Source organism: Nocardioides guangzhouensis (assembly GCF_004519545.1).
In the GTDB taxonomy this organism is placed as follows: Bacteria; Actinomycetota; Actinomycetes; order Propionibacteriales; family Nocardioidaceae; genus Nocardioides; species Nocardioides guangzhouensis.
In genome coordinates this window covers 1-43,601 of the sequence record NZ_SDKM01000038.1, presented here as the reverse complement: position 1 = coordinate 43,601, position 43,601 = coordinate 1, and the positions used below count along the sequence as shown (strand labels likewise).

45 protein-coding genes and 1 pseudogene are annotated in these 43,601 nt (G+C 72.3%); 30 read left to right on the top strand and 16 right to left on the bottom strand.

Going from position 1 to position 43,601, the window contains the following annotated elements; genetic code table 11:
* The first annotated feature begins 206 nt into the window (after positions 1-206).
* Positions 207-587, top strand: coding sequence for a hypothetical protein (locus EKO23_RS20315; RefSeq protein ID WP_134720111.1), 381 nt, complete (start codon positions 207-209; stop codon positions 585-587).
* Here the strand turns inward: EKO23_RS20315 and EKO23_RS20310 are convergent.
* Positions 584-1,237: a response regulator gene (locus tag EKO23_RS20310; RefSeq protein WP_134720109.1), complete on the bottom strand. Its 654-nt coding sequence runs from the start codon at positions 1,235-1,237 to the stop codon at positions 584-586. The two genes, EKO23_RS20315 and EKO23_RS20310, sit on opposite strands and share 4 nt — an antisense overlap.
* Positions 1,234-2,349 carry a sensor histidine kinase gene (locus EKO23_RS20305; protein WP_134720107.1) on the bottom strand — a complete coding sequence of 372 codons (1,116 nt, stop codon included), beginning with the start codon at positions 2,347-2,349 and terminating at the stop codon, positions 1,234-1,236. Before EKO23_RS20305 ends, EKO23_RS20310 begins: the two co-directional genes overlap by 4 nt.
* A gap of 150 nt (positions 2,350-2,499) precedes the next feature.
* On the opposite strand from EKO23_RS20305, the gene EKO23_RS20300 reads away from it, so the two are divergent.
* From EKO23_RS20300 to EKO23_RS20260, 9 genes are all read left to right on the top strand, one after another.
* Positions 2,500-3,186 carry a hypothetical protein gene (locus EKO23_RS20300; RefSeq protein WP_134720105.1) on the top strand — a complete coding sequence of 229 codons (687 nt, stop codon included), beginning with the start codon at positions 2,500-2,502 and terminating at the stop codon, positions 3,184-3,186.
* Positions 3,187-3,299: 113 nt separating this feature from the next.
* On the top strand, positions 3,300-4,091 hold the full coding sequence (locus tag EKO23_RS20295) for an S-methyl-5'-thioadenosine phosphorylase (protein WP_217702722.1): 792 nt from the start codon (positions 3,300-3,302) through the stop codon (positions 4,089-4,091).
* 213 nt (positions 4,092-4,304) lie between these two features.
* Complete coding sequence (recA, locus tag EKO23_RS20290) at positions 4,305-5,345, top strand: recombinase RecA (protein WP_134720124.1); 1,041 nt, start codon at positions 4,305-4,307, stop codon at positions 5,343-5,345.
* A complete protein-coding gene (locus EKO23_RS20285) occupies positions 5,335-6,018 on the top strand; it encodes a regulatory protein RecX (RefSeq protein ID WP_134720103.1) in 684 nt (227 codons plus the stop codon). The genes recA and EKO23_RS20285 overlap by 11 nt, the downstream gene beginning before the upstream one ends.
* A gap of 53 nt (positions 6,019-6,071) precedes the next feature.
* Positions 6,072-6,563, top strand: a complete 492-nt coding sequence (locus EKO23_RS20280) for a phosphoribosyltransferase (protein WP_134720102.1) — start codon at positions 6,072-6,074, stop codon at positions 6,561-6,563.
* A gap of 52 nt (positions 6,564-6,615) precedes the next feature.
* On the top strand, positions 6,616-7,320 hold the full coding sequence (locus EKO23_RS20275) for a GNAT family N-acetyltransferase (protein ID WP_134720100.1): 705 nt from the start codon (positions 6,616-6,618) through the stop codon (positions 7,318-7,320).
* Positions 7,321-7,340: 20 nt separating this feature from the next.
* Positions 7,341-8,192, top strand: coding sequence for a polyphosphate kinase 2 family protein (locus tag EKO23_RS20270; protein WP_134720098.1), 852 nt, complete (start codon positions 7,341-7,343; stop codon positions 8,190-8,192).
* Positions 8,189-9,019: a HipA family kinase gene (locus tag EKO23_RS20265; protein ID WP_246051210.1), complete on the top strand. Its 831-nt coding sequence runs from the start codon at positions 8,189-8,191 to the stop codon at positions 9,017-9,019. Before EKO23_RS20270 ends, EKO23_RS20265 begins: the two co-directional genes overlap by 4 nt.
* Entirely contained in the window at positions 9,016-9,399 is a 384-nt protein-coding gene (locus tag EKO23_RS20260; protein ID WP_134720096.1) for a DUF3037 domain-containing protein, read from the top strand. The genes EKO23_RS20265 and EKO23_RS20260 overlap by 4 nt, the downstream gene beginning before the upstream one ends.
* A gap of 90 nt (positions 9,400-9,489) precedes the next feature.
* Here EKO23_RS20260 and EKO23_RS20255 read toward each other — a convergent pair whose 3' ends face one another.
* The 4 genes from EKO23_RS20255 to EKO23_RS20240 all read right to left on the bottom strand — a co-directional run bounded on the left by EKO23_RS20255 (position 9,490) and on the right by EKO23_RS20240 (position 12,953).
* The gene (locus tag EKO23_RS20255; RefSeq protein ID WP_134720094.1) at positions 9,490-10,233 is read right to left on the bottom strand and encodes a sirohydrochlorin chelatase; all 744 of its coding nucleotides are present in this window, start codon (positions 10,231-10,233) and stop codon (positions 9,490-9,492) included.
* A gap of 73 nt (positions 10,234-10,306) precedes the next feature.
* A complete protein-coding gene (locus EKO23_RS20250; RefSeq protein WP_134720092.1) occupies positions 10,307-11,053 on the bottom strand; it encodes a phosphoadenylyl-sulfate reductase in 747 nt (248 codons plus the stop codon).
* Positions 11,050-11,235 (bottom strand): hypothetical protein, encoded by a 186-nt coding sequence (locus EKO23_RS20245; protein WP_134720090.1) that lies wholly within the window; start codon positions 11,233-11,235, stop codon positions 11,050-11,052. The genes EKO23_RS20250 and EKO23_RS20245 overlap by 4 nt, the downstream gene beginning before the upstream one ends.
* Entirely contained in the window at positions 11,235-12,953 is a 1,719-nt protein-coding gene (locus EKO23_RS20240; RefSeq protein ID WP_134720088.1) for a nitrite/sulfite reductase, read from the bottom strand. Before EKO23_RS20240 ends, EKO23_RS20245 begins: the two co-directional genes overlap by 1 nt.
* Before the next feature lie 338 nt (positions 12,954-13,291).
* Here EKO23_RS20240 and EKO23_RS20235 point away from each other — a divergent pair, with 338 nt between their 5' ends.
* A complete protein-coding gene (locus EKO23_RS20235) occupies positions 13,292-14,731 on the top strand; it encodes a glycine hydroxymethyltransferase (RefSeq protein ID WP_134720086.1) in 1,440 nt (479 codons plus the stop codon).
* Here the strand turns inward: EKO23_RS20235 and EKO23_RS20230 are convergent.
* Entirely contained in the window at positions 14,710-15,312 is a 603-nt protein-coding gene (locus EKO23_RS20230; RefSeq protein ID WP_134720084.1) for a hypothetical protein, read from the bottom strand. The genes EKO23_RS20235 and EKO23_RS20230 overlap by 22 nt on opposite strands.
* 94 nt (positions 15,313-15,406) lie before the next feature.
* Between EKO23_RS20230 and EKO23_RS20225 the strand changes: the two genes are divergently transcribed.
* On the top strand, positions 15,407-18,181 hold the full coding sequence (locus tag EKO23_RS20225) for an alpha-amylase family glycosyl hydrolase (protein ID WP_134720082.1): 2,775 nt from the start codon (positions 15,407-15,409) through the stop codon (positions 18,179-18,181).
* 10 nt (positions 18,182-18,191) lie between these two features.
* Here the strand turns inward: EKO23_RS20225 and EKO23_RS20220 are convergent, their stop codons facing one another.
* Positions 18,192-18,515, bottom strand: coding sequence for a hypothetical protein (locus EKO23_RS20220; RefSeq protein WP_134720080.1), 324 nt, complete (start codon positions 18,513-18,515; stop codon positions 18,192-18,194).
* A gap of 83 nt (positions 18,516-18,598) precedes the next feature.
* Positions 18,599-19,792 (bottom strand): glycogen synthase, encoded by a 1,194-nt coding sequence (gene glgA / locus EKO23_RS20215; RefSeq protein WP_134720078.1) that lies wholly within the window; start codon positions 19,790-19,792, stop codon positions 18,599-18,601.
* Between the two features lie 98 nt (positions 19,793-19,890).
* Here glgA and glgC point away from each other — a divergent pair, with 98 nt between their 5' ends.
* The gene (gene glgC, locus EKO23_RS20210) at positions 19,891-21,141 is read left to right on the top strand and encodes a glucose-1-phosphate adenylyltransferase (protein WP_134720076.1); all 1,251 of its coding nucleotides are present in this window, start codon (positions 19,891-19,893) and stop codon (positions 21,139-21,141) included.
* On the opposite strand, the gene EKO23_RS20205 is transcribed toward glgC, so the two are convergent.
* Both EKO23_RS20205 and EKO23_RS20200 read right to left on the bottom strand, forming a co-directional pair.
* A complete protein-coding gene (locus EKO23_RS20205) occupies positions 21,138-21,827 on the bottom strand; it encodes a response regulator (protein WP_134720074.1) in 690 nt (229 codons plus the stop codon). The two genes, glgC and EKO23_RS20205, sit on opposite strands and share 4 nt — an antisense overlap.
* Positions 21,824-23,413, bottom strand: coding sequence for a sensor histidine kinase (locus EKO23_RS20200; protein WP_134720072.1), 1,590 nt, complete (start codon positions 23,411-23,413; stop codon positions 21,824-21,826). Before EKO23_RS20200 ends, EKO23_RS20205 begins: the two co-directional genes overlap by 4 nt.
* 163 nt (positions 23,414-23,576) lie before the next feature.
* On the opposite strand from EKO23_RS20200, the gene EKO23_RS20195 reads away from it, so the two are divergent.
* Together EKO23_RS20195 and EKO23_RS20190 are read left to right on the top strand one after the other, a co-directional pair.
* On the top strand, positions 23,577-25,004 hold the full coding sequence (locus tag EKO23_RS20195; protein WP_134720070.1) for a cation:dicarboxylate symporter family transporter: 1,428 nt from the start codon (positions 23,577-23,579) through the stop codon (positions 25,002-25,004).
* 101 nt (positions 25,005-25,105) lie between these two features.
* Positions 25,106-25,918, top strand: a complete 813-nt coding sequence (locus EKO23_RS20190) for a hypothetical protein (RefSeq protein ID WP_134720068.1) — start codon at positions 25,106-25,108, stop codon at positions 25,916-25,918.
* A gap of 9 nt (positions 25,919-25,927) precedes the next feature.
* Here EKO23_RS20190 and EKO23_RS20185 read toward each other — a convergent pair whose 3' ends face one another.
* From EKO23_RS20185 to EKO23_RS20175, 3 genes are all read right to left on the bottom strand, one after another.
* A complete protein-coding gene (locus EKO23_RS20185) occupies positions 25,928-27,103 on the bottom strand; it encodes a hypothetical protein (protein ID WP_134720066.1) in 1,176 nt (391 codons plus the stop codon).
* A gap of 101 nt (positions 27,104-27,204) precedes the next feature.
* Positions 27,205-28,020, bottom strand: coding sequence for an alpha/beta fold hydrolase (locus tag EKO23_RS20180; RefSeq protein WP_217702721.1), 816 nt, complete (start codon positions 28,018-28,020; stop codon positions 27,205-27,207).
* A gap of 10 nt (positions 28,021-28,030) precedes the next feature.
* Complete coding sequence (locus tag EKO23_RS20175; protein WP_134720064.1) at positions 28,031-29,662, bottom strand: acyl-CoA dehydrogenase family protein; 1,632 nt, start codon at positions 29,660-29,662, stop codon at positions 28,031-28,033.
* Between the two features lie 17 nt (positions 29,663-29,679).
* Here EKO23_RS20175 and EKO23_RS20170 point away from each other — a divergent pair, with 17 nt between their 5' ends.
* From EKO23_RS20170 to EKO23_RS20125, 10 genes and pseudogenes are all read left to right on the top strand, one after another.
* A complete protein-coding gene (locus EKO23_RS20170; RefSeq protein ID WP_246051209.1) occupies positions 29,680-30,705 on the top strand; it encodes a YihY/virulence factor BrkB family protein in 1,026 nt (341 codons plus the stop codon).
* Between the two features lie 5 nt (positions 30,706-30,710).
* Positions 30,711-31,055: a hypothetical protein gene (locus EKO23_RS20165; RefSeq protein WP_134720062.1), complete on the top strand. Its 345-nt coding sequence runs from the start codon at positions 30,711-30,713 to the stop codon at positions 31,053-31,055.
* 2 nt (positions 31,056-31,057) lie between these two features.
* Entirely contained in the window at positions 31,058-32,146 is a 1,089-nt protein-coding gene (locus EKO23_RS20160) for a potassium channel family protein (RefSeq protein ID WP_246051208.1), read from the top strand.
* Between the two features lie 105 nt (positions 32,147-32,251).
* Positions 32,252-32,746, top strand: a pseudogene (locus EKO23_RS20155) (ROK family protein); the annotation flags it as partial.
* 90 nt (positions 32,747-32,836) lie between these two features.
* Positions 32,837-33,997 carry a 4Fe-4S dicluster domain-containing protein gene (locus EKO23_RS20150; protein WP_134720058.1) on the top strand — a complete coding sequence of 387 codons (1,161 nt, stop codon included), beginning with the start codon at positions 32,837-32,839 and terminating at the stop codon, positions 33,995-33,997.
* On the top strand, positions 33,981-34,448 hold the full coding sequence (locus EKO23_RS20145; RefSeq protein ID WP_134720056.1) for a cyclic nucleotide-binding domain-containing protein: 468 nt from the start codon (positions 33,981-33,983) through the stop codon (positions 34,446-34,448). Before EKO23_RS20150 ends, EKO23_RS20145 begins: the two co-directional genes overlap by 17 nt.
* Positions 34,438-35,301: an FAD/NAD(P)-binding protein gene (locus EKO23_RS20140; protein ID WP_134720054.1), complete on the top strand. Its 864-nt coding sequence runs from the start codon at positions 34,438-34,440 to the stop codon at positions 35,299-35,301. Before EKO23_RS20145 ends, EKO23_RS20140 begins: the two co-directional genes overlap by 11 nt.
* Complete coding sequence (locus tag EKO23_RS20135; protein WP_134720052.1) at positions 35,301-36,107, top strand: NADH-quinone oxidoreductase subunit B family protein; 807 nt, start codon at positions 35,301-35,303, stop codon at positions 36,105-36,107. Before EKO23_RS20140 ends, EKO23_RS20135 begins: the two co-directional genes overlap by 1 nt.
* Positions 36,104-37,414, top strand: coding sequence for a Ni/Fe hydrogenase subunit alpha (locus EKO23_RS20130; protein WP_134720050.1), 1,311 nt, complete (start codon positions 36,104-36,106; stop codon positions 37,412-37,414). The genes EKO23_RS20135 and EKO23_RS20130 overlap by 4 nt, the downstream gene beginning before the upstream one ends.
* Positions 37,414-37,878: a hydrogenase maturation protease gene (locus tag EKO23_RS20125; RefSeq protein ID WP_134720048.1), complete on the top strand. Its 465-nt coding sequence runs from the start codon at positions 37,414-37,416 to the stop codon at positions 37,876-37,878. Before EKO23_RS20130 ends, EKO23_RS20125 begins: the two co-directional genes overlap by 1 nt.
* Here the strand turns inward: EKO23_RS20125 and EKO23_RS20120 are convergent.
* Positions 37,862-38,104: a putative antibiotic biosynthesis monooxygenase gene (locus EKO23_RS20120; RefSeq protein ID WP_134720046.1), complete on the bottom strand. Its 243-nt coding sequence runs from the start codon at positions 38,102-38,104 to the stop codon at positions 37,862-37,864. The two genes, EKO23_RS20125 and EKO23_RS20120, sit on opposite strands and share 17 nt — an antisense overlap.
* A 44-nt stretch (positions 38,105-38,148) precedes the next feature.
* The gene (locus EKO23_RS20115; protein WP_246051206.1) at positions 38,149-39,102 is read right to left on the bottom strand and encodes an NAD(P)/FAD-dependent oxidoreductase; all 954 of its coding nucleotides are present in this window, start codon (positions 39,100-39,102) and stop codon (positions 38,149-38,151) included.
* A 427-nt stretch (positions 39,103-39,529) separates the two neighbouring features.
* Here EKO23_RS20115 and EKO23_RS20110 point away from each other — a divergent pair, with 427 nt between their 5' ends.
* The 5 genes from EKO23_RS20110 to EKO23_RS26750 form a co-directional block, all read left to right on the top strand.
* On the top strand, positions 39,530-40,117 hold the full coding sequence (locus EKO23_RS20110) for a DUF1269 domain-containing protein (RefSeq protein WP_134720045.1): 588 nt from the start codon (positions 39,530-39,532) through the stop codon (positions 40,115-40,117).
* A gap of 203 nt (positions 40,118-40,320) precedes the next feature.
* The gene (locus tag EKO23_RS20105) at positions 40,321-40,638 is read left to right on the top strand and encodes an ArsR/SmtB family transcription factor (RefSeq protein WP_134720043.1); all 318 of its coding nucleotides are present in this window, start codon (positions 40,321-40,323) and stop codon (positions 40,636-40,638) included.
* A complete protein-coding gene (locus EKO23_RS20100) occupies positions 40,635-41,159 on the top strand; it encodes an SRPBCC domain-containing protein (protein WP_134720041.1) in 525 nt (174 codons plus the stop codon). The genes EKO23_RS20105 and EKO23_RS20100 overlap by 4 nt, the downstream gene beginning before the upstream one ends.
* A 1,119-nt stretch (positions 41,160-42,278) precedes the next feature.
* Positions 42,279-43,253, top strand: coding sequence for a hypothetical protein (locus EKO23_RS20090; RefSeq protein ID WP_134720037.1), 975 nt, complete (start codon positions 42,279-42,281; stop codon positions 43,251-43,253).
* Between the two features lie 206 nt (positions 43,254-43,459).
* Positions 43,460-43,601 (top strand): cation-transporting P-type ATPase (locus EKO23_RS26750; protein ID WP_217702723.1); only part of this gene is annotated, 142 nt, incomplete at its 3' end.

Below are 43,601 nucleotides of genomic sequence, written 5' to 3'. Positions count from 1 at the left end.
CTTGCCGGCCGAGGTGCCCGGTCTTGCTGGCCGAGGTGCCCGGTCTCGACGAGCTGTGCACGTTGCGGTGGTTTCGAGACGCTCGCTGGCGCTCGCTCCTCCACCACTGCAGGACGCCGAGCGGTCGCGCCTTGCCACCGACACGAACCCCGGGGTGGACGGGCAACCGCTGACAGGTGTCGGTCCGGCGGGTTAGCGTGCCGGACGTGAGACGCCACCCGCACGAGAACGTCGCGACCGTGCTCGTGGACCCGCACGTGCTGGCGGACCTCGAGCTCGAGCTGATGTCGCTCGACCTGCGGGTGTGGCCGATCCGGACGGCGCCGGTGTGCAGCGACGGGCCGCGCACGGCGTTCCAGGTCCGGCGCGAGCTGCTGATGAAGCACCGCGGCGCGTGGGACTGCGCGGCGCAGTGGGTGCCGGTGTGGATCGGGTTCGGCGCCTCCTGGCTGCGCGGCGACGAGCCGCTGCCGTGGGCCGCCCACCGGGCGCTGTGGCAGGCCCTCGACGCGCGCCCCGACCACGTGCGGTTCCACCGCCGGCTCGGGGGAGTGCGCCGCTTGCCGCTGCCCGAGGAAGCCGTCTAGCCGCTGCCCGGTCGCACGAGGCCGCTCTCGTAGGCCAGCACCACCGCCTGCACCCGGGTCACCGCGCCGAGCTTCGCGAGCACCCGGTTGACGTGCGTCTTCACCGTCGCCTGCGCCACCACCAGCTCCGCGGCGATGTCGTCGTTCGAGAGCCCGCGAGCCATCAGCCGCAGCACCTGCCGCTCCCGGTCGGTCAGCTCCGCCATGGTGTCGGCCCCGTCACGCGCTGGTGGGTGCCGGAGGTACTCCTCGATCAGCCGCGTGGTCAGGCTCGGCGCCAGCAGCGTCTCGCCGGCGCACACGGTCCGGATCCCCTCGACCAGCCGGTCCGGCGGTGTGGCCTTGAGGAGGAAGCCGGACGCCCCGGCGGCCAGCGCGTCGTACACATAATGGTCGAGGTCGTACGTCGTGAGCACCAGCACCCGGGTCGCCAGGTCGTCGTCGGTGATCGCCCGGGTCGCCGCGATCCCGTCCATCACCGGCATCCGGATATCCATCAGCACCACGTCCGGCTGCGTCTCCCGCACCACCGCGACCGCCTCACGCCCGTCGCCGGCGACCCCGACCACGTCGCAGCCCCGCGCCTCGAGCACCAGCTGCAGCCCGGTCCGCACCAGCTCCTGGTCGTCGGCCACGACCACCCGGGTCACCGGGCGCCCTCCACGGCGAGCGGGATGTCGACGTCGAGCACGAAGCCGGTCTCGGGGGTGTCGCCGGTGCGCAACGTCCCGCCGAGCAGCGAGACCCGCTCGGCCATGCCCTGCAGCCCGAGTCCCGATCCCTGCGCGTGCGCCCGCCCCACCCGGTTCGCGCACGAGATGACCAGCCGGTCCGGGCCGGCCGCCACCCGCAGCCGCACCGGCCCGTCGGCGTACTTGAGCGCGTTGGTCAGCGCCTCCTGCACCACCCGGTACGCCGACACGTCGGCGCCGCCGGTCAGCGGCGCGGCCGGGAGGTCGAGGTCCGCCTCGACGTCGAGCCCGTGGGCGCGGAAGTCGGCGACCAGCGCCGGCAGGTCGGCCAGTCCCGGCGCCGGGCGCAGCCCGAGCTCGTCGCCGTCGTCGCGGATCAGGTGCAGCAGCCGACCGGTCTCCGCCAGGGCACGCCGCCCGGTGTCGGCGACGTTGTCGAGCAGCTCGACGGCGCGCGCCGGGTCGAGCCGCACGAGGTCCTGCGCCGCCGCGGTCTGCACGACCATCGCGCTCAGCGAGTGGGCGATCACGTCGTGCAGCTCGCGCGCGATCCGGTCCCGCTCCTCGCGCACCGCCTGGTCGCGGATCAGCGCCTGCTGCCGCCGCAGCTGCTCGGACTGGTCGGCCAGGCGCCGGACCACCCGCCCGAAGACGTACGGCGGGCTGAGCAGCGCCAGTGCGAAGACGACGTCAGAGAGGTCGTGCATCCGGTCGTCGGCGAACATGTAGTCGCTGGCGAGGACGGCAAGGATCACGGCGATGCCCGCCAGTCCGCGGTAGCCCGCGATCCAGCGCGCGAACGAGTAGCACGAGACCGCCATCACCAGGATCGGCGCGGACACGTCGTTCAGCTCGGTCCCCGCCCACGGCATCGTGAGCACGACGAGCGTCGCCGAGGTCCCGGACACCAGCGGGAACCGCCGGCGGAGCACGAGCAGGACCGACGCCACTCCTTCGAGCAGGAGTGCCCACTCCCACCCGCCCGGTTGCACGCTGAGGAGCTCGACGACGCCGAGCGCGTAGATCGAGGCCGGGACAAGGACGTCCCAGGCGCGTAGCCGGATGCCCACCCTCCGAGGTTAGGCCCGGCGCGGGTGCACCTGGCGTCAAACCCAGGGTGGAGAAATGGACCCACCCCGGCGCCGACGACCCGGGGCTCACGCGTTCCTAGCGTGGACGGACAGTGGCGCCGAGCGGGCGCCGGGCGAGGGGAGGATCTCATGTTCGAGTCGGCGGAGGCGCAGCGGCGGATCGGTCGCTTCGCGTGGTGGATGGCGTGGTTCGGACTGGTTGCGGGCCAGCTGCATGCGCTGGCCAGGTTCCGGACCGAGGACGGGAAGTCCGACCTCGACTACCCGCTGACGGCGGCGTGGGCGGAGCCGGCGGACAAGCTCCTCGACCCGTTGCTGGGCTGGGCGTCCCCGGACGTCGTGTACCTGACTTTCGGCAAGATCTGGCTCCCGGTGTTCGTGGCCTACACGCTCTGCGCGATCGTCGTACGACGGCGCCGGCAGCCCACCGGTGCGGAGAAGTGGGCGTGGCGCATCGTGGTCCCGGCGTTCGTCGCCGCCTGTGCCTGCGTCGCGGCGGAGTACTGGCTGCAGTGGACCTCGCTGGACTACGGCCTGCTGGACACGGTGTTCCTGGTGACCATCCCGGTGCTGCTGGTCAACGTCCTGGGCACCACGTTCCTCGGGATCGTGCTGATCCGCCGTCGCGGTGTCGGTCTGCCGGCGTGGCTGCTGGCCTGCCACCTCCCGGCGATGGTCGTGATCCCGATGGTGACGTCGCTGGGCAGCACGGTGCTGCCGACCGCGTTCGCGTTCGGCATCCTCGGCCGGCGGATCGCCCGCGCCGAGAGCCCGGAGCGCGTGACGGGACCGGTGGTGGCGTCGACGGGGGCCTGACGGCGCGGTGTCCGTCCGGGGCACGGAGCAGCCGGCGTACCGCGTCGAGGTGCGCCGGCTGCTCGTCGCCCGTCGGCCGGGCCGGCGTCGACCTGAGTGGCAGAGTGGCGGCCGTGAGCACGCACCGCGCGGACGTGGCCGTCATCGGCGGCAGCGGGTTCTACTCGTTCCTCGAGGACTCTGAGGAGGTGTCGGTCCGGACGCCGTACGGCGACCCGTCGGCGCAGGTGGCGATCGGCACCTGCGCGGGACGCCGGGTGGCGTTCCTGCCGCGGCACGGCGCCGGGCACGCGTTCCCGCCGCACGCGATCAACTACCGCGCCAACCCGTGGGCGCTGCGCAGCGTCGGGGTCCGGCAGGTGCTGGGACCGTGCGCGGTCGGCGGCCTGCTGCCGTCGGTGGCGACCGGAGACCTGGTGGTGCCCGACCAGCTGGTCGACCGGACGTGGCGGAGGGCCGGCAGCTACGTCGAGTCCGGTGCGGTGCACCTGCCGTTCGCCGATCCGTACTGCCCGCGCCTGCGCACCCGCCTGATCGCGGAGGTGGACGTCGCCGACGGCGGGACGATGGTCGTCGTGGAGGGTCCGCGGTTCTCCACCCGCGAGGAGTCGCAGCACTACGCGGCCCAGGGCTGGAGCCTCGTCAACATGACCGGTGCTCCCGAGGCGGCGCTGGCCCGGGAGATGCGGCTCTGCTACGCCACGCTCGCGCTGGTCACCGACATGGACGCCGGTGTCGAGGAGGGCGAGGGCGTCGGCCAGGAGGAGATCTTCGCGCTGTTCGCCCGCAACGTGGAGCGGCTCAAGGACCTGCTGACACGGGTGATCGGCGACCTGCCGGACCCGGCCGGCTGCACCTGCGACACGTGGGCCGGGGGGCTCGCGCTGAGCTACGACCTGCCCTGAGCCGGGCCCGACCGACGAGTCCTCACGGGACGGCGTGTCGGGGGCCGGGTCGAACACGTGTTCGGTAGTGTCGGGCCCGACAACGGTGGTGCGCTGGTCGACGTTATCCCCAGGCGGTCCGGGACCGGATCGAGCTTGTCGGTGATCCCGTCTAGCGTCCACGACGACAACGACGTGCAGGACACGACCCACCGATCCGAGGGGAAGCAGGACATGGCCGGAGACCGCGAGAAGTCGCTCGACGTAGCACTCGCCAACATCGAGAAGCAGTTCGGCAAGGGGTCGGTGATGCGGCTCGGCGACGACTCCCGCGCACCGCTCGAGGTGATCCCGACGGGCGCCATCGCGCTCGACGTCGCGCTGGGCCTCGGTGGCCTCCCGCGCGGCCGGGTGGTCGAGATCTACGGTCCGGAGTCCTCCGGAAAGACCACGGTCGCCCTGCACGCGGTGGCCAGTGCCCAGCGCGCCGGCGGCATCGTGGCGTTCATCGACGCCGAGCACGCCCTCGACCCGGAGTACGCCAAGAACCTCGGCGTCGACACCGACGCGCTGCTGGTCTCCCAGCCGGACTCCGGCGAGCAGGCGCTCGAGATCGCCGACATGCTGATCCGCTCCGGCGCGCTCGACCTGATCGTCATCGACTCGGTCGCCGCCCTGGTGCCCCGGGCCGAGATCGAGGGCGAGATGGGCGACAGCCACGTCGGCCTCCAGGCCCGGCTGATGAGCCAGGCGCTGCGCAAGATGACCGGTGCGCTCAACAACTCCAACACGACCGCGATCTTCATCAACCAGCTGCGCGAGAAGATCGGCGTCATGTTCGGCTCGCCCGAGACCACGACCGGTGGCCGGGCGCTGAAGTTCTACGCCTCGGTCCGCCTCGACGTGCGTCGCATCGAGACCCTCAAGGACGGCCAGGAGATGGTCGGCAACCGGACCCGGGTCAAGGTCGTCAAGAACAAGGTCGCCCCGCCGTTCAAGCAGGCCGAGTTCGACATCATGTACGGCAAGGGCATCAGCCGCGAGGGCGGCCTGATCGACGTCGGCGTGGAGGCGGGTCTCGTCCGCAAGGCCGGCGCCTGGTACACCTACGAGGGCGACCAGCTCGGCCAGGGCAAGGAGAACGCCCGGTCCTTCCTCAAGGACAACCCGGACCTCGCCAACGAGCTCGAGAAGAAGATCCTCGAGAAGCTCGGCGTCGGCCCGACCGTCGACCAGCCGGCGCCGGCCGACCCGCTGGGTGTCGATGACTTCTGACCTCCCCGCCGATCCCTCCTTCGAGACACCTGGTTCCTCGGCTCCTCAGACCGGGTGGCAGGGAGACGTCTCCGCCGGGGTCGCTGCCTGGACGGGCGGCACCCCGGCGGACGCACCGGACGCGGCCGTCCCGCCGGAGGACACGCTCGGCCCCGAACCCGACCAGGAGGACGTGGCCCGCAAGATCCTGCTCGACCAGCTGACCGGGCAGGCCCGCAGCCGGCAGGAGCTCGCCGACCGGTTGGCCAAGCGCAACGTCCCGGACGAGGTCGCCACCCGGCTGCTCGACCGGTTCGAGGAGGTCGGGCTGGTCGACGACGAGGCTTTCGCCCGGTCGTGGATCGCCTCGCGCCGCTCTGTTGACTCCGGGGGAGGCAAGGGCCTGGCCCGTCGGGCGCTCGCCCAGGAGCTGCGCCGCAAGGGTGTGGCCGACGAGGTCGCCCGCGAGGCGCTCGACGAGATCGACCCCGACGACGAGGAGGCGGCGGCCCGGCGGCTGGTCCGCAAGAAGCTCCGATCGATGCGTGGCCTCGAGCCGGTGGTCGCGACCCGGCGCCTGGCGGGGATGCTGGCCCGCAAGGGCTACCCGCCCGGGCTGGCGTTCGCGGTGGTTCGCGACGAGCTCGACGGGGTCGGGGACGACCTCGACGACGACGTGACGTTCGACGACTGAGACCTCGGCCACCGGGGCCCGGCCGGACGCAGGCGGCGTGTCACGATGACGCGGTGAGTGACGAGCACGAGGTCCTGACGTACGACGCGTTCGGCACCGCGTGCCGCGAGCTGGCACAGGCCGTGGCCGACGACGGCTACCGGCCGGACATGGTCCTCGCGATCGCCCGCGGCGGGCTCGGGCTCGGTATGGGCCTCGGCTACGCGCTGGCGGTGAAGAACCTCAGCGTGGTGAACGTCGAGTTCTACACGGGCATCGACGAGCGTCTGGACGTGCCGATCATGCTGCCGCCCACCCCGGCCGTGGTGGACCTCTCCGGGCTGCGGATCCTGATCGCCGACGACGTCGCCGACACCGGCCGCACCTTGGAGATCGTGCACGAGTTCGTCGCCGACCACGTCGCCGAGGCCCGGACCGCGGTGATCTACGCGAAGCCGCACTCGGTGATCAAGCCCGACTACGTCTGGCGCCGCACCGCGCGCTGGATCGACTTCCCCTGGTCGGTGCTGCCGCCCGTCGTCGACCCCGACGCGCTCGGACACTGAGGCCAGCCGCAAACCAGGAGAGCGGCGCGGGACCGCCTACTAGCCTTGCCGCATGAGCACACCGGTCGTGGTGCACCTCGGCTCCCGCGAGCTCACCGGCGTCGCCCGCAACGGCGAGGCCTGGGCGGCCGCGGCCCGTCGGGTGGCCGCGAGCGCCACCGGGGACCCGGTGGCCCGCGACCTGTCCGGGGAGGTCAAGCACTTCGCCATCGACCACGACCTCACCGTGGCGCTCCGGCCGATGACCCGCGGGGACCTGCCCACGGTGGCGCGCTGGCGGCAGGCGCCGCACGTGCACCGCTGGTGGCAGGCAGACGGCGACCCGACCGAGGAGAACGTCACGACGCAGTACGGTCCGGACATCGACGGCATGACGCCGACCCGGATCTGGGTGGCGGAGGTCAACGGCCGGTCGATCGGGTTCGTGCAGGACTACCGGCTCGCGGACTACCCGGAGTACGCCCTGCTGACCCCGGTGCCCGGCGCGATCGGCGTCGACTACGCGATCGGTGACGAGCAGTGGCTCGGCCGTGGCCTCGGCACCCGGATCCTCTGGGCGTGGACGCTGCGGTCGCGGCACCGCTTCGCCGACGCGACGGCGTACTTCGCGGCGCCGGACCACAGGAACGAGGCCTCGCTGCGGGTGCTCGACAAGACCGGCTTCGTCCGCGGCACGTGGTTCGACGAGCCGCAGTCGGACGGGTCCACCGACACCGTGATCGGGTGCACGTTCGACGTGCGCACGATCCTCGGTTGAGGGCCCGTAGGGTTCGGTCCATGACGATTCCCTTCGGCGACGCGCTCCGGCTCCGGAGCGGTCCGGTCGACCTCACCGCGATCGACCCGAACGGGAAGCCGGCCTTCGACGGTGACAAGGCGGACGGCGAGGAGGCGCTGCCGACCCTCGGACCCGACCTCGCCGACCTGCAGGAGCGGTTGTTCGCCGAGCGCAGCGCCGGCTCGGAGCGCAGCGTGCTGCTGGTGCTCCAGGGGATGGACACCTCGGGCAAGGGCGGCGTGCTGCGGCACACCGTCGGGCTGGTCGACCCGCAGGGCGTCAAGATCACCAGCTTCAAGGCGCCCACCGAGGAGGAGCGGGTACACGACTTCCTCTGGCGGGTCCACCGGGCGCTGCCCGGCCCGGGCCTGATCGGCGTCTTCGACCGGTCGCACTACGAGGACGTGCTCATCGCCCGGGTGCGCTCGCTGGCGCCGACCGAGGAGATCGAGCGCCGGTACGACGCGATCAACGACTTCGAGCGTGAGCTCGTCGCGGGCAGCACCACGGTCGTGAAGTGCATGCTGCACGTCTCGGCCGAGGAGCAGAAGCAGCGGCTGCTGGCCCGGCTCGACGACCCGACCAAGCACTGGAAGTTCAACCCCGGTGACGTCGACGAGCGCGCCCTGTGGCCGGCGTACCGCGAGGCCTACGAGATCGCGCTGGAACGCACCAACACCGACGTCGCGCCCTGGTACGTCGTGCCCGCCGACCGCAAGTGGTACCGCAACCTGGCCATCGGCCACCTGCTGCTCGAGACCCTGCGCGGGCTGGATCCGCAGTGGCCGGCGGCGGACTTCGACGTCGAGGAGCAGAAGCAGCGGCTGGCCGACGAGGCCCCGGTCGCATGAGCGGCGGCAGCGGGACCGGCACCGAGATCGGCACCGAGATCGGCACCGAGACGGGCACCCGGGTGATCCCGACCGTCGCCGTCACCCGGTACGTCACGCCCCTGCGCGAGGGTGGCTCGCTGCCCGGCATCGTCGAGGCCGAGGACCTCGGCACCTACGTCTGCAAGTTCCGGGGCGCCGGCCAGGGACTGCGGGTGCTGGTCGCCGAGGTGATCGTCTCCGGGCTGGCCCGTCGGATCGGGCTGCGCACGCCGTCGCTGGTGGCCCTCCAGCTCGACGCGGACATCGCCCGCTACGAGGCCGACGAGGAGGTGCAGGACCTGATCAACGCCAGCCTCGGGCTCAACCTCGGCATCGACTTCCTGCCCGGCGCGTTCGGCTTCGACGGCGACCTGCCGACCGGCGACGGGGTGGCCGCGCGGGTGCTGTGGCTCGACGCGTTCACCGCGAACGTCGACCGCACCTGGCGCAACCCCAACCTGCTGTTCTGGCACGGCGACCTGTGGGTGATCGACCACGGCGCCTCGCTCTACTTCCACCACGCCTGGTCGGGCGGCGTGACCGACCCGGCCCGGTTCGCGGCGCTGCCCTGGGACCCGGCCGACCACGTGCTGCGCGAGAAGGCGGTCGGCCTGGCCGAGGTCGACCGCGAGGTGTCGGCGCTGCTCGACGAGGACGTCTTCGCCGCGGTGCTGGACGAGGTGCCCGACGCCTGGCTGGAACCGGTGCCCGGGGCCGAGACGCCCGACGCCCTGCGCGCGGCGTACGTCCGCTTCCTGGTCGCCCGCCTGGGCACCCGGCAGTGGCTCCCGGGAGGTGTCGCGTGAGCGAGCGCCTGCCCTACCAGTACGTCGTGCTGCGCTGCGTGCCGCGCGCGGACCGGGAGGAGTTCCTCAACATCGGCGTGGTGCTCTACTGCCAGGCCGCGGACTTCCTCGAGGTGGCCTGGCAGGCCGAGCGCGAGCGGCTGCTCGCGCTCGACCCCCGGCTGGACGTCGAGCAGGTGTGCGCCGGCCTGGCGTTCGTCGAGGGCGTGTGTGCCGGGGACGAGCGCGGGGGAGTGGTGGCCCACCAGCCGATCGGCACCCGCTTCGGCTTCCTCAAGGCACCGAGGTCGACGGTGCTGCAGCCCGGCCCGGTGCACGGTGGCACCACCGCCGACCCGGCCCGCGAGCTGGACCGGCTGCTCAGCGCCCTGGTCGCCTGACCCCCGCGCCGGCGACGTCCCCGGACGGTCCGTGACGGTGCGCCAGTGCGGCGGACCCGGACGTCACGGACCGTCCCAGTGTGGGTCAGGTCAGACCGGGACCAGCTCCACCGCGCCGACGGCGTAGCGGGCCAGCACCGTCCGGGCCAGCTCCGGGTGCGCGCCGAGCGGCTCGGAGACCGCGACCGCACCGGCCTCGACCGCGAGCTCGCCGGCCCGGTCCGGCAGGAAGCCCGGAGCCAGGAACAGCGAGGCGACCGCGATGTGGCGGCGGCCCTCGGCCCGGAAGGCCCGCACCGCCTCGCCGGTGGCCGGTGGCGAGGCGGACGCGAACGCCGCCTTCACCGGGAGCTTGTGCCGGGTGCCCCAGACGCGGGCCAGCCGCTGCACGGCCTGGTTGGCCAGCGGGTCGCTGGAGCCGGCCGCAGCCAGAACGAGGGCGTCGAGCTCGCGGATCCGGGCGGACTTGAGCGCCTCGCGCATGCGCAGGTCGAGCACCTCGAGGAAGGCCGGCTCCATGCCGAGCACCCTGGTGGCCCGGATCCGGAGCCCCTCGTGCTTCGCCGTCTGCTCCGCGATCGCGGACGGGACGTCGACCTTGGCGTGGTAGGCCTCGGTGAGCAGGAGCGGGACGACCACGATCTCGTCGAAGCCGGCGCGGACGAGCTTGTTGACCGCCGTCGCGAAGGACGGCTTGGAGAGCTCGAGGAACGCGGGCTCGATCCGCAGGTCGGGGCGGAGCGCACGGACCTCGTCCACCAGCGCGGTGATGGTGGCGGCGGACCGCGGGTCGCGGCTTCCGTGGGCCAGGGCGATGAGTGCCGGTGCAGCCATCAGACCGGACTCCCTTCTCGGGTGGTGATGAGAACGACGCCGTTGTCGCAGGTGCTGTCGGGGATCGGTCGGTTCACGAGTGGATCCCGCACTCGGTCTTGTTGGTGCCGGCCCAGCGCCCGCTGCGCGGATCCTCGCCGGGGGCGACGCGCCGGGTGCACGGCCAGCACCCGATCGACGGGTAGCCGTCCTGCACGAGCGGGTTCACCAGCACGCCGTTGTCGGCGATGTAGCGCTCGACGTGCTCGTCGGACCAGCGGGCGATGGGGGAGACCTTGACCTTCCCCTTCTTCGCGTCCCAGCCGATCACCGGCGCGATCACCCGGTTGTGGGTCTCGGCCCGGCGCAGCCCGGTCGCCCAGGCGTCGTACTCCGCGAGCGAGTCCTGCAGCGGCTGCACCTTGCGGAGCTTGCAGCACAGGTCCGGGTCGGTCTTCCAGAGGTCCTTGCCGTACGTTGCGTCCTGCTCGGCGACGGTCTGCACCGGCTCGATGGTGAGCAGGTTGACCGGCAGCGTCGCCTCGACGGCGTCGCGGGTGCCGATGGTCTCGACGAAGTGGTAGCCGGTGTCGAGGAACACCACGTCGATCCCCGGGGCCACGGTGGAGGCCAGGTGCGCGAGCACCGCGTCGCCCATGGAGGACGTGATGCAGAACCGCTTGCCGAAGGTCGCGACGGCCCACTCGATGATGTGCTCGGCGGGCGCCAGCTCCAGCTCGGCGCCGACGTGCGAGACCAGCTCGCGCAGCTCCTCGGGCGAGCGGCCCTCGGTGTGGGTGGCCCGGTTGGTGCGGGCGGCCTGGGTGGTGGCGGCGGTCATGACTCGGCTCCTGACGCTCCCGAGGGCGACCTCGTCGGGGCGACGAGGCCGAGCATCTTCACGGTGAAGGCCCGCAGGCACGAGCGGCACTCCCAGCTGCCGTGCGCGCCCTCGTGGGGCCAGAGGTTCTCGTCCCCGCAGTAGGGGCAGTGGAACGGGACGGCCCGGGTGCTCGCGGACATCAGACCGCCTCCAGCGCCTTCTCGCCGCGCAGCAGCTGCTCGTCCGCGCGGGCGACCCAGGCCGCGAACGACTCGTCCGCCGCGCGGTCGACCAGGAACGCCTGCACGACGTTGGTGACGTAGTCGTCGAGGCCGGTGCTGGTGACCTTGTGCGCCCGCAGCTTGCGGCCGAAGTTGGCCTGGAGCCCGGTGGCCCCGCCCAGGTGGACCTGGAAGCCCTCGACCTGGTTGCCGTCTGAGTCCAGCACCAGCTGGCCCTTGAGCCCGATGTCCGCGACCTGGGTGCGGGCGCAGGCGTTCGGGCAGCCGTTGACGTTCACCGAGATCGGGGTGTCGAGGTCGGGGAAGCGGCGCTCCAGCTCGGCGACGAGGTCGCGGGCGCGGTTCTTGGTGTCGACGATCGCCAGCTTGCAGAACTCGATGCCGGTGCAGGCCATCGTGTTGCGGCGCCACTGCGACGGCCGGGCCGAGAGCCCGATCGCGTCGAGCCGCTCGAGCAGGGCGTCGACCCGGTCGCCGTCCACGCCGATCAGCACGATCTTCTGGTACGGCGTGAGGCGGGCGCCGGCGGCGCCGAACTCCTCGATCAGGTCGGCGAGCTGCACCAGCAGGGTGCCGGAGACCCGGCCGGCGGTGGGGGCGACCCCGACGTAGAACCGGCCGTCCTTCTGCTCGTGCACGCCGACGTGGTCGCGGTGACCGACCGGCGAGTCCGGCGACGGGTTCGAGACCAGCGCTCGTCCGAGGTACTCGTTCTCGAGCACCTCCCGGAACTTCTCCACGCCCCAGTCGGCGACCAGGAACTTGAGCCGGGCGCGCGAGCGGAGGCGGCGGTAGCCGTAGTCGCGGAAGATCGAGGCCACGCCCTCCCAGGCGTCGGCGACCTGGTCCAGCGGGATCCAGACACCGAGCTTCTGCGCCAGCATCGGGTTGGTCGAGAGGCCGCCGCCGACCCAGAGGTCGAACCCGGGGCCGTGCTCGGGGTGGACGGTGCCGACGAACGCGACGTCGTTGGTCTCGGGGGAGACGTCGTGGCTGGGGTGGCCGGTGACCGCGGTCTTGAACTTCCGGGGGAGGTTCGAGAACTGCGGGTTGCCGATGTAGCGGCGGAAGATCTCGTCCAGGGCCGGGCTGCCGTCGATGATCTCGTCCTTGGCGACCCCGGCGACCGGGGAGCCGAGGAACGGCCGCGGCGAGTCGCCGCACGCCTCGAGGCTGCTCAGCCCGGCGGCGTCGAGCCGGTCCCAGATCGCGGGCACGTCCTCGATCCGGATCCAGTGGTACTGGATGTTCTCCCGGTCGGTGACGTCGGCGGTGTCGCGGGCGAAGTCGACGCCGATGGTGCCGAGGGCGCGGACCGCATCGGCGGTGAGCAGCTGGCCGTCGGAGCGGACCCGCAGCATGAAGTAGTGGTCGTCGAGCTCCTCCTCCTCGAGCACCGCGGTCTTGCCGCCGTCGATCCCCGGCTTGCGCTGGGTGTAGAGGCCCATCCACCGGAACCGGCCGCGCAGGTCGGCGGGGTCGATCGAGTCGAAGCCGCGCCGCGAGTAGATGTGCAGGATGCGGTCGCGCACGTTGAGCGGGTCGTCGTCCTTCTTCGACTGCTCGTTCTTGTTCAGCGGCTCGGTGTAGCCGAACGACCACTGGCCCTCGGCCCGCTTGGGGCGCGGCACGTCGGTCCGGCTGGGCGGCTGGGACTGGAAACGCAGGTCAGGCACGGGAGTGGTCCTTGATCGCTGAGGGCCGCGCGCGTCGTTGGGCGCGGAGAGAGAAGGTCTTCTGGCGGCGGGTTTCAGCGGGGCCAACACATCATGCTGCGGGTGCGCCCGAGGTCCACGTGGCGTCGTACCACGAGGTGGGTGTGCGTCGCAGCGCTGATCATGGCCATGAGTCTCAACGGGCGGACGCCCTTCCCACAAGCGTGAATCTCATGATGTGGGACCAGAATCCACGATGTGGACACCCGGTGAGCGTGCCGAGCGGGCGATTCGGCCGGAACGTGCGCCACGTCACGCCCCCGCCGCCCGTCCGGGTGCCCAGTCACTACGCTGTGCCCATGACCGACCTGTCTGCCGCCGCCAGCTCCGCCTACCGCCAGGCCCTCGACGTGATCGCGTCGGTCGAGCCGCGGATCGCCGAGGCCACCCGGAAGGAGCTCGCGGACCAGCGCTCGTCGCTCAAGCTCATCGCCAGCGAGAACTACGCGTCCCCGGCGGTGTTGCTCACGATGGGCACCTGGTTCAGCGACAAGTACGCCGAGGGCACCATCGGTCACCGCTTCTATGCCGGCTGCCAGAACGTCGACACCGTGGAGGCGCTGGCCGCCGAGCACGCCCGCGAGCTGTTCGGCGCGCCGTACGCCTATGCCCAGCCGCACTCCGGCATCGACGCCAACCTGGTGGCGTTCTGGTCGATCCTCGCCCACCGGGTCGAGGGCCCGTGGCTGGAGAAGTTCTCGGTGAAGTCGGTCAACGACCTGTCCGAGGCGGACTGGGAGTCGCTGCGCGCCGAGCTGGGCAACCAGCGGCTGCTCGGCATGTCGCTCGACGCCGGGGGCCACCTGACGCACGGCTTCCGGCCGAACATCAGCGGCAAGATGTTCCACCAGCAGCAGTACGGCACCGACCCCGAGACCGGCCTGCTCGACTACGACGCGGTGCGGGCGAAGGCGCGCGAGTTCAAGCCGCTGGTGATCGTGGCCGGCTACTCCGCCTACCCGCGCCGGGTGAACTTCGCGAAGATGCGCGAGATCGCCGACGAGGTGGGCGCCACCCTCATGGTCGACATGGCGCACTTCGCGGGCCTGGTCGCCGGCAAGGTGTTCACCGGCGACGAGGACCCGGTGCCGTTCGCCCACGTCACCACCACGACCACCCACAAGTCCCTGCGCGGCCCGCGCGGCGGCATGGTGCTGGCCACCGAGGAGTTCGCCCCGTCGGTCGACCGTGGGTGCCCGATGGTGCTCGGCGGCCCGCTCTCGCACGTGATGGCGGCCAAGGCGGTCGCACTGGCCGAGGCCCGGCAGCCGGAGTTCCGCACCTACGCCCAGCACATCGCCGACAACGCCAAGTCCCTGGCCGACGGCTTCCTGTCCCGCGGGGCCCGGCTGGTCACGGGCGGCACCGACAACCACCTCGTGCTGCTCGACGTCAGCTCGTTCGGGCTCACCGGACGCCAGGCCGAGGCGGCGCTGCTCGACGCGGGCGTGGTCACCAACCGCAACTCGATCCCCTCCGACCCGAACGGCGCCTGGTACACCTCCGGCATACGCTTCGGCACCCCGGCGCTCACCACTCGCGGCTTCGGCCACGACGAGTTCGACCGGGTCGCGGAGCTGGTCGTCGACGTGCTGCGCAACACCCAGCCCGGCACCACGAAGGCGGGCGGTCCGTCGAAGGCGTCGTACGTGCTGGCGGACGGCGTCGCAGAGCGCACCCACGCGGCCTCGCAGGAGATGCTCGACGCGAACCCGCTCTACCCCGGCCTCGAGCTCTGACGGGTGCCGGTCCCACGGGTGCCGAGCAGGATCGCGGCGACGAGGTAGAGCAGCCCCACCAGGACGCCGGTGCCGACGGCCTCGGAGGTGCCCCACGGGCCGGCCAGCAGGCCGACCAGGCCGCCGGCGACCAGCGTGTTCACGATGAGCAGCAGCACCCACGTGCTGCCCAGCAGGCGAGCGACCGACGGTGGCTCCGGCGCACCGGAGCCCAGGTGCGCGGCGCCGTCCGGGTCGAGCTCGGCGAGCGCGTCCTCCAGGCGGTCGAGCGCGAGCGACAGCCGGCGCTCGTCGCCGGTGGCGTGGACGGCCCGGACCAGCGTGAGGCTGCCGGTGACCAATGCGGCCAGGCCGAGGCCGGCGGCGAGCCACCGGAAGCGGTCGTCGTACCCGGTCTCCTGCACGACCAGGGCCAGGGTGACCAGCACGGCGGAGGTCATGGTGAGCTGGGCGGTCACCCGGCCGGCCAGCTCGCTCCGGTTCTGGCCGCGGGCGGCGAGCAGCCCGGCGTGCCCGGTCCCGAGCACCTGGGCGTGCACGTCGGGATCGGCCGGCGGCGGGTTCGGGACGGGGTCCTCCATGTCGAGAGCGTACGGCGGTTCCCGCCGGGTGTGACCTCTGTTACGTTGCCGACACCCCCGTCCGCGCATCAGTCGAATTTCCCGGGAGCAGCTCATGCGCACGTCTCGTCCTGCCGTCCTCACCGCCGCCACCGCCGCGCTCGCCCTGGCGCTCACCTCGGCCCCCGTGGCCCAGGCTGACCCATCCGGAGAGGGGGACCAGGGATCGGACCGGGCCGGGCACTCGCTGCGCGGCCCCGTGACGGACGAGACCTTCTACTTCGTCATGGCCGACCGGTTCGCGAACGGCGACACCGGCAACGACACCGGCGGCCTCGGCTCCGACCCGCTGGTCTCGGGCTTCGACCCGACGAGGAAGGGCTTCTACAACGGCGGCGACCTCAAGGGGCTGCTCGGCAAGCTCGACTACATCCAGGGCCTCGGCACGGACTCGATCTGGCTGACGCCCAGCTTCAAGAACAAGGCGGTCCAGCTGGAGGACGGCCCTTCTGCCGGCTACCACGGCTACTGGATCACCGACTTCACCCGGATCGACCCGCACCTCGGCAGCAACGCGGACCTGGCTGCGCTCATCGACGCCGCGCACGACCGCGGGATGAAGGTCTACTTCGACATCATCACCAACCAGACCGCCGACGTGATCGGCTACGAGGAGGGTGCGCGGACGGCGTACGTCCCGAAGGACACCGAGCCCTACCGCACCGCCGCGGGCCAGCCGTTCGACGACCGCGACTACGCCGGCACCGGCACGTTCCCGCAGCTCGACCCGCAGACGTCGTTCCCCCACAAGCCGGTCCTCGAGCCGGGGGAGGAGAACCTCAAGGTCCCGGCCTGGCTGAACGACACGACGCTCTACCACAACCGCGGCAACACGACGTTCACCGGCGAGGACTCGCAGTACGGCGACTTCTTCGGCCTCGACGACCTGTTCACCGAGAACCCGCGCGTGGTCGACGGCTTCATCGACATCTACCGCACCTGGGTCAAGGACTTCGGGGTGGACGGGTTCCGCATCGACACCATGAAGCACGTCGACGACGAGTTCTGGAAGGCGTTCGGGCCCGGGCTCGTCGACTACGCCAAGGCCAACGGCAAGCCGGACTTCTTCATGTTCGGCGAGGTCTTCGACCAGACCAAGAGCTACACCTCGCACTTCACCACCGAGGACGGCATGCAGGCGGTGCTGGACTTCCCGTTCCAGGACGCTGCCCGCAAGTACGCCTCGCAGGGACGGTCGGCGGCCGACCTGGAGTCGTTCTTCGAGAGCGACGACTGGTACACCGACGCCGACTCCAACGTCTACGAGCTGCCGACCTTCCTCGGCAACCACGACATGGGGCGGATCGGCCAGTTCGTGGTCTCCGACAACCCGGACGCCGGTGACGCGGAGTGGACGGCCCGTGACCGGCTGGCCCACGAGCTCATGTACTTCTCGCGCGGCAACCCGGTCGTCTACTACGGCGACGAGCAGGGCTTCACCGGCGCGTCCGGCGGCGACCAGAACGCGCGGCAGACCATGTTCGCGAGCAAGGTGCCGGACTACCTCGACGACGACCTGCTCGGCACCTCCCGCACGCACGCGCAGGACAACTTCGAGGCCTCGCACCCGCTCTACCGGCAGATCGCCGCGTTGGCCGACCTCGCGCGCCGGCACCCGGCGCTGCGCGACGGCGCCCACCAGATGCGCTTCGCCGCGAACGGCACGGGCGTGGTCGCGTTCTCGCGGACCGACCGCGAGGAGCAGCGGGAGTACGTCGTGGCGCTCAACAACAGCGAGTCGCCGGAGACCGTGACCGTCCCGACGTACTCGCCCGGCATGGGCTTCGCCAAGGTGTACGGCGACGCGGCGGCCTCGGCGACCACCGGCGCCGACCGCGGTCTCCCGGTCACGGTGCCGCCGCTGTCCACGGTCGTCTACCGCGCCGACGGGACGGTGGCCCGGTCGCAGCACGCACCGGCCGTCGCGCTCGACGACGTGGCCCCGGCGCCCGTGTCCCGCAGCCGGATGCACGTGGGTGCCGACGTGGCCGGCGACTCGTTCTACGAGGTGACCTTCCAGGTCCGCGGGCCGCAGGGGTCGTGGCGGTCGATCGGGACCGACGACACCGCGCCGTACCAGGTCTTCCACGACACCGCGGCCCTGGATCCCGGCACCCGCCTGCAGTACCGCGCGCTGGTGCTCGACAACGCCGGCCACGTGCGGCCCAGCGCGCCGCGGTCGACGCAGGTCCCGTCGCCGTCGATCAGGGTCAGCACGCCTTCCGACGGCGGGACCGTCACCAACATCGACCCGGTGACCGTCAAGGCTGTGGTCGACCCGGAGCGGCCCAGCCAGTCGGTGCGGTTCGAGCGCCGGGTAGGCGACGGCGCGTGGACGGTGCTCGGCACCGACACCTCCTCGCCGGAGCACGTCGTGACCGACGACGTGGAGGCGCTGCCGCTGGGCAGCCGGGTGAGCTACCGCGCGGTGCTGCTCGAGGCCGGGCAGCCGGCGGTGACCGCTGCACCGGTGACGGTGACGACCGCGGAGCCCAAGCCGGCCCGCACCTCGGTGACCGTGGCCGGCAGCCTGCAGAGCGAGATCGGGTGCGTGAACGCGGCGGGCCAGCCGACCGACTGGGACCCCGCCTGCGCGGCGAGCCACCTGTCGTTCGACAAGACGGACGGGCTGTGGCACGGCACCTGGACCCTGCCGGCCGGCAGCCACGAGTGGAAGGTCGCGATCAACGACTCGTGGACCGAGAACTACGGCGCCGGCGGCGCGGCGGGCGGCAGCAACCTGGCGCTGACCGTGCCCGAGGGCGGCGCGACGTACCGCTTCACCTGGAACCAGGTGACGCACGTCCCGTCGGCCGCCGAGGTCCCCTAGGTCCCCTGGCTCAGGAGAGGCTGGCGACCGTGGCGTACGTCCCCTCGTACGCCCGGTCGTCGGCGTCGTCGCGCACCCTGTCGCCGGACCCCTCGTGCGGTCGCGGGCGCGGCACCGTCGCCTCCGGCAGCGCGTACGACGCCGCGCTGATCGCCTCGACCCGGACCAGGAACTGGCCCTCCGCACCGCTGTCCAGGATCACGCCGTGCCCATCGCAGGACAGCGGCGTCCCCGTGATCCAGTTCCCCTCCACGAGCACCCGGACCCGCTGGCCGAGGCCCTCCGCGCGCGACAGGAACGTCCCCATCGTGTAGATCGTGCTCACCGATGCCATGTCGGCCTCCCCCGAAGCTCGAATGAGCCTCGACGGTACGTCGCGCGGGCGCGCGGCGTGGCGAGTTGCCGAAATACTGGGGTTCAGCCGCCGAGCGTGCCGCGGTAGACGGCCAGGGTCTGCTCGGCGATCGCCGGCCAGCTGAACGACTCCTGCGCACGCGCCCGGCCGGCCCGGCCGTACGCCGCCGCCCGGTCCGGGTCTCCGGTCGCCTCGACCAGCGCCGCGGCCAGGTCGGCGACGTACTGCTCGGGGTCGAGCGGGGTGCCGGTGCCGTCGGTGGCCTGCTCGATCGGCACCAGCCAGCCGGTCTCGCCGTGCACGACGACCTCGGGGATGCCGCCGGTGGCGGTGGCCACCACCGCGGTGTCGCACGCCATCGCCTCGAGGTTGACGATGCCCAGCGGCTCGTAGATCGACGGGCAGGCGAAGACCGTGGCCTGGGTCAGCAACGCGATCACGTCGGCCCGGGGGAGCATCTCGGGGATCCACACGACCCCGCTGCGGGTGGCGGCCAGCCCGTCGACCAGCCCCCGCACCTCGGACTCGATCTCGCGGGTGTCCGGTGCCCCTGCGCACAGCACCAGCTGCACCTCGGGGTCGAGCTCGGCGGCCGCGCGCAGGAACAGCGGCAGCCCCTTCTGCCGGGTGATCCGCCCGACGAACACCACGCTGGGCCGGTCCGGGTCGACGCCGTGCGCGCGGACCAGGTCGGCGTTCGGGGTCGGGGTCCACATCTCCGTGTCGATCCCGTTGTGGACGACGTGCACCGTGGCCGGGTCGACCTCGGGGTAGCTGCGGAGCACGTCGTCGCGCATCGCGCCGCTCACCGCGATCACCGCGGCCGCCGCCTCGTACGCCGTCTTCTCGGCCCAGCTGGACACGGCGTACCCGCCGCCCAGCTGCTCGGCCTTCCAGGGCCGCATCGGCTCGAGGCTGTGCGCGGTCACCACGTGCGGGATGCCGTGCAGCAGCGAGGCGAGGTGGCCGCCCATGTTGGCGTACCAGGTGTGGGAGTGGACGACGTCCGCCCCGGCGACCGGGCCGGCCATGGCCAGGTCGACCCCGAGCGTGCGGATCGCGCCGTTGGCCGCGGCCAGCTCGACCGGCTCGGCGTACGACGACGTGCCCTCCTCCGTGCGCTCCGCCCCGAAGGCGTGCACCCGGGTGTCGACGTCGTCGCGCGCCCGCAGCGCGCGGACCAGCTCGGCCACGTGCACACCGGCGCCGCCGTAGATCTCCGGGGGGTACTCCTTGCTCAGGATGTCCACGCGCATGGGGGAAACCTACTCGGCTCACGGCGATCCGGCCTCCCCGCAGACACGGTCCCGGACGGACCCTGTGCGCGCACCGGGAAGATCGCTATCTTCGGGACATGTCCGGACCGGGAGAGCGCAAGAACGTCCTCGCGATCGTGCTGGCGGGAGGTGAGGGCAAGCGGCTGATGCCGCTGACCGCCGACCGGGCGAAGCCCGCGGTCCCCTTCGGCGGGATCTACCGCCTGATCGACTTCGCCCTGTCGAACGTCGTGAACTCGGGCTACCTCCGGGTGGTCGTGCTGACGCAGTACAAGTCGCACAGCCTCGACCGGCACGTCACCACCACGTGGCGCATGTCGACGCTGCTGGGCAACTACGTCACCCCGGTGCCGGCCCAGCAGCGGGTGGGCAAGCGGTGGTACCTCGGCAGCGCGGACGCGATCTACCAGTCCCTCAACCTGCTGACCGACGAGAAGCCCGACATCGTGGTGGTGGTCGGCGCCGACCACGTCTACCGGATGGACTTCGCGCAGATGGTCGACCAGCACGTCGCGTCGGGTGCCGGCTGCACGGTGGCCGCGATCCGGCAGCCGATCTCGCTGGCCGACCAGTTCGGCGTCATCGACGTCGCCCCCGGCTCGCCGGACCGGATCCGGGCCTTCCTGGAGAAGCCGCAGGACCCGGTCGGGCTGCCGGACGCGCCGCACGAGGTGCTCGCCTCGATGGGCAACTACGTCTTCGACGCCAAGGCGCTGCGCGACGCGGTGACCCGGGACGCGGAGCGCGAGCGGTCCAACCACGACATGGGCGGCGACATCGTGCCGTGGTTCGTGGACCGCAGCGAGTCGGGCGTCTACGACTACCGCGACAACGACGTGCCCGGCTCGACCGACCGCGACCGCGACTACTGGCGGGACGTCGGGACGATGCGGTCCTACTACGACGCGCACATGGACCTGGTCTCGCCTCTGCCGGAGTTCAACCTCTACAACCACGCGTGGCCGATCTACACCGACCACGGCCCGCACCCGCCGGCCAAGCTGGTCGAGGGCGCCGGCGGCGGGCACCCGACGACGTACAACTCGATCCTGTCGCCGGGGGTGGTCGTGACCGGGGGCGTCGTGAGCAAGTCGGTGCTCTCGCCGGCGGTGCGGGTGGACGCGGGTGCGGAGGTGTCCGACTCGGTGCTGCTGCCGGGCGTGCATGTCGGTGCGGGCGCGGTGGTGCGCAACGCGATCATCGACAAGAACGTCGTGGTGCCGGCCGGGGTGACCATCGGGGTCGACCCGGAGGCGGACGAGGCGGCCGGCTTCGTGGTCGAGGACGGGCTGACCGTGCTCGCCAAGGAGCAGCATGTCCCTGGCTAGCCGGCGGGGGAGTGGCGCCAGCGGTACTCCACCTCGGGGCGGCCGCTGCCGCCGTACCGCGGTGCCCGCTGGACCAGGCCCTCCTCCGCGAGGTGCTCGAGGTAGCGCCGGGCGGTGACCCGGGACGCACCGATCGCCTCGCCGACCTCGGTGGCCGAGAGCCCGCGGTCGGCCTCGCGCAGGGCGCCGGTGACCTGGCGCAGCGACTCGGCGCTCATGCCCTTCGGCAGCTCGCCGCCCCCGGTGCGCAGGGCCCCGAAGAGCCGGTCCACCTCGTCCTGCACCACGTCGTCGGCGGTGGCGGCGAGCCGGTCGCGGTACGCGGCGTACTGCTCGAGCTTGGTGCGGAACGTCGGGAACGTGAACGGCTTGAGCAGGTAGAGCACCACGCCCTGGGCGACCGCGTGCCGCACCACGTCGGCGTCGCGGGCGGAGGTCACCGCGATCACGTCGCAGAGGTGGCCGGCCGCACGGAGCTTCTGGAGCAGGCCGAGCCCGTGCCCGTCGGGCAGGTGCATGTCGAGCAGGATCAGGTCGACGTGGCGGTCCTGGTTGAGGTGGCGGACCGCGTCCGCGGCCGACCGTGCGACCCCGGCGACCTCGAAGCCCGCGACCCGCTCGACGTACGCCGCGTGGGCCTCCGCCGCGGTCGCCTCGTCCTCGACGACGAGCACCCGGACGGTCACGACGCCCCGTCCGACCCGAGGGTGACGGTGAACTCGGCGCCGCCGAGGGGTGAGGTCCCGATCGCCACGCTGCCGCCGCGCCGCCGGGCGACCTGCGCGACCAGCGCCAGCCCGAGACCGCGTCCCGGGGTGTCGTCGGAGGCTGCCTTGGTCGACCACCCCCGCTCCAGCACCCGCTCCCGGTCCGCGTCGTCGAGGCCCGGCCCGCTGTCGCCGACGGTGATCGTGAACCGGCCGTCGCCGACGTCGATGCGGACGTCGACCCGGCGGTCCGGGCGCCCGGTCACCGCGTCCAGGGCGTTGTCGATCAGGTTGCCGGCCACCGTGACCAGGTCCCGCGCCTCGACGTCGGGCGTCGGTCCGGTGATCGCGCCGTCGACCGTGAGCTCGATGCCACGCTCGGCGGCCTCCGCGGTCTTGCCCAGCAGCAGCGCCGCGAGCACCGGGTCGTCGACCGCGCCGACCACCCGGTCGGTGAGCAGCTGCGCGACCTGGAGCTCCTCGGTGGCGAAGTCGACCGCCTCCTCGGGGCGGCCCATCTCGATCAGGGAGACCACCGTGTGCAGCCGGTTCGCGGCTTCGTGGTTCTGCGAGCGCAGCGACTCGGTCAGCCCGCGGACCACGTCGAGCTCGCCGGTCACCGCCTGGAGGTCGGTGTGGTCGCGCAGCGTGACCACGGCGCCGACGTCGCGGCCGGCCCAGGACGCGGGGGAGGCGCTGACCACCAGCACGTGCTCGTCGGTGACGTAGACGTCGTCGGACTCCGCGGTGTCGCCGACCGCGGCGGCGACCAGGCCCGGCGGGAGGCCGAGGTCGTGGATGGAGCGGCCGACCACGTCGTCGGGCAGGCGCAGCAGCCGGCGGGCCTCGTCGTTCACCAGCTGCACCCGGTCCTCGTCGTCGAGGAGGAACAGTCCCTCGCGCACCGCGTGCAGGACCGCGGAGTAGTACTCGTACATCCGGGTGATCTCCGCCTCGCCCATGCCGTGCGTCTGGCGGCGCAGCCGCCGGCTGATCAGCCAGGCGCCCGCCAGGCCCACCGCCAGCACCGCGGCCGCGCTGATCGCGATCGGCACCAGCGCGGCGGCCAGCTCCTCGTCGACCCGGTCGAGCGTGATCCCGACCGAGACCAGCGCAACCACCCGGTTCCCGTCGAGCACCGGGACCACCGCGCGCATCGAGGGGCCCAGCGTGCCGGCGTACTCCTGGGTGAACGGGGTGCCCTGCGGCGCGCTGCCGAGGTCGCCGATGAACGGCCTGCCGACCTGGGCCGGGTCCGGGTGCGTGTAGCGGGTCCGGTCCAGCGCCATCACCACCACGAAGTCGACGTCGGTGTCGGCGCGGACCTGCTCGGCGTACGGCTGGAGGGTGCGGGTCGGGTCGCCTGACTCCAGCCCCTCGCGCACGGCGGGGGAATCGGCCACCGCCAGCGCCACGGCGAGCGCCTGGTCGCGGGCGTTGTCGCGCGCGTCGCTCCGCGCGTCGTACGCCGCCAGGCCGAGGCCGACGAGCACCAGGACCAGCACGACCAGCACCTGCAGCACCAGCACCTGCCGGGCGACGGAGCGCTCACGACGCCTGACCATGGGCGCATTGTGCCGCACCGGTCCACGCACGGCTCCGGACCGGCGGGCCGGGCCAGCTGGCCGTGAACTCAACGAACAGAACAGTGACCCCGATCACATGTCTGGTGACGATGTGGGCACGACCCCGGGCGAGGGAGCCCACGCCCACCTGGCAGGAGGACCCATGAGCACCACGACCACCGGACGGCCCGCGGTACCCGAACCCGCGAGGCCCCGCCGCAAGGACCGCACCCACTACCTCTACATCGCGGTCATCGTCGCCGTCGGCCTCGGCATCGCCGTCGGACTGGTCGCGCCCGACTTCGCGATCCAGCTCAAGCCGCTCGGCGACGCGTTCGTCGCGCTGATCAAGATGATGATCCAGCCGGTCATCTTCTGCACGATCGTGCTCGGCGTCGGATCGGTGCGCAGCGCCGCCCGCGTCGGCAAGGTCGGCGGGCTCGCCCTCGGCTACTTCATCATCATGTCGACGTTCGCGCTGGGCATCGGCCTCGTCGTCGGCAACATCCTGCACCCGGGTGACGGCCTGCGCCTGAACGAGGAGGTCGCCGCCGCCGGCGCCGCCCAGGCCGCCGAGGGTCACGGCAGCACCACCGAGTTCCTGCTCGGGATCATCCCGACCTCGATGTTCTCCTCGCTCACCTCCGGCGAGGTGCTGCAGACCCTGCTGGTCGCGCTGCTGGTCGGCTTCGCCCTGCAGGCGATGGGCCGCAGCGGCGAGCCGATCCTCAAGGGCATCGGCCACCTGCAGCGCCTGGTGTTCCGGGTGCTCGCGATGATCATGTGGGCTGCCCCGGTCGGTGCCTTCGGCGCCATGGCCGCGGTCGTCGGCGCCACCGGCGTCGATGCGCTGAAGAGCCTGGCCGTGCTGATGTTCGGCTTCTACGTGACCTGCGCGCTGTTCGTGTTCGTGGTGCTCGGCGGGCTGCTGAGGTTCGTCACCGGCGTGAACATCTTCGCGCTGCTGAAGTACCTCGCACGGGAGTACCTCCTGATCGTCTCCACCTCGTCCTCGGAGTCCGCGCTGCCGCGCCTCATCGCCAAGATGGAGCACGCCGGCGTCGACAAGACCACCGCGGGCGTCGTGGTGCCGACCGGCTACTCCTTCAACCTCGACGGCACCGCGATCTACCTGACGATGGCGTCGCTGTTCATCGCCGAGGCGCTGGGCGACCCGCTGACGATCGCCGAGCAGATCTCGCTGCTGCTGTTCATGATGATCGCCTCCAAGGGCGCGGCCGGCGTGACCGGCGCCGGCATGGCCACCCTGGCCGGTGGCCTCAGCTCGCACCGCCCGGAGCTGGTGGACGGCGTCGGTCTCATCGTCGGCATCGACCGGTTCATGTCCGAGGCCCGGGCGTTGACCAACTTCTCCGGCAACGCGGTCGCGACCGTGCTGGTGGCGCACTGGACCGGTGGCCTCGACCGGCCGCAGCTCGACACCGTGCTCGCGGGCGACGCCCCGTTCGACGAGACAACGATGATCGACGACCACGGCGACGGCCCGGTCGACGAGCTCGCGGCCGGTGAGCTGCCCGCGAGCGAGCAGTCCTCGAGCGAGCACCGGGTGCCCGAGCCCACCCGACGCTGACCCTGTTAGGTTCGACGGTCCCGGCGGCACTCTGCCCGCCGGGACCGTCGTACGTCGTCGTACGCCTCGTCCGCACCCCCAGACTCCCGGCAAGGATCTCCATGCGTTCGCTCTCCCCGCTCCGTCGACCGGGACTCGGCGCGGTCCTCCTCGCCGGCGTCCTCGCGCTCACCGCCGCGTGTGGGGGAGACGACGAGGGCGGCAAGCCCGAGGCCGACGCCGGCACCGGCGCCACCCCCAGCCCGTCGGAGTCGGCGACGCCCTCCGAGTCGCCCAGCGAGGAGCCGGCCGGCCCGTTCTCCGACTCGTTCTCGGCGAAGGACAGCGGCTGGAAGGACGTCGACACCGAGGGCTACTACGCCCGGTACGACGACGCGGACGGCGGCACGTTCCGGGTCGGCACCCGCACCAACGCGTCGTACGCCGCGCCCGCACCGCTGGTGGTCGGCGACATCGCGCCCGACCACGCCATCCGCGTGGACGTCGACACCACCGAGACCGAGGACATGTCCGACATCGGCGCCTACGGCGTCACCTGCTGGAACCGTCCGACCGAGGACGGAGCGGCGGAGGCCGCGTTCCTGCTCTACGTCGACCACCAGTCGGCGTACATCGGGCTCTGGGGCGAGTTCTCCGGCGACTACGTGGACATCGCGAAGCAGGACCTGGGCGGCGCGCTGCAGGCGGGGCAGTCGAACCACCTGTCCGCGACCTGCCGCGAGGGCACCGGCGACGACGGGAACCCCGCGGCCGAGCTCGCGCTGGAGGTCAACGGCGACGAGGTGGTCTCCGCGACCTACGCACAGAACGGGAAGAACGCGGCCTGGGACGTCGGGGACGGCGTCGGGCTGGTGACCGCGGGCGCGGGCGCCGACGTGCTGTTCGACAACGTGCGCGTCGCAGCCGCGAAGTAGCGGACCGGCTCAGTCGGTCGCGTCGACCAGGTCCAGGCTGAACCGGGCGATCGCCGCCCGCTCGCGGGCCAGCGCGTGCAGCTCCGGCGTGGGTGGCTGGTCGAGGTGCTCGAACGGCAGCGTCGAGAGCCCGGTGAAGATCAGCAGGTGCAGCGCGTGGGCGCGGCGCACGACGTCGAGCGGCACGTCGCACCCCTCGGCCCGGAGGCCCTCGACGTACTCCGCGAGGCAGAGGTCCTCGAGCTCCGCCAGGTCGGCCGAGCTGCGCCGACCGACCTGGACGTCGCCGACCAGGAGCTGGCCGAGGTCGAAGCCGATCGGGTTGGGACCCCAGAAGCCGTAGTCGATGAGCACGAACCCGTCGTCGGCGCCGGCCAGCAGGTTGTTGGGGCAGGCGTCGCCGTGGGCCGTGGCGTACGGGAGAGCGGAGAGCTCGGCGACGTACGCCGGCGCCAGGTCGGCGGCGGCGCGTACCCGGTCGCGGAGCTCGTCGTCGAACGCGTGCGCGACCAGCGGGTGCTGCCAGATCCCCTCGTCCCGGAGCATCGGCATCACCTGCATCGCCAACCGTCCGTCGAGGTAGACGCGGAGGTGGAAGGAGGACTCGCCCACGTTGCGGTGCACCGCCACCTCGGGGCTGGCGGCGAGCCGGCCCAGCAGTCGCGCGGCCCGGGCGTAGCGGTCGTGGTCCCACGTCACCTCGACCACGGGCACCTCCTCGAGCCAGATCGCGCTGGAGGACTCGTCGAGGTCGTCGACGGCGAGCGCCCGCGGCATGGCCAGTCCCTCGGGCAGCCGGTCGCGAAGGTCGGAGCGGTAGACGAGCGGCTCGGTGCGCCAGGGCACCCCGGCGGCGGCCATCTCGCGGTGCTCGGGCGGGACGAACTGGAACAGCGGCGACCGCGACCAGTTCTGGACGACCTTCACGAACACCCGGAACGGCGCCGGGGCGCCGCCGTTCGCCGAACCGTTCACAGCCAGGTGCCCGCTGACCCACCAGCGCCCGCCGGTCGTGATCGCCGGCAGGTCGTAGGGAAACTCCTCGGCCACCGAGTCGAGCAGGCGTACGCCGTCCGGCGGGAGACCGAGGGAGCTCGCCGCGATCTCGGCCAGCCGCTCGTTGGTGACGTCCGCGGCCCCCAGCGCGCTGCGGTCGTGGCGGTCGGCGGTGGTGGGGTCGGACATGGCGGCTCCCGAGCGAGGAGGGCTGGTCCCAAGAAGGTACGGCAACCTTACTATCTCGGTCAACGGAGCCATCGGCGTGGCGGCCTTCGCGCCGGGTCGGGTCAGGAGCCGGGGGAGAGCCACCGGGTCAGCGCCGCTGCCAGCGCCTCGGGCCGGTCGAGCTGGATCAGGTGACCGGCGCCGTCGACCAGCTCGAGGCGGGCGCCGGGGACGAGCCCGGCCAGCCGGTGCGCCCGGTCGACGGGGATCCAGGCGTCCTCGCGGCCCCAGACCACCAGCACCGGCAGCCCGATCGTGGGGTAGAGCGGCTCGACCTCGTCGGTGTGCGCCTCGTCGGCCTGGGCGACCTGGCGGTAGAACGCCGGCTGACCGCTCGCGCCGAGCCACGGCGCGACCAGCTCGTCCATGGCCTCGGGTCGCACGCCACGGTGGCTCGCGCCGGCGATGTAGGCGCGCAGCGCGCCCTCGTGGACGGCTCCGGGAAGGGCGGCGAGGACGTCGGCGTTCTCGCGGACCAGTCGGAAGAAGTCCGAGCCCCACGGCGACAGCGCCACCACGTCGACCAGCGCCAGCGAACGGTACGCCGCGCCGTGCAGCAGGTGGGCGCGCAGGGCGACCGCGCCGCCGACGTCGTGGGCGACCACGTGCGGGTCCGGCAGGTCCCAGTGCCGGAGCAGGTCCGCGAACAGCTCGCCCTGGACGTCGAGGGAGACCCGGTGCTCCGGGTCCTTGGACGACAGGCCGTAGCCCGGCATGTCCCAGAGGTACGTTGTGACGGACGGCGCGAGCGCCTCCGCGCACGGCCGCCAGAGCGCGGAGGACCACGGGGTGCCGTGGCAGAACACCACCGGCGGTCCCGTGCCCGTGCGCCCCCAGCGGACGGTCCGGCCGCGCCAGGTCAGCTCCTCCGTCAGCACGGGGGAGCCCTCAGACCTGCGGGGTGGTGCGCTCCACGATGGACCGGAAGTCGGCGCCGGGCAGCGCCCCGAACGTCCCGCCGTACGTCGTGCCGAGGCGCGAGGCGCAGTACGCGTCGGCCACCTCGGGCGGTGCGTACCGCACCAGCAGCGACCCCTGCAGGCAGGCCGCCATCTGCCCCGCCAGCCGGCGTGCGCCCACCTCGAGGGCAGAGGCGTCACCGAGCAGGGACAGCGTGGTGTCGACCGCGGCATCCAGCCGCGGGTCGGCACCGCGGGCCTTCCCGACCTCGGTGATCCAGGCCTGCAGCACCTCGGGCTCCCGGCCCAGGGCGCGCAGCACGTCGAGGGCGTTGACGTTGCCCGAGCCCTCCCAGATCGAGTTCAGCGGGGACTCGCGGAACAGCAGCGGGAGCCCGGACTCCTCGACGTACCCGTTGCCGCCGAGGCACTCCAGCGCCTCGGCGACCATCGCCGGGGTGCGCTTGCAGACCCAGAACTTCGCCAGCGGCAGGGCGATCCGCCGCAGCGCCGCCTCGTGCGGGTCGTCCGCCCGGTCGACCGCGGCGGCCAGGCGCAGCGCGAGCGCGGTGGCCGCCTCGGACTCCACGGCGAGGTCCGCGACGACGTTCTGCATCAGCGGCTTGTCGGCGAGCAGCGAGCCGAACGCCGAGCGGTGCGCGACGTGCCACGACGCCTCGGCGAGCGACCGCCGCATCAGCGAGGCCGACCCGAGCACGCAGTCGAGGCGGGTGGCCGCGACCATCTCGAGGATCGTGCGCACGCCGCGGCCCTCGTCGCCGAGCCGCTGCGCCCAGGTGCCGTCCAGCTCCAGCTCGGAAGAGGCGTTGGAGCGGTTGCCGAGCTTGTCCTTGAGCCGCACCACGTCGAGCCGGTTGCGGTCGCCGTTCGGGAGCACCCGCGGGACCACGAAGCAGGTCACGCCACCAGGTGCCTGGGCGAGGACCAGGAACAGGTCGTTCATCGGCGCCGAGGTGAACCACTTGTGGCCGTGCAGGGTGTACTCCCCGTCGACGCCGGCAGGCCGCGCCTGCGTGACGTTGGCCCGGACGTCGGAGCCGCCCTGCTTCTCGGTCATGCCCATGCCGGCCAGGGCGCCGCGCTTGGTGGACGGGGTGCGCAGCCCGGGGTCGTACGTCGTCGACGCCAGCAGCGGCGTCCACTCCTTGGCGAGCGCGTCGTCGGCCCGCAGGGCCGGCACCGCGGCGTACGTCATCGAGATCGGGCAGCCGTGACCCGGCTCGGTCTGCGACCACGCGAAGAACCCGGCCGCCCGGCGCACGTGGGCGTGCGGGGAGTCCGACTCCCACGGCGCGGCCTGCAGCCCGTGCCCGACCGCGCGCTCCATCAGCCAGTGCCACGACGGGTGGAACTCCACCTCGTCGATCCGGTTCCCGTAGCGGTCGTACGGCGTGAGCTCGGGGTGGTGCCGGTTGGCCAGCACGCCGTGCTCCCGGGCCTCAGCGCTGCCCGCCTCCACCCCCAGGGCCGTGAGGTCCCCCACGACGTCGGCGGAGGCGTGCCGGGTGACCGCCTCCACCAGCGCAGCGTCACCGGTGACCACGTTGTGTCCCACGAGGAGCGGAGCCTGGTTCGTCGATGCACGGATGTCGGAGTCCATGTCGTTACGGTAGAGCCATGGCCGGCGACAGCAAGGAGGACGGGCTGACCCGCAGGTCGGGCCGGATCCTCTGGCGCCTGGTCGTCACCACCGTCTCGACCTGCATGCGCTACCGCGTCACCGGCCTGGCCGCCGAGGCGGCGTTCTTCGCGGTGCTCTCGATCCCGCCGCTCGTCTTCGCGCTGGCCGGCGCCGTCGGTTACGTCGGGGACCAGGTCAGCCGGAGCCAGATCGAGGAGCTGCGGCAGGCCGTCGTCGACGTGTCCAGCCGCGCCATGACCGAGAGCGCGGTCAACAAGATCATCCTGCCCACGTTCGACGACGTGGTCGGCGGCGGCCGCTTCGACGTGATCTCGATCGGCTTCATCCTCGCCCTGTGGTCCGGGTCGCGGGCCCTGAACGTGTTCGTCGACACCATCACGATCATGCACGGGCTCGGCGGGCACCGCGGGATCGTGCGCACCCGGGCGTTGTCGTTCGCCCTCTACGTCATGGGCCTGCTCACCGGCGCGGTCACGATCCCGCTGGTGATCGCCGGGCCGTCGCTGGTCCGGCGGACCATCCCGGACCGGGTGGCGTTCCTCAACGACCTCTACTGGCCGACCGTCATCGTGCTGTGCATCTGCTTCCTCGCCACGCTCTACCACGTGTCGATCCCGGTGCGGACCGCGTGGCGCTACAACCTCCCCGGCGCCACGTTCAGCCTGGTCGCCTGGGTGCTGGGCTCCTACGTGCTGCGCTGGGTGCTCACGGCCACCGCGTCCGACTCCAAGTCGGTCTACGGCCCGCTGGCGGCGCCGATCGCGGTGCTGCTGTGGCTCTACCTGGTCTCGATCGCGGTCCTGATCGGAGCCGCGGTCAACGCCGCGTGCGACACGGTCTTCCCGCAGAACTCCACCCAGCGGGCCCGTACGGAGCTCGTCAAGAGGCTCGCAGAAGTGCTCCCGCTGCCCCAGAAGCTGTCCGACCGGCTGACCGGCGAGCAGCCCGCGGCACGCCCCGCCGAGCCGCCGCGGAAGCCCGGATCCTCCGTGCCAGACTGAGCGCCGTGGGAAACCTGAACCTGCCGACGCCGATCGTCCTCGCCGGCGCCGTGCTGTGCCTGCTGGCCGGCTACCTGATCGGCGTGGTGGCCGGCCCGGACACCCCGGAGCGGACCACGGGCACCGTCGAGAGCTTCAACTCCCGCACCAACGAGCTGTGCCTCACCGGTGACGCGGTCGCCGACCACGAGGGCGCCGACGGCGACGAGCTGTGCGGCACCTGGCAGCGCGCGGGCAGCACCCGCCTGCCGCGCGAGGGCGACCAGTTCCGGTTCGTCTCGACCATCTCCGAGCAGCAGTCGACGCCCGACGACGACCGGGTGCTCATCTTCGGCGAGGTCAAGAACTAGCCGTGGCCCTCGAGAGTCCCAACCGCCAGCTGGGCCGGGTCGCCCTCCCGGCCGCCTCGCGCTCGCCCTGGTGGGAGCTGTCCCGCCGTCTGGTCCTCGCGATGGCGATCCTGGTCGGCACCGTGCTGCTGGTGTACTTCGACCGCGGCGGGTACGTCGACAACAACGACCCGACCAAGCAGGTCAGCTTCACCGACTCGATCTACTACACGACGGTGACGCTGAGCACGACCGGGTACGGCGACATCGCGCCGTACAAGGACGGGGCGCGGATGGTGAACGCGTTCATCATCACCCCGGCCAGGATCCTCTTCCTGGTGCTGCTGATCGGTACCACCCTGGAGGTGCTCGCCTCGCAGGGTCGTGAGATGTTCCGGGTCGCCCGGTGGAGGAGGAAGATGAACCAGCACGTCGTGGTGATCGGCTACGGCACCAAGGGGCGGGCCGCGGCGGACACCTTGGTGCAGAACGGCTTCGACCCCGAGTCCGTGGTGGTCGTCGACCCGAACCCGATCGCCCTCGAGGACGCGCACGCCGACGGCCTCGCGATCGTCACCGGCGACGCCACCCGTCGCGAGGTGCTGCGCCGGGCCGGGGTCTCCAGGGCCAGCCAGATCATCATCACGACCGACCGCGACGACTCCACGGTGCTGGCCACGCTCACCGTCCGCCAGCTCAACCCCACGGCGTACATCGTCGCCGCGGTGCGCGAGCAGGACAACGTGCCCCTGGTCCGGCAGAGCGGCGCCGACTCGGTGATCACCTCCAGCGACGCGGTCGGCCGGCTGCTCGGCCTCTCGTCGCTGTCCCCGACGCTGGGGGAGGTGATGGAGGACCTCATGACGTACGGCGACGGGCTCGAGGTCGCCGAGCGCGACCTGCTGGTCTCCGAGGTGGGCCGCCAGCCGCAGCAGCTGCCCGACCAGGTGATCGCGGTGGTCCGCGACGAGAAGGTCTACCGCTACTTCGACCCGGTGGTCACCCAGCTGGCTCGGGGGGACCGGCTGATCGTGGTGCGCCCGGCCAAGGAGCTCCCGTGGGCGCCGCGCCCTGGCACCCACGACGAGGACACCACCGTCGACGAGGAGTGAGTCGACGCAGGGTGAGTCGACGCAGAGTGAGTCGACCAGGCGTGGTCCGCCGGGCCGGCGTCCGCTGAGCGGGCTGCTGGTCCGGACCAGTCCGGCACCGGCCTCGCTGCCGGGCTGGTGCTCGACGGGCGGCTGCGGCGCGGGGTGCACGGCGCCGCCGGCGAGATCGGCCACGTGCCGGTCGAGCCGGCCGGCGAGGTCTGCCAGTGCGGCCAGCGCGGCTGCCTGGAGACGCTGGCGTCCGGGTCGGCGCTCGACGCGGCCTGGCCGCGAGGCGGTGCCCGGACCGCCGAGTCGCTGTTCGCGGCCGCCGCCGGCGGGGCCCCCGACGCGGTGGCGGTCCGGGACCGGTTCGCCGGCGCGGTGGCCTCCGCCGTGCGCCTGCTGGTGCTGACCGTCGACGTCGAGGTGGTGGTGCTGGGCGGGGGAGTGGCCGCGGTCGGCGAGCCGCTGCGGCTCGCGGTCGCCGACGCGCTGCGCAAGCAGGCCGCGGACTCCTCGTTCCTGGCCTCGCTCCGCCTCGCCGACCGGCTGCGCGTGGTCGCCCAGGACCGCCCGGTCGCCGCCGTGGGAGCCGCGCTGCTCGGCCGCCCGTCCTGACCGGCATCGGTCTGGACGGGTCGTTCGACCCTGTCCACCGGGGCGGTGGCTGCACCAGACTGCGAGGCACCGAGCCCCCAGGAGCCCGTCATGGCCGACAGCAGACCGGTGACCCTCGACCTCGAGGGACTGCAGCGGCTCATCGACGTGCTCGGTGAGCAGGGCTTCACGGTGCTGGGTCCCACGGTGCGCAGCGGGGCCGTCGTGCCCGGGCGGGTCGGCTCGGTGGCCGACCTCCCGCGCGGGTGGGGTGACCGGCAGGAGCCGGGCAGCTACCGGCTGCGGCGCCGCGACGACGACGCGCTGTTCGGGTACGCCGCGGACGCGATCGGGTGGAAGGCGGTGCTGTTCCCCGCCCGCGAGCTGATGTGGTCGGGCAGCGTCGGCCCGGACGGCTTCGACGTACGGCCCGGCCCCGGCCCGTCGACGTACGGCGAGCCGCCGTACGCCGTCCTCGGGATCCGTTCCTGCGACCTGCACGCGGTCGCGGTCCACGACCGGGTCCTCGCCGAGCGGACGTACGCCGACCCGCACTACGCCGAGCGCCGCCGGGACGCGTTCCTGGTGACCGTCGTCTGCGGCGACCCGAGCGGGACCTGCTTCTGCGTCTCCATGGGGACCGGGCCGCGGGCGGACGCGGGCTACGACCTGGCGCTCACCGAGCTGCTCGACGGGCAGCACCGGTTCCTCGCCCGGGCCGGCTCGGCGCGTGGCGAGGCGGTGCTGGCCGCGGTCGACACCCGGCCCGCCGAGGACCGCGACGAGGAGGAGTCCGAGCAGGTGGTCGCGCACGCCGTCGCGCACATGGGGCGGGCCATGGACACCACCGGCCTCCGCGACCTGCTCTACGACAACGCCGAGCACCCGCGCTGGGACGACGTCGCCTCCCGCTGCCTGTCCTGCGGCAACTGCACGATGGTCTGCCCGACCTGCTTCTGCACCTCCGTCGAGGAGCACACCTCGCTGTCCGGCCACGACACCGAGCACTGGCGCATCTGGGACTCCTGCTTCACCACCGACTTCTCCTACCTGCACGGCGGCAGCGTCCGGACCAGCCCCCGGTCGCGCTACCGGCAGTGGATGACCCACAAGCTCGCCGCCTGGATCGACCAGTTCGGCACGTCCGGGTGCGTGGGGTGCGGCCGCTGCCTCACCTCGTGCCCGGTCGGCATCGACATCACCGAGGAGGTGGCCGCGATCCGCGCCGCCCCCGGGCCACGGAAGGAGGACGCGCATGCGACCGGTCGGTGAGCTGCTGGTCGGCCACCCGTTCTTCGCGGGCCTCGACGAGGAGATCATCCGCGAGCTCGAGGGCTGCGCACGCAACGTGCACGTCCACGCGGGCGAGCACCTGTTCCGGGAGGGTGAGGATGCCGACTCCTTCTTCGTCGTCCGCAAGGGTCGGGTCGCGCTCGACGTCCACATGCCCGACCGCGGGCACATGGTGATCGCCACCGTGGAGGCCGGCGACGTCGTCGGCTGGTCCTGGTTCGTGCCGCCGTACCGCTGGTTCTTCGACGCTCGCGCGGTCGGCGAGGTCTCGGCGGTGAGCGTCGACGCGACCTGCCTGCGCGACAAGTGCGAGGCGGACCCGGCGCTCGGCTACGCGCTCATGCAGCGGGTCGCGCAGGTGATGTACCAGCGGCTCCAGGCCACCCGGGTGCGGCTGCTGGACGTGTACGGCGCGGACCATGCCGGCTGAGTCCGGCACCACCCTGCTCCCGCCGGCACCGGCCGGCGACCCGATGGTGCCCCGGCCGGTCCGGGTCGAGTCGGTCCGACGCGAGACCCGCGACACCGTCACCATGGACCTGCGCGCGCTCGACGGGGAGGGCCTGGTGTTCGCGCCCGGCCAGTTCACGATGCTGCAGGCGTTCGGGGTCGGCGAGGTGCCGATCTCGATCAGCGGCGACCCGGCCCGCCCCGACCTGCTCACGCACACCGTCCGCGACGTCGGGGGCGTGACCGGCAGCCTGTGCCGGGTCGAGCCCGGCGACCTGCTCGGCGTCCGTGGCGCGTTCGGCCGCGGGTGGGGCGTCGAGGACGGGCGCGGCGGCGACGTGGTCGTGGTGGCCGGCGGCATCGGGCTGGCCCCGCTTCGGCCGGTGGTCCTGGCGGTGCTGGCCGAACGCGCGGCGTACGGCCGGGTCAGCGTGCTGTACGGCGCCCGCTCGCCCGCGGAGATGCTGTTCACGGACGAGCTCGACACGTGGACGGCCGCGGGGCTCGACGTGCACGTCATCGTCGACGTCGCCGACCGCAGCTGGACCGGCCGGGTGGGCGTCGTGACCGAGCTGCTCCCCGACGCCGCCTTCGACCCGGACCGGACCCTCGGCCTGGTCTGCGGGCCGGAGCTGATGATGCGCTACGCCGCCGCCGCGCTCACCGACCGCGGTGTCGAACCCGGCCGCGTCCGGGTCTCGGTGGAGCGCAACATGCGCTGCGGGATAGGCCTGTGTGGCCACTGCCAGCTGCGCGGCCACCTGGTCTGCGTCGACGGACCGGTCTTCGAGCTCGACCGGATCGGGCCGCTGCTGACGGTGCGGGAGCTGTGATGAGCGACCGGCCCACGCCCCGCCCGCGCCTCGCGGTCTGGAAGTTCGCCAGCTGCGACGGCTGCCAGCTGACCCTGCTCAACTGCGAGGACGAGCTGCTCGAGCTGGCCGGCGCGGTCGAGATCGCCTACTTCCCCGAGGCCACCCGGGCCGTCGTCGAGGGCCCGTACGACGTGTCCCTCGTCGAGGGCTCGGTGACCACGCCGTCCGACCGCGAGCGGATCCAGGAGGTCCGCGCCGCATCGCGCCGGCTGGTGACGATCGGCGCCTGCGCGACTGCCGGCGGCATCCAGGCGCTGCGGAACTTCGCCGACGTCGAGGAGTTCACCTCGATCGTCTACGCGCACCCGGAGTACATCTCGACCCTCGACACGGCCACGCCCATCTCGGCCCACGTGCCGGTCGACTACGAGCTCCGCGGCTGCCCGATCGACCGGGCCCAGCTGCTGGAGGTGATCGCCGCGTTCGTGCAGCGCCGCAAGCCGCGGGTCGCCGACGAGAGCGTGTGCATGGAGTGCAAGCGGCGCGGCACCGTCTGCGTGACCGTCGCCCACGGCACCCCGTGCCTCGGTCCGGTCACGCACGCCGGCTGCGGCGCGCTCTGCCCGGCGTACGACCGCGGCTGCTACGGCTGCTTCGGCCCGGCCGGCACCGCCAACACCGCCTCGCTCGCGCACCGGCTGGTCGACCTCGGGATGCCGCGCCGCGACGTGGGCCGCGTGTTCCGCACGTTCAACGCCGCGTCGCCGGCGTTCGCCGAGGAGAGCGCCCGGCACCTGGGCAGCGAGCAGGAGGTGGCGCGATGACGCACAAGATCCCCGGCGGCGGCCGCGAGCTCGACGTCGAGACCCTGGCCCGGGTCGAGGGGGAGGGCGCGATGCGGGTGGTGGTCGAGGCCGGCCGGGTCGCCGACGTCCAGCTCCGGATCTACGAGCCGCCCCGCTTCTTCGAGGCGATGCTCCGCGGCCGCGCGCACACCGAGCCGCCCGACATCACCTCGCGGATCTGCGGGATCTGCCCGGTCGCGTACGAGATGAGCTCGTGCCTGGCGATCGAGGACGCCTGCGGGGTCACGGTGCCGGAGGAGGTCCGGCTGCTGCGGCGGCTGCTGTACTGCGGCGAGTGGATCGAGAGCCACGCGCTGCACGTCTACCTCCTGCACCTGCCGGACTTCCTCGGCTACCCCGGGGCGGTCGAGATGAGCGCCGACCACCGCGACGAGGTCGAGCGCGGCCTGGCACTCAAGAAGGCCGGCAACGCGCTGATGTCCCTGGTCGGCGGCCGGGCCGTGCACCCTGTCAACGTCAGGGTGGGCGGCTTCTACCGTCTGCCCACCCGCGCCGAGATGGCCGCCGTACGCCCGCAGCTGGCGCGGGCCCTCGACGACGCCGTCGCCACGGTGGTGCTGACCGCCGGGCTGGACTTCGCCGACTTCGAGCAGGACTACGAGTACGTCGCGCTCCGCTCGGACCACGACGAGTACCCGCTGGAGAGCGGTGCCTTCGTCACCAGCAGCGGTGCCGGCTTCCCCGCCCGCGACTTCGGTGACTGGGTGACCGAGCAGCACGTCGCGCACTCCAATGCGCTGCACGCGCGGCTGCGCGACGTCGGCCCGTACGTCGTGGGGCCCTTGGCCCGCTACACCCTCAACCACGACCGCCTCCCACCGGTGGCGCGCCGGGCCGCGGACGAGGCCGGCCTCGGGCCGACCTGCCGCAACCCGTTCCGGTCGATCGTGGTGCGCGCGGTCGAGCTGGTGGTCGCCTGCGAGGAGGCGCTGCGGATCATCGACGGCTGGCAGGACGGGGGAGCGCCGTCGGTGCCCGTGCCTCCGCGGGCCGCCACCGGGCACGGTGCCACCGAAGCACCGCGCGGGGTGCTCTACCACCGGTACTCCCTGGCCGGCGACGGCACCATCCTCGACGCCGAGATCGTGCCGCCGACCTCGCAGAACCAGGCCAGCATCGAGCTCGACCTGCGGGCCTACGTCCAGGACCGGCTCGAGCTCGACGACGAGGAGCTGACCCGTCAGTGCGAGCAGGCGATCCGCAACTACGACCCCTGCATCTCGTGCGCCACCCACTTCCTCGACCTCGAGGTCGAGCGCCGCTGATGCTGCTGGTGGGGATCGGCAACCCCGACCGCGGCGACGACGGCGTGGGGCCCGTCGTGGCGGATCGGGTCGCTGCGCTCGACCTGCCGGGCGTCGAGGCCGTGACGGAGGCCGCGCCGCTGGCGGTGGTCGAGCGGCTCCAGCGGACCGATGGCTGCGCGGCGCTGGTCGTCGTGGACGCCACGCGCCCCGGCCCGGAGCCGGGCCGGGTCCGGGTGCTCACCGTCGGGACCGAGCCCCTCGCCGGGCTCGGCCCTGCGCCGGCGTCGTCCCACGGGCTCGGCCTGTCCGAGGCGCTCGAGCTGGCCCGGGCCCTCGGCGTCCTCCCGCCGCGGGTCACCGTCGTCGGCATCGAGGCCGGTTCGGTGGCGGTGGGCGCCGGGCTCTCCGACGCCGTACGGGCCTCGGTGGACGACGCGGTGGCCGCGGTGCTCGCGGAGGCGGCGGTCAGACCGCCCGGGTGAGGAGCCGGGCCCGGAGCCGGTGCAGCCGGGGCATGAGGCCGTAGATCACGATCGGGACCGCGACCGTGGCCAGCACGAAGGTCCGCACGACGGCGGGCAGGTCGCGCAGGACGTCGCCGAGCAGCAGGTTGAGCACGGTGAGCGTCGGGAACACCGCGACCCAGATCATCAACGCGAGCTGGTGCTTGCTCGGGGGCGGCAGCGGGGCAGGGCGGTGGGTGGGCATGGCTGAACTCCTGGGGTCGGGTGGTGCGGGTTCGGAGGGGCTGTTCAGAGGGGGAGGCCGGCCCGGAGCCGGTCGACGGCGAGCGCCGCGTCCTGCTCGACGAGGTCGGTGTTGATCGCGATCGCCGCGGCCGAGCCCTCGCCGGCCGCGGTGACGACCTGGGCGCGGGGGTTGACCGCGTTGCCGGCGACCCAGACGCCGGGCGTGCTGGTCCGGCCGACACCGTCGGCGACCACCCAGCCGTTGTCGTGGGCGGCACAGCCGAGACTGGTGAGCAGGTCGGCGTTCGGGACCATCCGGGGTCGCACGAACACGGCCGCCCGCGGCACGAGCCGACCGGACCCGAGCTCGACGCCGGTGAGCCGGTCGTCCTGGACGACCAGCCGCGCCACCGGGCCGTCGACCACGCCGACGGCGCTGGCGAGCAGCAGCTCGCGCTCCTCGGTGGTCGGTTCGTCGGTGTGGGGGAAGTAGACGACGTCGGGGGACCACTGGCGCACCAGCAGGGCGTGCTGGACCGCCTCCGGCGTTCCGCCGAGGACGCCGAGCGGCTGGTCGCGGACCTCGTACCCGTGGCAGTACGGGCAGTGCAGCAGGTCGCGCCCCCACCGCTCGACCACGCCGGGTACGTCGGGGAGCTCGTCGCGCAGCCCGGTGGTGACCAGCAGCCGGCGCGCCCGGAGCCGCCGCCCGTCGCCGAGGACCGCCTCGAAGGAGGTCCCGTCCTCGGCGGGCGTGGCGGCGGTGACCGTGCCGTCGACCAGCTCCCCGCCGTACGACGCGACCTCGTCGCGGCCCCGGGCGAGCAGCGTCGACGGCGGGGCACCGTCCCACCCGAGGAACCCGTGCATGTGGGCGGCCGGGGCGTTGCGGGGGGCTCCCGCGTCGACCACGACCACCCGGCGCCGGGCGCGGGTGAGGACCAGGGCTGCGGACAGGCCGGCGGCTCCGCCGCCGACCACTGCCACGTCGTACTCGTTCATGTCGACCTCGTTCATGTCGACCAGACTCCGCCGTCGCCGCGCCCGCGGCAACGTTTGTTGCCGTTTCCGGGAACCGCGGTCCAGTGTGCGGATGACCACGCGTACGACGGACCCGCTCCCGCCGGCATCTCGAAGAGCACCCTGGCCCGGCTCGAGAACGGTCACCGGCGAGGAGCCCGCCGAGGTGCTCAGCATCCTCGGCCGCCAGGGTGAGCGCCTGCACGGTCCGCGCCTGACCGCTGGCGTCGGTTGCCACGCAGCATCTGGGTGATCGCTTCTGCCACTTCGCCCGAAGCGGGTGACCCGGCACACCGCGCGGGCTGCCACCGTCCGGGGTGAACGCCTCGGCACGACGAACGTGCCCCGGCGAAGGAGCCGAGGTCGGGAAGATGCACTTGCTGACCTGGCTGACCAGACACAGGGACCAAGGCAAGGAACGAACATGTCAGAGAACTCGACCGCAGGCACCCCGTCCGATGACGACGTGGTCGCTGGGGTGAGCGACGGGGCGTACGCCCTCGTGGTTGCCGACTTCGCGGACACGGAGGCGGCGTGGGGTGCCTACGAAGACCTGAAGTCAGTAGAGGACGGCCGGACCGTCGCCATCGAGGGGGTCATCGTCGTCAAGCGCGGCGACGACGGGAAGCTGGAGATCCAGAAGGCCACCGACCACAGCACCCGTTCCGGACTCCGGTGGGGGCTCGTCGGGGGCATCGCCCTCGGCGTCATCTTCCCTCCCTCCATCCTGGGCAGTGCCGCCGTGCTGGGCGGGGCTGGGGCCGCCACCGGCAAGGTTCGCGAGCGGCGCCACCGCAAGGAGCTGGCCGAGGAGCTGGCAGACGCGATCGCGCCCGGCCACTCGGGCATCGTCGCCCTCGTCTCCGACCCCCGTGCCGTGAAGCTCCGCGAGGCGCTCGCGCGGGCGGACGCCATCGTGGAGAAGGCGATCGACGACGTCGCGGCCGAGGACATCAAGGCCGCAGCGAAGGAAGAGGCCGACAAGGAGGAGGCCGCCAAGGCAGACGACTGAGCGAGTAGGCATCGGCTGGCCGAGCTGGTGCCCTTCCGGGGACACGAAGGCCCCTCGACTCTGCTGAGCGAGGGGCCTGACTGCGTCTCTGACCTGCGCAGACGTGCGGGTGGGCGATCCCAGAATTGAACCAGCACACAACATCTTCACGGGAAATTGAATGTAACCTTGCGGGTACGTACCCATATGGTTACATTAGCGCCATGGACGCTGTGCTGCACGCGCTGGCAGATGAGAGCCGGCGCACGGTTCTCGAGATCCTCCGCGACCACCCGGCGAGTGCAGGAGAGCTGGCCGAGGGACTCCCGATCGCTCGCCCGGGCGTGTCCCGGCATCTCCGCGTGTTGCGGGAAGCCGGACTGGTCGACGTACGCCAGGACGCGCAGCGCCGGATCTACACACTCCGCCCGGAGGCGCTCGTCGAGGTCGACGAGTGGCTGGGGGAGTACCGCCGGCTCTGGGAGAACCGGCTCGACGCCCTCCATACCGAGATCGCACGAGGAAAGAAGGCACGACGATGACCACGATCGCGACGATGCGAACGCTCGACGAGACCCGCGGAGCAGTCCGGGTCGCGGACCTCTACGACACCGAGATCGGCGACCTCTGGCAGGCGTGCACGACGCCCGAGCGGCTGGCCCGCTGGATCGCCCGGGTCGACGGCGACATGCGGGTCGGCGGCACGATCCAGACCGTCTTCACGAGCAGCTGGACCGGGCCGGCGCGCATCGAGGTGTGCGATGCGCCCCACCACCTGCTGTTGACGACGGAGCCGGGTACGGACGACGAAGGCCAGATCGAGGCGTGGCTGACAGAGGAGGGCTCCAAGACCCGGCTGGTGGTCGAGGAGCGCGGCCTGCCGATGGCGCATCTCCCGTTCCACGCCTCTGGTTGGCGGGTCCACCTCGAGGATCTCGGTCGGTCGCTGGAGGTCGACGGCCCGGTCCATCCGGAGGGCTGGAGCTCCGACGCCGGGGCGCCCGGCTGGAAGGAACGCTGGCAAGAGCTCACGCCCGCCTACCAGCAGATGGAGATCGGTTGAGGTCCGACCTGATCATGCTCAGCCTGACGACGGTCAGCGCGCCCGACGCGACTGATCCCCACGGTGACGCCCGGCACCTGGTACGACCCGAAAAGACCTCACCGCATCTCGTGGCCCGGCCGCGACCCGGGCACGTGGAGTGCACGAGAGGCCGCCTCCCTTTGGGAAGACGACGTCTCACCTGCGGAAGCTCTCTGGTGGGCGATGCTGGGTTTGAACCCAGTGACCCCTTCTGTGTCAAGGACGGCGGCTGTGGTGAGAATGCCTGATTCCCGCTCAAGAGAAGGAGATTCGTCCCCTGCTGTCCGGGCCAATGTTGGGCCGTGGTGCCCCGTTGGTGCCCCCGTACTGGTGGCGCCTCGCGCCCGGAACGGCCGGAGGCCGCACGCCCGGCGCGGAGGGCGCCGCGCCGGCGGAGCCGGCGCCTCGACGGAGCAAAGAAGTTCACACCAGAGCGGGGGCTCGACTGCGCTCCGTCGGGTGATGTGCGACAGGGGTCCGTCAGCTGATGTGCGACACGGCCATGGTCGGCACCTTGTGTCGGGGCGTCTCCGTGGGGCGTTTCGGACTCAGGGAGGCCGGGATTGGCACTGGTTGTGTTGTCGGCGGTCGAGCAACGTCTGGACGCGGTCCGTGCGGTGTTGGCGGGCGCGGATGTGGTCGAGGTCGCGGCCCGGGTCGGGTGCATCGGTCGACGCCGCATCGGTCGACGCCGCATCGGTCAGACGCCGCATCGGTCAGACGCCGCATCGGTCGACGCCGCATCGGTGGCTCACTCCTCGCACCGTCGTCGCCGAACGAGTCGCCGAGGCTCGCCGGGACGACCCGACCGCAGTGGCTGCGCCACGGGACAGCTTCCTCCGGTCCCTCGAGACAGCCGACACTGCCAGGACCACCGGCGACACAAGGAATGGGTACTGATCTAGTCATTTCGGGTGAAGCGGACCATCCGGCTCCGGGAGTAGCGTGCGCCAGGAACGGACGCCGCCGCCGGCAAGCAGGTGCCGCGGGTGAGCGCCAAGGCATGACCCGTGCGGGGCGGGTGACTGCCCCCTCGGGCCCCATCAGATCCCGGGATCTTCTGATGGTCTCGGGCAGGCCAACCCCCATGGATCCCTCATGAAAACTGCATTCCGTTCGCCAGGAACCATTGTCCTCTCGATCTTGCTGCTCCTTCTCATCGCCACCGGCGTCGCGCAGGCCGCAGCCACCATAGGCAGTGCGCAAATCAAGGACGGCTCGATCAAGTCCGTCGATGTCAAGAACAACAACCTCACGGCGGCCGATCTCAAGGAGGCTTCGGTCGGGTCTTCCGAGGTCACCAACAACTCGCTCAAGGCGGGTGATCTCGCGCCGAACTCCGTGGGTTCCAGTGAGATCACCGACGGCAGCATCACCACCAACGACCTGAGCGCAGCCGCCAGGTCCGACCTCACCAGCATCCCCGGACCCAACTGGGGCATCATCGACCGCAATGTCATCGGCAACGGTGACGCCTACCTGCGTTCCGGCCCGTCCAACGGCCCGGAAGCACCGCCCGGCGGTGTTGGCAGCCTCGGTCTGCGCACCGGCTCGGACCAGGACGCCACGGCGTTCGGGAACCAGGTCAATTTCCTGAACGACCAGGTGCTCGACCTCCGCGCGGTCAGCTACTCGGTCTTCACGACACCGGAGAACAATGCTCAGGGGCCGAACAACATGCCGTCGATCGCGATCGAGATCAATCCGCGCCTCGACTCGCTGTCGGGCGACACCTACGCCACGATGGTGTACACGCCGGCCAATCCGACGGTCGACCAGACACCGGGTGCACCCCTGGTGTGGTCGTCCTTCAACGCCGTGAGCGACCCTGAGCGACACTGGGGGCTGACCAGCGTTCCCACGGGCACTCAATGCGCGAACGACGGGCCTCGCTGCACGTTCGTGGAGCTTCTGGACTTCCTCGATGACGGCGCCCTGGATCCGGTCATCTACACGGTCGGTATCAGCTTGGGACGCTACCGGCCATTCTCTGGCGCGGTCGACAATCTACGGATCAACGGAACGACCTATGACTTCGAGGCCAACGGCGTCGTGTCTGTCTCTACACCTTAGGCGGGAGCCGCTCTGTGCCGTCCTTCCCCCCGGGACTGCACAGAGTCGGGCTGGCAAGTGATCGTTTGTCGCCGCCAGCGGTTATCGCGCCGGTAGCGCCTGGGATGGCCCACGAAGAAGTGGTGCTCGCTTCACCCCCTTCGGGGGAACCCCACGGCGGGCCTCCTTGGCAGGTTGTTCGGTAGCGAGAGAGGCAGGAGGCGCCGATGTCGCAGGTTGGCGTGCGTCCGGGGTCGCCAGCAGGCTTGGACGCGTTGGCAGTGGCCGAGGAACTCGGCGTGGACGTCGCGCGCGGTCTGAGCGCGGACGAGGCCGCACGCCGGCTGGCCGAGCACGGGCCGAACCAGC

Excerpts from the sequence above, each read along its gene's own strand:
- EKO23_RS20300 (WP_134720105.1), top strand. The coding sequence starts at position 2,500 with ATGTTCGAGTCGGCGGAGGCGCAGCGGCGGATCGGTCGCTTCGCGTGG.
- recA (WP_134720124.1), top strand. The coding sequence starts at position 4,305 with ATGGCCGGAGACCGCGAGAAGTCGCTCGACGTAGCACTCGCCAACATC.
- EKO23_RS20285 (WP_134720103.1), top strand. The coding sequence starts at position 5,335 with ATGACTTCTGACCTCCCCGCCGATCCCTCCTTCGAGACACCTGGTTCC.
- EKO23_RS20275 (WP_134720100.1), top strand. The coding sequence starts at position 6,616 with ATGAGCACACCGGTCGTGGTGCACCTCGGCTCCCGCGAGCTCACCGGC.
- EKO23_RS20270 (WP_134720098.1), top strand. The coding sequence starts at position 7,341 with ATGACGATTCCCTTCGGCGACGCGCTCCGGCTCCGGAGCGGTCCGGTC.
- EKO23_RS20265 (WP_246051210.1), top strand. The coding sequence starts at position 8,189 with ATGAGCGGCGGCAGCGGGACCGGCACCGAGATCGGCACCGAGATCGGC.
- EKO23_RS20255 (WP_134720094.1), bottom strand. The coding sequence starts at position 10,233 with ATGGCTGCACCGGCACTCATCGCCCTGGCCCACGGAAGCCGCGACCCG.
- EKO23_RS20250 (WP_134720092.1), bottom strand. The coding sequence starts at position 11,053 with ATGACCGCCGCCACCACCCAGGCCGCCCGCACCAACCGGGCCACCCAC.
- EKO23_RS20245 (WP_134720090.1), bottom strand. The coding sequence starts at position 11,235 with ATGTCCGCGAGCACCCGGGCCGTCCCGTTCCACTGCCCCTACTGCGGG.
- EKO23_RS20235 (WP_134720086.1), top strand. The coding sequence starts at position 13,292 with ATGACCGACCTGTCTGCCGCCGCCAGCTCCGCCTACCGCCAGGCCCTC.
- EKO23_RS20230 (WP_134720084.1), bottom strand. The coding sequence starts at position 15,312 with ATGGAGGACCCCGTCCCGAACCCGCCGCCGGCCGATCCCGACGTGCAC.
- EKO23_RS20225 (WP_134720082.1), top strand. The coding sequence starts at position 15,407 with ATGCGCACGTCTCGTCCTGCCGTCCTCACCGCCGCCACCGCCGCGCTC.
- EKO23_RS20220 (WP_134720080.1), bottom strand. The coding sequence starts at position 18,515 with ATGGCATCGGTGAGCACGATCTACACGATGGGGACGTTCCTGTCGCGC.
- glgA (WP_134720078.1), bottom strand. The coding sequence starts at position 19,792 with ATGCGCGTGGACATCCTGAGCAAGGAGTACCCCCCGGAGATCTACGGC.
- glgC (WP_134720076.1), top strand. The coding sequence starts at position 19,891 with ATGTCCGGACCGGGAGAGCGCAAGAACGTCCTCGCGATCGTGCTGGCG.
- EKO23_RS20200 (WP_134720072.1), bottom strand. The coding sequence starts at position 23,413 with ATGGTCAGGCGTCGTGAGCGCTCCGTCGCCCGGCAGGTGCTGGTGCTG.
- EKO23_RS20195 (WP_134720070.1), top strand. The coding sequence starts at position 23,577 with ATGAGCACCACGACCACCGGACGGCCCGCGGTACCCGAACCCGCGAGG.
- EKO23_RS20190 (WP_134720068.1), top strand. The coding sequence starts at position 25,106 with ATGCGTTCGCTCTCCCCGCTCCGTCGACCGGGACTCGGCGCGGTCCTC.
- EKO23_RS20185 (WP_134720066.1), bottom strand. The coding sequence starts at position 27,103 with ATGTCCGACCCCACCACCGCCGACCGCCACGACCGCAGCGCGCTGGGG.
- EKO23_RS20175 (WP_134720064.1), bottom strand. The coding sequence starts at position 29,662 with ATGGACTCCGACATCCGTGCATCGACGAACCAGGCTCCGCTCCTCGTG.
- EKO23_RS20170 (WP_246051209.1), top strand. The coding sequence starts at position 29,680 with ATGGCCGGCGACAGCAAGGAGGACGGGCTGACCCGCAGGTCGGGCCGG.
- EKO23_RS20150 (WP_134720058.1), top strand. The coding sequence starts at position 32,837 with ATGGCCGACAGCAGACCGGTGACCCTCGACCTCGAGGGACTGCAGCGG.
- EKO23_RS20145 (WP_134720056.1), top strand. The coding sequence starts at position 33,981 with ATGCGACCGGTCGGTGAGCTGCTGGTCGGCCACCCGTTCTTCGCGGGC.
- EKO23_RS20140 (WP_134720054.1), top strand. The coding sequence starts at position 34,438 with ATGCCGGCTGAGTCCGGCACCACCCTGCTCCCGCCGGCACCGGCCGGC.
- EKO23_RS20135 (WP_134720052.1), top strand. The coding sequence starts at position 35,301 with ATGAGCGACCGGCCCACGCCCCGCCCGCGCCTCGCGGTCTGGAAGTTC.
- EKO23_RS20130 (WP_134720050.1), top strand. The coding sequence starts at position 36,104 with ATGACGCACAAGATCCCCGGCGGCGGCCGCGAGCTCGACGTCGAGACC.
- EKO23_RS20125 (WP_134720048.1), top strand. The coding sequence starts at position 37,414 with ATGCTGCTGGTGGGGATCGGCAACCCCGACCGCGGCGACGACGGCGTG.
- EKO23_RS20120 (WP_134720046.1), bottom strand. The coding sequence starts at position 38,104 with ATGCCCACCCACCGCCCTGCCCCGCTGCCGCCCCCGAGCAAGCACCAG.
- EKO23_RS20115 (WP_246051206.1), bottom strand. The coding sequence starts at position 39,102 with ATGAACGAGGTCGACATGAACGAGTACGACGTGGCAGTGGTCGGCGGC.
- EKO23_RS20110 (WP_134720045.1), top strand. The coding sequence starts at position 39,530 with ATGTCAGAGAACTCGACCGCAGGCACCCCGTCCGATGACGACGTGGTC.
- EKO23_RS20105 (WP_134720043.1), top strand. The coding sequence starts at position 40,321 with ATGGACGCTGTGCTGCACGCGCTGGCAGATGAGAGCCGGCGCACGGTT.
- EKO23_RS20100 (WP_134720041.1), top strand. The coding sequence starts at position 40,635 with ATGACCACGATCGCGACGATGCGAACGCTCGACGAGACCCGCGGAGCA.
- EKO23_RS20090 (WP_134720037.1), top strand. The coding sequence starts at position 42,279 with ATGAAAACTGCATTCCGTTCGCCAGGAACCATTGTCCTCTCGATCTTG.